This is a genomic window from Sphingobium xenophagum NBRC 107872 (assembly GCF_000367345.1).
GTDB lineage: Bacteria > Pseudomonadota > Alphaproteobacteria > Sphingomonadales > Sphingomonadaceae > Sphingobium > Sphingobium xenophagum.
In genome coordinates this window covers 1-57,671 of the sequence record NZ_BARE01000016.1, presented here as the reverse complement: position 1 = coordinate 57,671, position 57,671 = coordinate 1, and the positions used below count along the sequence as shown (strand labels likewise).

General features: G+C 59.9%; 55 protein-coding genes (1 of these 55 running past the window's edge). 37 read left to right on the top strand and 18 right to left on the bottom strand.

The features are described from left to right. Nucleotides 1-516, bottom strand: partial view of a hypothetical protein gene (locus SX1_RS22520; protein WP_019052732.1) — the 5' portion only. 144 nt of this gene lie to the left of the window's left edge; the window shows 516 of its 660 coding nt (coding positions 1-516); its start codon is at nucleotides 514-516; its stop codon lies off the left edge, out of view. Further along, the gene (locus SX1_RS09000; protein WP_019052731.1) at nucleotides 509-994 is read right to left on the bottom strand and encodes a hypothetical protein; all 486 of its coding nucleotides are present in this window, start codon (nucleotides 992-994) and stop codon (nucleotides 509-511) included. The genes SX1_RS22520 and SX1_RS09000 overlap by 8 nt, the downstream gene beginning before the upstream one ends. Nucleotides 995-1,181: 187 nt before the next feature. Here SX1_RS09000 and SX1_RS08995 point away from each other — a divergent pair, with 187 nt between their 5' ends. Continuing rightward, nucleotides 1,182-2,081 (top strand): Ros/MucR family transcriptional regulator, encoded by a 900-nt coding sequence (locus tag SX1_RS08995; RefSeq protein WP_019052730.1) that lies wholly within the window; start codon nucleotides 1,182-1,184, stop codon nucleotides 2,079-2,081. A 100-nt stretch (nucleotides 2,082-2,181) separates the two neighbouring features. Here SX1_RS08995 and SX1_RS08990 read toward each other — a convergent pair whose 3' ends face one another. Further along, nucleotides 2,182-6,462, bottom strand: coding sequence for a strawberry notch-like NTP hydrolase domain-containing protein (locus tag SX1_RS08990; RefSeq protein ID WP_019052729.1), 4,281 nt, complete (start codon nucleotides 6,460-6,462; stop codon nucleotides 2,182-2,184). A 129-nt stretch (nucleotides 6,463-6,591) separates the two neighbouring features. On the opposite strand from SX1_RS08990, the gene SX1_RS08985 reads away from it, so the two are divergent. After that, nucleotides 6,592-7,257, top strand: coding sequence for a UPF0149 family protein (locus SX1_RS08985; protein WP_019052728.1), 666 nt, complete (start codon nucleotides 6,592-6,594; stop codon nucleotides 7,255-7,257). 169 nt (nucleotides 7,258-7,426) lie between these two features. Here the strand turns inward: SX1_RS08985 and SX1_RS08980 are convergent, their stop codons facing one another. Next, the gene (locus SX1_RS08980; protein WP_019052727.1) at nucleotides 7,427-7,684 is read right to left on the bottom strand and encodes a type II toxin-antitoxin system Phd/YefM family antitoxin; all 258 of its coding nucleotides are present in this window, start codon (nucleotides 7,682-7,684) and stop codon (nucleotides 7,427-7,429) included. Nucleotides 7,685-7,792: 108 nt separating this feature from the next. Then, nucleotides 7,793-9,832 (bottom strand): ParB/RepB/Spo0J family partition protein, encoded by a 2,040-nt coding sequence (locus SX1_RS08975; protein ID WP_019052726.1) that lies wholly within the window; start codon nucleotides 9,830-9,832, stop codon nucleotides 7,793-7,795. A 149-nt stretch (nucleotides 9,833-9,981) separates the two neighbouring features. Between SX1_RS08975 and SX1_RS08970 the strand changes: the two genes are divergently transcribed. After that, nucleotides 9,982-10,257 (top strand): HU family DNA-binding protein, encoded by a 276-nt coding sequence (locus SX1_RS08970; protein ID WP_019052725.1) that lies wholly within the window; start codon nucleotides 9,982-9,984, stop codon nucleotides 10,255-10,257. A gap of 57 nt (nucleotides 10,258-10,314) precedes the next feature. On the opposite strand, the gene SX1_RS25120 is transcribed toward SX1_RS08970, so the two are convergent. Further along, on the bottom strand, nucleotides 10,315-11,190 hold the full coding sequence (locus tag SX1_RS25120) for a DUF7146 domain-containing protein (RefSeq protein ID WP_043145500.1): 876 nt from the start codon (nucleotides 11,188-11,190) through the stop codon (nucleotides 10,315-10,317). Between the two features lie 29 nt (nucleotides 11,191-11,219). Further along, a complete protein-coding gene (locus SX1_RS08960; protein ID WP_157410144.1) occupies nucleotides 11,220-11,543 on the bottom strand; it encodes a sigma factor-like helix-turn-helix DNA-binding protein in 324 nt (107 codons plus the stop codon). 523 nt (nucleotides 11,544-12,066) lie between these two features. Here SX1_RS08960 and SX1_RS08955 point away from each other — a divergent pair. The 8 genes from SX1_RS08955 to SX1_RS08915 all read left to right on the top strand — a co-directional run bounded on the left by SX1_RS08955 (nucleotide 12,067) and on the right by SX1_RS08915 (nucleotide 17,175). Continuing rightward, nucleotides 12,067-12,618, top strand: coding sequence for a helix-turn-helix domain-containing protein (locus SX1_RS08955; protein ID WP_157410142.1), 552 nt, complete (start codon nucleotides 12,067-12,069; stop codon nucleotides 12,616-12,618). Nucleotides 12,619-12,677: 59 nt separating this feature from the next. Next, complete coding sequence (locus SX1_RS22515; protein ID WP_019052721.1) at nucleotides 12,678-13,022, top strand: hypothetical protein; 345 nt, start codon at nucleotides 12,678-12,680, stop codon at nucleotides 13,020-13,022. Next, on the top strand, nucleotides 13,022-13,516 hold the full coding sequence (locus SX1_RS08945) for a hypothetical protein (RefSeq protein WP_303620895.1): 495 nt from the start codon (nucleotides 13,022-13,024) through the stop codon (nucleotides 13,514-13,516). The genes SX1_RS22515 and SX1_RS08945 overlap by 1 nt, the downstream gene beginning before the upstream one ends. Continuing rightward, on the top strand, nucleotides 13,504-14,088 hold the full coding sequence (locus SX1_RS22510) for a JAB domain-containing protein (RefSeq protein ID WP_019052719.1): 585 nt from the start codon (nucleotides 13,504-13,506) through the stop codon (nucleotides 14,086-14,088). The genes SX1_RS08945 and SX1_RS22510 overlap by 13 nt, the downstream gene beginning before the upstream one ends. 82 nt (nucleotides 14,089-14,170) lie before the next feature. Beyond that, complete coding sequence (locus SX1_RS24650; RefSeq protein WP_217996404.1) at nucleotides 14,171-14,911, top strand: AbrB/MazE/SpoVT family DNA-binding domain-containing protein; 741 nt, start codon at nucleotides 14,171-14,173, stop codon at nucleotides 14,909-14,911. A gap of 16 nt (nucleotides 14,912-14,927) precedes the next feature. Then, nucleotides 14,928-15,305 (top strand): type II toxin-antitoxin system VapC family toxin, encoded by a 378-nt coding sequence (locus SX1_RS08930; protein WP_145206704.1) that lies wholly within the window; start codon nucleotides 14,928-14,930, stop codon nucleotides 15,303-15,305. Nucleotides 15,306-15,347: 42 nt separating this feature from the next. Continuing rightward, on the top strand, nucleotides 15,348-16,277 hold the full coding sequence (locus tag SX1_RS08925) for a nucleotidyltransferase domain-containing protein (RefSeq protein ID WP_019052716.1): 930 nt from the start codon (nucleotides 15,348-15,350) through the stop codon (nucleotides 16,275-16,277). Nucleotides 16,278-16,626: 349 nt separating this feature from the next. Further along, nucleotides 16,627-17,175 (top strand): hypothetical protein, encoded by a 549-nt coding sequence (locus SX1_RS08915; RefSeq protein ID WP_019052714.1) that lies wholly within the window; start codon nucleotides 16,627-16,629, stop codon nucleotides 17,173-17,175. 11 nt (nucleotides 17,176-17,186) lie between these two features. Here the strand turns inward: SX1_RS08915 and SX1_RS24200 are convergent, their stop codons facing one another. Next, entirely contained in the window at nucleotides 17,187-17,375 is a 189-nt protein-coding gene (locus tag SX1_RS24200) for a hypothetical protein (protein WP_157410140.1), read from the bottom strand. 375 nt (nucleotides 17,376-17,750) lie between these two features. On the opposite strand from SX1_RS24200, the gene SX1_RS08900 reads away from it, so the two are divergent. The 4 genes from SX1_RS08900 to SX1_RS08885 all read left to right on the top strand — a co-directional run bounded on the left by SX1_RS08900 (nucleotide 17,751) and on the right by SX1_RS08885 (nucleotide 24,176). Further along, nucleotides 17,751-18,284 (top strand): RNA polymerase sigma factor, encoded by a 534-nt coding sequence (locus SX1_RS08900; protein ID WP_019052713.1) that lies wholly within the window; start codon nucleotides 17,751-17,753, stop codon nucleotides 18,282-18,284. Continuing rightward, a complete protein-coding gene (locus SX1_RS08895; protein WP_019052712.1) occupies nucleotides 18,284-19,390 on the top strand; it encodes a FecR family protein in 1,107 nt (368 codons plus the stop codon). The genes SX1_RS08900 and SX1_RS08895 overlap by 1 nt, the downstream gene beginning before the upstream one ends. Nucleotides 19,391-19,463: 73 nt before the next feature. Beyond that, nucleotides 19,464-22,037, top strand: a complete 2,574-nt coding sequence (locus tag SX1_RS08890; protein ID WP_026149606.1) for a TonB-dependent receptor — start codon at nucleotides 19,464-19,466, stop codon at nucleotides 22,035-22,037. A 6-nt stretch (nucleotides 22,038-22,043) separates the two neighbouring features. Continuing rightward, on the top strand, nucleotides 22,044-24,176 hold the full coding sequence (locus SX1_RS08885; protein ID WP_019052710.1) for an Atxe2 family lasso peptide isopeptidase: 2,133 nt from the start codon (nucleotides 22,044-22,046) through the stop codon (nucleotides 24,174-24,176). Between the two features lie 7 nt (nucleotides 24,177-24,183). On the opposite strand, the gene SX1_RS08880 is transcribed toward SX1_RS08885, so the two are convergent. The 5 genes from SX1_RS08880 to SX1_RS22500 all read right to left on the bottom strand — a co-directional run bounded on the left by SX1_RS08880 (nucleotide 24,184) and on the right by SX1_RS22500 (nucleotide 27,988). Then, nucleotides 24,184-25,890 (bottom strand): asparagine synthase-related protein, encoded by a 1,707-nt coding sequence (locus SX1_RS08880; RefSeq protein ID WP_019052709.1) that lies wholly within the window; start codon nucleotides 25,888-25,890, stop codon nucleotides 24,184-24,186. A 47-nt stretch (nucleotides 25,891-25,937) separates the two neighbouring features. Continuing rightward, complete coding sequence (locus SX1_RS08875; RefSeq protein ID WP_019052708.1) at nucleotides 25,938-26,588, bottom strand: lasso peptide biosynthesis B2 protein; 651 nt, start codon at nucleotides 26,586-26,588, stop codon at nucleotides 25,938-25,940. A gap of 51 nt (nucleotides 26,589-26,639) precedes the next feature. Beyond that, the gene (locus SX1_RS24195) at nucleotides 26,640-26,771 is read right to left on the bottom strand and encodes a benenodin family lasso peptide (RefSeq protein ID WP_019052707.1); all 132 of its coding nucleotides are present in this window, start codon (nucleotides 26,769-26,771) and stop codon (nucleotides 26,640-26,642) included. 177 nt (nucleotides 26,772-26,948) lie between these two features. Then, entirely contained in the window at nucleotides 26,949-27,563 is a 615-nt protein-coding gene (locus SX1_RS23485; protein WP_019052706.1) for a GntR family transcriptional regulator, read from the bottom strand. An 8-nt stretch (nucleotides 27,564-27,571) separates the two neighbouring features. Further along, entirely contained in the window at nucleotides 27,572-27,988 is a 417-nt protein-coding gene (locus SX1_RS22500; protein ID WP_019052705.1) for a helix-turn-helix domain-containing protein, read from the bottom strand. Nucleotides 27,989-29,005: 1,017 nt separating this feature from the next. Between SX1_RS22500 and SX1_RS08850 the strand changes: the two genes are divergently transcribed. The 21 genes from SX1_RS08850 to SX1_RS08745 all read left to right on the top strand — a co-directional run bounded on the left by SX1_RS08850 (nucleotide 29,006) and on the right by SX1_RS08745 (nucleotide 50,562). Next, the gene (locus SX1_RS08850; protein WP_019052704.1) at nucleotides 29,006-29,728 is read left to right on the top strand and encodes a DsbC family protein; all 723 of its coding nucleotides are present in this window, start codon (nucleotides 29,006-29,008) and stop codon (nucleotides 29,726-29,728) included. Between the two features lie 196 nt (nucleotides 29,729-29,924). Beyond that, nucleotides 29,925-30,239 (top strand): hypothetical protein, encoded by a 315-nt coding sequence (locus SX1_RS24605; RefSeq protein ID WP_026149605.1) that lies wholly within the window; start codon nucleotides 29,925-29,927, stop codon nucleotides 30,237-30,239. A 129-nt stretch (nucleotides 30,240-30,368) separates the two neighbouring features. After that, entirely contained in the window at nucleotides 30,369-30,635 is a 267-nt protein-coding gene (locus tag SX1_RS08840) for a type IV conjugative transfer system protein TraL (RefSeq protein ID WP_019052702.1), read from the top strand. An 11-nt stretch (nucleotides 30,636-30,646) separates the two neighbouring features. After that, nucleotides 30,647-31,276, top strand: a complete 630-nt coding sequence (locus SX1_RS08835) for a TraE/TraK family type IV conjugative transfer system protein (protein WP_370670733.1) — start codon at nucleotides 30,647-30,649, stop codon at nucleotides 31,274-31,276. Between the two features lie 37 nt (nucleotides 31,277-31,313). Continuing rightward, on the top strand, nucleotides 31,314-32,033 hold the full coding sequence (locus SX1_RS08830; RefSeq protein WP_019052700.1) for a type-F conjugative transfer system secretin TraK: 720 nt from the start codon (nucleotides 31,314-31,316) through the stop codon (nucleotides 32,031-32,033). Then, complete coding sequence (locus SX1_RS08825) at nucleotides 32,030-33,358, top strand: TraB/VirB10 family protein (protein WP_019052699.1); 1,329 nt, start codon at nucleotides 32,030-32,032, stop codon at nucleotides 33,356-33,358. Before SX1_RS08830 ends, SX1_RS08825 begins: the two co-directional genes overlap by 4 nt. A gap of 26 nt (nucleotides 33,359-33,384) precedes the next feature. Then, nucleotides 33,385-33,990, top strand: a complete 606-nt coding sequence (locus SX1_RS08820; protein WP_043145492.1) for a TraV family lipoprotein — start codon at nucleotides 33,385-33,387, stop codon at nucleotides 33,988-33,990. After that, nucleotides 33,987-36,509 (top strand): TraC family protein, encoded by a 2,523-nt coding sequence (locus SX1_RS08815; protein ID WP_019052697.1) that lies wholly within the window; start codon nucleotides 33,987-33,989, stop codon nucleotides 36,507-36,509. Before SX1_RS08820 ends, SX1_RS08815 begins: the two co-directional genes overlap by 4 nt. After that, on the top strand, nucleotides 36,506-36,835 hold the full coding sequence (locus SX1_RS08810) for a hypothetical protein (RefSeq protein WP_019052696.1): 330 nt from the start codon (nucleotides 36,506-36,508) through the stop codon (nucleotides 36,833-36,835). Before SX1_RS08815 ends, SX1_RS08810 begins: the two co-directional genes overlap by 4 nt. After that, nucleotides 36,832-37,209 carry a hypothetical protein gene (locus tag SX1_RS08805; protein ID WP_019052695.1) on the top strand — a complete coding sequence of 126 codons (378 nt, stop codon included), beginning with the start codon at nucleotides 36,832-36,834 and terminating at the stop codon, nucleotides 37,207-37,209. The genes SX1_RS08810 and SX1_RS08805 overlap by 4 nt, the downstream gene beginning before the upstream one ends. Next, a complete protein-coding gene (locus tag SX1_RS08800) occupies nucleotides 37,206-37,442 on the top strand; it encodes a hypothetical protein (protein ID WP_043145490.1) in 237 nt (78 codons plus the stop codon). The genes SX1_RS08805 and SX1_RS08800 overlap by 4 nt, the downstream gene beginning before the upstream one ends. A 58-nt stretch (nucleotides 37,443-37,500) precedes the next feature. Continuing rightward, nucleotides 37,501-38,103, top strand: coding sequence for a conjugal transfer protein TraW (locus SX1_RS08795; protein WP_043145487.1), 603 nt, complete (start codon nucleotides 37,501-37,503; stop codon nucleotides 38,101-38,103). Further along, nucleotides 38,100-39,113, top strand: a complete 1,014-nt coding sequence (locus tag SX1_RS08790) for a TraU family protein (protein WP_019052692.1) — start codon at nucleotides 38,100-38,102, stop codon at nucleotides 39,111-39,113. The genes SX1_RS08795 and SX1_RS08790 overlap by 4 nt, the downstream gene beginning before the upstream one ends. 295 nt (nucleotides 39,114-39,408) lie before the next feature. Beyond that, entirely contained in the window at nucleotides 39,409-41,340 is a 1,932-nt protein-coding gene (locus SX1_RS08780) for a hypothetical protein (protein ID WP_019052690.1), read from the top strand. Beyond that, entirely contained in the window at nucleotides 41,337-42,431 is a 1,095-nt protein-coding gene (gene traN / locus SX1_RS08775; RefSeq protein WP_019052689.1) for a conjugal transfer protein TraN, read from the top strand. Before SX1_RS08780 ends, traN begins: the two co-directional genes overlap by 4 nt. Continuing rightward, a complete protein-coding gene (locus SX1_RS08770; RefSeq protein WP_052310895.1) occupies nucleotides 42,403-43,293 on the top strand; it encodes a type-F conjugative transfer system pilin assembly protein TrbC in 891 nt (296 codons plus the stop codon). Before traN ends, SX1_RS08770 begins: the two co-directional genes overlap by 29 nt. Continuing rightward, entirely contained in the window at nucleotides 43,265-43,861 is a 597-nt protein-coding gene (locus SX1_RS08765; RefSeq protein ID WP_019052687.1) for a S26 family signal peptidase, read from the top strand. Before SX1_RS08770 ends, SX1_RS08765 begins: the two co-directional genes overlap by 29 nt. Further along, nucleotides 43,858-44,745, top strand: a complete 888-nt coding sequence (locus SX1_RS08760; RefSeq protein WP_019052686.1) for a conjugal transfer protein TraF — start codon at nucleotides 43,858-43,860, stop codon at nucleotides 44,743-44,745. Before SX1_RS08765 ends, SX1_RS08760 begins: the two co-directional genes overlap by 4 nt. Further along, nucleotides 44,742-45,344 (top strand): hypothetical protein, encoded by a 603-nt coding sequence (locus tag SX1_RS08755; RefSeq protein WP_019052685.1) that lies wholly within the window; start codon nucleotides 44,742-44,744, stop codon nucleotides 45,342-45,344. The genes SX1_RS08760 and SX1_RS08755 overlap by 4 nt, the downstream gene beginning before the upstream one ends. Before the next feature lie 47 nt (nucleotides 45,345-45,391). Then, nucleotides 45,392-46,813, top strand: a complete 1,422-nt coding sequence (locus SX1_RS08750) for a conjugal transfer protein TraH (RefSeq protein ID WP_019052684.1) — start codon at nucleotides 45,392-45,394, stop codon at nucleotides 46,811-46,813. Between the two features lie 8 nt (nucleotides 46,814-46,821). Beyond that, on the top strand, nucleotides 46,822-50,562 hold the full coding sequence (locus SX1_RS08745; protein WP_019052683.1) for a conjugal transfer protein TraG N-terminal domain-containing protein: 3,741 nt from the start codon (nucleotides 46,822-46,824) through the stop codon (nucleotides 50,560-50,562). Nucleotides 50,563-50,564: 2 nt separating this feature from the next. Here SX1_RS08745 and SX1_RS08740 read toward each other — a convergent pair whose 3' ends face one another. Continuing rightward, a complete protein-coding gene (locus tag SX1_RS08740) occupies nucleotides 50,565-50,963 on the bottom strand; it encodes a hypothetical protein (protein WP_019052682.1) in 399 nt (132 codons plus the stop codon). 588 nt (nucleotides 50,964-51,551) lie between these two features. On the opposite strand from SX1_RS08740, the gene SX1_RS08730 reads away from it, so the two are divergent. Beyond that, nucleotides 51,552-52,079, top strand: a complete 528-nt coding sequence (locus tag SX1_RS08730) for a hypothetical protein (RefSeq protein ID WP_157410138.1) — start codon at nucleotides 51,552-51,554, stop codon at nucleotides 52,077-52,079. 547 nt (nucleotides 52,080-52,626) lie between these two features. Here the strand turns inward: SX1_RS08730 and SX1_RS08725 are convergent. The 4 genes from SX1_RS08725 to SX1_RS22490 all read right to left on the bottom strand — a co-directional run. Next, a complete protein-coding gene (locus SX1_RS08725) occupies nucleotides 52,627-54,096 on the bottom strand; it encodes a hypothetical protein (RefSeq protein ID WP_043145465.1) in 1,470 nt (489 codons plus the stop codon). 121 nt (nucleotides 54,097-54,217) lie between these two features. Next, a complete protein-coding gene (locus SX1_RS08720) occupies nucleotides 54,218-55,393 on the bottom strand; it encodes a hypothetical protein (protein WP_167539638.1) in 1,176 nt (391 codons plus the stop codon). Beyond that, nucleotides 55,386-57,296, bottom strand: a complete 1,911-nt coding sequence (locus tag SX1_RS08715; RefSeq protein ID WP_157410136.1) for an ORC-CDC6 family AAA ATPase — start codon at nucleotides 57,294-57,296, stop codon at nucleotides 55,386-55,388. Before SX1_RS08715 ends, SX1_RS08720 begins: the two co-directional genes overlap by 8 nt. Continuing rightward, nucleotides 57,297-57,671 (bottom strand): phosphoribosyltransferase-like protein (locus SX1_RS22490; RefSeq protein WP_043145463.1); only part of this gene is annotated, 375 nt, incomplete at its 5' end.

Below are 57,671 nucleotides of genomic sequence, written 5' to 3'. Positions count from 1 at the left end.
CCATGGATCAGGCAGTTCCACCGGTGGCGCCACTGCATATCGGACCAAACGGCGCGCCAGCTCTTCCTGGGTGCTGGCAAATTCGACATGATCGGCAAATATCGCGCACCACCCTCCACCAAAACTGTCGCGACGGCGCGAACAGCCATAGCTCCAGTCGAACCCGACAGGCGCGGTCTGCAAGCTCTCCTGGCAACAGCGCCGGATGAGTTCAGCAATCGGACCAGGCTGGAAGTCGGTCGTGCCATAAATGGCGACGATGCACTCGGCTGCACCCGCAATCTCGATCTCAGCCCCGAAATGCGGGAAGTCGGGATCATCGAAGATTTCGAGCAGGCCGTTGAACGGATTGGCGAGATCGGTCGGCATGAAGGCGGCGAAGAATTCAGCGCTCGGTTCCCCCGGGGCAAAATCACCCAATAGATCGGACGCGTGCTGCCACGCCTCCTCGATCAACGCAGCTTCACGTGCCATGCAGGTGAAGGCGAAGGAAGCTTGAACATAATGGTCAGCCATGGACCGGCTCCATCATTGCTTCATCGATCGGTTCTTCATCGATGAGCACCAGCGGCGGCGGGTTCTGGCGTGCAAGCTGGTAGTCAGTTTCGATTGCCGCGATGCCTCCCAATTCCCGAATGCGTTCGATCGAGAAGAGCTGCTGGTCATCTTCAGTCGTCAGATAGTGTCGCGGTTCGCCATGGCCCCTGTAAATGACGCGGACAGAGGGGAAGCTTCCCGCATATCCGCCCGACCATCGGACATAATGAAGGCCAAGACGTCGACAGCATAATTCGATTGTCTCGAAGCATCCATTGGCCACTTCGTGATCCATCAAGGTGAGAGGATCATTTACGGGAAGGCAGGCGGGATCGAAGGGCGTTCCGTCCCAGTCGACAGCCGCATTGTCGTTGCCGATCGCCTGAACGAGAACGGGGTATTGCGAACGGGGAAGCACACCGCCTATCATGATATGCGCGGATACATGGTCGGCCATGACATGCCTTTCGTAGTTACTGGACTCCAGTCGGTCTCTCCATCCTCACCCCCTCCCCTTTACCGGACCGTATGACCGTCACTCATTCCCGTCTTGCATGAGCTGCAGATTCCCGCTTAGCTACAGCGCAGTTCCAGTCCGGCGATAACCGGCATCCTCCATTCGTTTCTCAACCAGGAGTCCTTTCGTGGCCGATACCGAGCAGCCTGATTTCACCGCAATGACGGTGCAGATACTGAGCGCCTATTTCTCCAATAATCAGGTTCCGGCCGGCGACATCGCTGGCATCATCGAAGCGACCCGCGGCGCGCTTGAACGGAAGGCCGACGTGGAAGTGCCAGCGGCGCCCGAGCATGTTCCTGCTGTATCGATCCGCAAGAGCCTTGGCTCACGCGAACACATCATCAGCATGCTCGATGGAAAGCAGTACAAGACCCTCAAGCGGCATCTGGCGGTCAATGGAATGACACCCGCCGAATATCGCGAGCGCTATAAGCTTCCCAAGGATTATCCCATGGTCGCGCCTGCCTATTCGGAACAGCGGCGCACCGTCGCGCAAAAGCTCGGCCTTGGACGGCGGTTTGGCGCGAAAGCACAGGATGCGGTTCCGGTAGTGGAAGCATCACCCGTGGTAGAGGCGGCGCCAGTTGTCGAAGCGACACCGGTTGCCGAAGCCACACCGGCAGTGTCGACGGAAGCTAAGCCCAAGCGCGGCCGCGGCAAGGCGGCCGCTGCCAAACCCAGCGAACAGGCCGAAATCGTTGCGCCCGAGCCAAAGCCTGAACCTGCGAATGTGCCCGCACAAGCAGAAGCCGCGGCAATAAAGCCTGCCAGAAAGAAACTGGGCGTACAAACCGCACCGCGAACTGCGAAGGCCCCGACAGCCGCCCTGAAGGAACCGGTGGAACCCGCAGTAGCAGAGCCCACAAGGGCCAAACCCGCCAAGCCAGCTACCGGGAAAGGGACAGCTGGAAAGGCCGCGCCGCCAATGGCTCCAGCATCCACGAAGCCGAAAGGCGCAGGGCGGCAGGTATCCGCTGTGAAACAGAAGAAAGCGCCTGTTCCAGCACCGACATCTACGGAATAATGGTCACCGACGAGATATGGGTTAATCCAACCCATATCTCGTCTGACCGCTGACCTTGCGAGCATCATCGGTCGCGCGATGTGGCGCACCGCGGCGAAGACTAGCTCCGCTCTGCCATAATCCTGGCAAGGATGTCGCCCGCACGGTCAGGAGGCAGGAAAATCCTGGTCTTGAAGGCGACGACCTCACTGAACGCTCCGCAAGCCTTCAACCAGGTCCGATCCTCGGGTCGATAGTCTCGTATTTCGAGGCGCACACTGTCGTTGACATGAACCCGGGCAAGTCTGGCCGGACCAAGACCCGGGATCGACACTCCCTCCACCGAACGCGCACCCTCGATCATTTCGTCGGGACCAGGAACTGTCGCGCCATCGAGGCCGAATTCCCTTTGGATCCGTTCCACGGCCGCTGGATGGATGATGCGCCCCAGGATTGAACCGCCCGCGCCATCGTCGATCCGCCAGACGCGCACGTCATCTTCCGGCAATTTATGCCATATGGGCAGCAGCAGCCCGGTTGCCATGGTGATCGTTTCGACCATAAGATTTTCCGTCGCTTCAGCCACTTCCCCCTCCCAAAAGACCTGGAAAGCATCGGGTTCGATCTCGCTCCAATGGCTGGCTTTTAGGGCCGCTCTATCCATGCGGAGCTGACCGCTGGGACGAATGAGATAGCAGCGTTCGATCCATTTGCCATCGTCGTCCTGTCCCGGCCATGTCGGCATGCGCAGTGCGACCCGGCCGGACCGGGCATTGCGGAGCCAGGCAGTATTGTCCGTGTTCTTGCAAATAAGCTGCAACGCAGCCCAGTTGGTAATCGGTGGCCGCCGGTGCAGTTCCAGACGCAAAAGCCGTGTCTCGGCGCCGATTACAGGATCGGTGCGCAGCAGCCGGTCGGAAAGCAGAACCACTTTCTCGGCGCGGATGGTTTCAATGCCCAGGTCAAGCGTGCCGGCAGCACGCGCCGCTTCGACGCGGTCCTCGACCAACCCCAGAAACTCCTCGAATATGCTATTCTGCGTCGCGATCCGCAGTGCCAATATGCGGTTGAGCCAGCGATGAATGGGCGGCAGACGTTCCAGAAGTTCCCCGCCTTCGTCGCAAAGCTCAAGGCCCGTCATCTCCTGGAAATCAGTGAGCGAGACGCTGCGGAGCTTGCCCTCATAGAGGAGATGGAACCATTGGACGAGCGCATCGCGGGCATAGTCGGATTCCAGATTGTCGGAAGGATCGAACAGGTTTTGCGATCCGGTCTGGCGTTGCCCCCGGGTCAACGCGCCCAACGCTTCCAGACCGCGGATGATGGTGCTGAGGAAGCGGCGCTCCCCGCGGCAATCGGTGGTGAGCGGGCGATAGACGGGCGGCGTCAGCTGGTTCGTCCGGTGGCTACGACCAAAGCCCTGCACCGCCGAGAGGATGCGGAACCCAAGTTCCAGCAGAAAATGCGCGCGGCGCCTGTGCGCGCTGGCACAGTTCCGATCGGAATGCATGGATCGTCCGGTACTCCCGGCCAGGGAAAAGGCGGCGATGGGCTTGCGGCCATCCTGAAACGCCTGAACCTCGAACAGATTGGCCCGAGCGCTGCGCCTCTCGACCTTTTGTCGCCCGGCGATGTCAGGCACGATACGCCGCGAGCGCCCCGTAATCTCGGCGACCTGGTCGGTTCCGAAATGCGCGATAAGTGCGTCGAGCGCGGTCGGAATCGCGGGCAGAGCGCATAGCTCCTCGATCAATTCGTCGCGTGCGGCGATCGCCTGGCGGGAAAGCACCGGATTGCCCTCAGCATCGATCATCGGTTCAGCACGCATCGCGCCATCGTCGGTACGAAAGACCCGCATCTGACGCACGGGAAAGCCATTCTTCAAATAGTCGATCAGGGTTTCCTTCGGCGAAACCTCAACGTCCATCGTCGCCCGTTCCTGGACGGAGAGTTCGGATAGACGCCGATCCATGATGGCCTCGCCCGTGCTGGCGAGTTGCACCAGCACTACATTGTCCGACGCCAGCTCCTGCTCGATCGCGTTGATGAGCGAGGGCATTTTCATGCTGACAAGAAGGCTGGAAAAGAAGCGCAATTTCGCAGATTCAAAGGTACTCAGAGCTGAGCCGCGCGCCCGGGCGTTCTGGGTCTTGCCCGACATTCTGTCGACGATGCCGATCTCGGCCAGCACGTCATGCAATCCGCGATGAATGATGCTCCAGCTATCGGCATATGCATCGTAGATCGAAATCTGATCTGGCGTCAGTACATGTTCCAGCGGCTCATATTCGACGCCCGCGAAGCTCAATGCCCGGGCGGTGTAGCGACCCATCGCCTTGAGATCGCGGCAAACGACCTCAAGGGCTGCGATCCCCCCCTCTTCCATCGCCTTCATGAACATGTCGCGCGTGGCAAAGGCAGTGCCCGGTCCCCAGAGCCCCAGGCGAACAGCATAGGAGAGATTGTCCGGCCTGGCCGCGCCGGTCGCGGACATGTAGAGAATGCGAGCGCGCGGAAGCGCATTTTGCAATCGAACGCCGGCAAGCCCCTGTTCCGAGCCTTGCGCTTTGCCAAAATCCGTCTCGGTCCCGCCCGCGTGCGCCATCGCGTGAGACTCGTCGAAGACGATTACGCCGACGAAATCCTCGCCAGTCCAGTCCAGTAGTTGTTGCAGGCGCGAGGCTGTATCGTGGCGCGCGGAGCGCAGGGCGGCATAAGTCAGGAAGATAATGCCGCTTTCCATCGTGATCGACGTGCCCAGCGGAAAGTTTGAAATCGGCTGAATATCGATGGCAAGCCCGCCCAGCGCCGTCCAGTCGCGGCGGGCGTCCTCGATGAGGTCGGCCATGGAAATCCAGATCGCGCGGCGATTGGCCCGGTTCCATTGATCAAGGATGATGCCCGCCGCCTCGCGACCCTTGCCCACACCAGTACCGTCAGCGATGAAAAAGCCGGTCCGATAGGCTTTGCCTTCCCTGTCCTCGATCAGGCGATCGCCGGCGAGGTTGGATGAAAAGCGGCCGACAAGATCGCGCGTATGCGCCTCACCGGCATAAATGACGGTTTCAAGCTGCGCCTCAGACAGTGCCTTGGCCGCGCGGTCCTGGAGCAGGGGTTGATAGCGCGGCACCGGCAGGGACACCGAGGCCATGGCAATGGATTCGACAAGAACATCGGGATGCCTGGAGGCACCATCGATGGAGATCCGTGCGGGCCGCCAGGCAGAATAGATGCCCACGGTCTCGCCGGGAGCAAGCGGCTCCTCCCGAACCACATATGTGATTGGCCGCGCGTCCTTTGCCACCGCTGCAACGCGCGACGGCGGCGCAAGCCTTTGCCCGCTCATATGCCCAAAGAGGGCTCCTCGCGCGACATTAGTGGCTGGTCGGGAAGGCAAAAGACCAACGGCTGGCTGCGCAAGGAAAGGTGGAGACTGCAGGGGATCGAGCCGATCAGGGATGGCGAGGACAAGGTCCAGTGCTGCCTCGATGTTGCAGGCGACGTGACGCTCCGGCACGCCGATCCATCCCTTGTCGAAGATCAGCAGACGCACATCGATCCCCGTTCCATGTTTGGCATAGGGGCTACCCGATATGGCGATTTCGATGCGGGGCGGCACAAGCTCCGCGACTACATTGTAGCCAAGCGCAGCCGAACCTTCTGGCGAGAAGCTTGTCGGCATGATGGCGACGCATCGCCCGCCTTGTGCGAGAGATGCAAGCGCGCCGCGCAGGTGGCGCGCGCCGGCATGGCGATCGATCCCGCGGCCAACGCTCCGACTGAAGGGAGGATTGATCAGCCCCAGCGTGGGAATCTGCTCGGTGGTCAGCATATCCTGAATATGTTCGGCATCATGGCGTGTCACGATCTCGCCCAAGCTTCGAGACAGCAGGTCGGCGCGGGCGGGATCATGCTCATTGAGCAGCAGCCGCGCGCCTGCGCGTGCGCCATGGACTGCCAGCATGCCGGTGCCGGCCGAGGGTTCGAGCAGGATATCGTCAGAGCGACAGCGTGCCGCCATGGCTGCGAGCCAGGCGATGCTGAGGGGCGTGCTGAACTGCTGGAGCTCGACCTGCTTTTCCGAGCGGTAGGTCTGTGTGGGCAATCCGCGCTCAAATTGCCGCAGTCGTTGGAAGATGTCGGCAGGTGTTCCTGCCAGAAGCGCGCATTGCGGATCGGCGAGGTGCAAGACCTGCGCGGTTTCCAGCGCATCATATGCATCGCGCATCAACCATGCACCGCCGGCATCATCTTCGCCGAACGCCTGGGCCATCATGCGCTTGAGGGACTGGCGATTGACCATGCCGCCATTGCGCAGGCGGTGGGCAAGGGACTGGGCAACCTCGAACAGGCGTGCGGGCGCGTCGTGGGTTTGCGACAAAGCGAGTTGGGGCAAGGTCATGGGCACCTCATGCGAGAATAGGACAATCCGGCTCTCCCTTTCCCGCTCTCCTTCATTCCGGCCCCTGACTGTGCAGGAAGGATAGATCAGACCCGGTGACGGGGGATCGGCTCGAGGCTATGGAAGAGCATGGCTATTCCACTCGACTATCTCGGCGAACTCGACCGGCTGCTGCTTGATCAAGGCGAGGATTGCATGCTGCTGTCGCAGCTGGACGGCTTCCTCACCGGAATCCTCGTCAGCCCCGATCTGCTTGCACCCAGCCAATGGCTGAAGAAGATCTGGGCTGGTGATGACGGCACGGGCATGCTGCAGTTTAGTGAAATGGGCGGTTTCCAGCATTTCACAGACCTCATCATGCACCATTATCATGTCATCCTGGCCTGCCTGGGTCAGCCGGCCAGCTTCGAACCGGTGCTGGAGATCGACACACGGTCGGACGAGACATTGTGGGAGATGTGGATCGAGGGCTTTGGACAGGCGATGGATCTTGCCCCTTCGGGCTGGCAGCGTGTCCTCAATGACGATGATCCCGGTTGCCGCGCCGCGATCGAGGGTATTCGCGAACTTCGCTCGTTTGCTGATGGTACGAATAAGCTGACTCTCACTGCGGAAGACCAATGGGATCGGGAAGCACCTGACCTGATCCCGATTTGGGTCGAGATGCTGCACCAGTGGCGGATTGAAAATGACCCCTACCGACCGGGCACCATCAAGCGCGAAAAGACGGGGCGTAACGATCCATGTCCCTGCGGGTCGGGCGCCAAATATAAGAAGTGCTGCGGTTTGAACTAAATGATCGCGGACAACTGCGGGCGCGGCATGACCGTCAGCTGGGTCTTCCTCTGCGCGCTTCCAAACCCGTCAACCCGATGAAGTTAAACGGCGATCGATATCCGCCCCAGCTGAAATCGTCTCCGACAAAAGCAGCAGACACGTTCGCTCTGTCACGTGCCGACCGCAATCATCCGGGCATGCCCTCATCGCCATAAAGAAAGTCCTGGCTATTTGCCGCATTGGGGCCAGCTGTCGTCTTGGCTGTGGCGGCCAAGCGCATTTCTTCCAGCAAAACGAGGCGACTGGCCCTGTCAGTAGGCATATTGACCGGAACAAGACGGACAGCAGCGTGCCCCTCACGGGTCAGGATGATTTCTTCCCCTGCCTCCGCGCGCCGAACAAGGTCGATGAGTTGGCCCGCCGCATCAGATATGGAAATATGCATAGGCCATTATCCCTGGCGATTAAGAGCAGCGGCTCATTTTAGACCGTTGCACAGTTCCATCCAAGGCCGAAACCGGGGGCGGGGACTAAGCCGTGCCCCCGGCCATTTTCAGGCGGCTTGCGCGAAGCTTTGGTCGCCTTCGTTGCCACCTTCCTTGTTCACCACGTCCGCCAGGTCGTGCCCGCTATTGTCGGGCGAGGTCGGCTCTTCGCCGTTTTCCGGGGCAGCGAACCGCATTTCGTCGGGTAGCCAGGCGAGCGCCCGTTCCTGGATTTCGGGCTCGATTATGACATCGCCACCAAATAGCCGCTCGGCCGATGCGGCCAGATCGTGCTTCTTCGACCCGGAATAGCGCATTCGAAGTTCCAGTCCGCCAATCTTTTCGAACAAGGCGAGGATGCCAGGCTTGGTCAGCTTGTCGAAATAGGTGAGCGCCGTCGGCCGCCACCAGGCCGCGACATCGATCCCAAGCTTGCGCCCCAGATGATCGAGGAAGCCTGCCTGGCGTCGTCCGGCAGGAACGGCATGAAGCGTGCGCGCGATCGCCCATCCGAGCCAGGCCGCACGTGCATCGTCGGGCAGCGTACAGAAGGCATCATAACGATCTGGAACGGCCTGGTGGTGGAGCCAGCTCCGATCGAGCGCCCCATCAAGCTTCGTCCATTCACCCGCCGCCGCCGTTTCCGGCTTGAAGTCGGGCAAGAGACGGGAAGGCACCGAGGCCCGCAGATCGCTCGGCATGTCGAAGGACGCCAGACGCGACTCACGATCAACCATGATGAAGGTGCCCAAATCTAACGCGAATGCGGGGTCACTGGCGACGTGGACCGCAAGCAGCTCAGTCTTCATCATCGCCAGCATTTCGCGAAGGCGCTGGCTCATCACCGGGCGAGCGTCATTGGCGGTATCGTTCTCCTGCGTTTCAACGCTGGCATTATCGTCGCCGTCTTCGCCGTCATCATCGGCCTCGCCGCTCTCCTCGTCAGACACCGGCGCGATATAGAGTTGATGATGGATTTGCGGCGTGCCGTCTTGGCCGAGCACCACATAGCCAAGAGCGGTCGCTTTCTGCTCAGGATCGATCACAACCTCGCGCTCAATGATCGCCGTGAGTTCCGCCTGGAGGGCAGCATAGCGCTGTTCCTCATCCTCTTCCGGCTCATAGGGCTCGTTTCCGGCAAGCAGTTCGATCTCGGCAATCTCCTCCTCAATCTCCTGTTTACGCGCTTCCTGCTCCTGCGTGAGCGGTTCGGCGACGCCGGTCAGCGGTTGCAGCGCATAGGTCTCCATATAGGGAATGCGCGCGCCGGTGACGATGCGCACTTCCCCCAGGCCTTCGCGCTCACGCAGCGCCTCGGCCTGCGCGGCGAGTTTCGTCTCCGCCAGATCATCGAGAATATGGGTGTCGATCCAGCGCTCGTCGGCTGCAGTGGAGAACAGGTCCGCGTCCTCGACACGGCCACCTGCCGCGATATAGGAATCCCGCCCGACCAACAGGGCCTTGGGATCGGTTGCGCGATAGCTGTAGCCATTGAGCGCCCGCCGGATTTCATTGACATTGTCGCGGGAATAGCTGCTTCGTAGCGACTCCCAGATCGCCGTCTGACGGGCGGTGTCGGCGGTCGTCGCATAGGCCTTGGCCACATCGAGCGTGATTTCGTCAGCCTCGAGCGCATCGAAGATCGGCTGGGCGAGGTTCGCGAGACGCAGGCGCCCGACAACAAAACGTTCCTCGATGCCGAAGCGCTTGGCGATCTCCGCCGTGCTGCGGCCCTCGACCTCGATCAGATCGCGAAATGCCAGACAATCTTCGGCAGGCGACATCTGCAGCCGGTCATAATTTTCAGCAAGGCTGATTTCGCGGCCGTCCTTCGCTTTGGCAAGAACAAGGACGGGGACATCATAATCGGCAGGCAGCGTTCCCTTCTCGATCAGGCGATGGATCGCATCAAGGCGGCGGCCCCCGGCCGTGATGCGATAATGACCTTTCTTACGGGAAACCGGCACGCCGACGAGATTCTGGATAAGGCCATGCCCGGCGATGCTGGCTTCGAGTTCAGCGTCAGCGCGCGGATCGGTCCGCTTGCGCACATTGACGGGCGACTTGGTGAGATGGGTTGCCGGGACGAGGATGGATGGCTTGGTCATGCAACAAACTCCGCAAAAGCTGCGGCCCGCACATCGAACCGCGCATTCGCCGCCCTCCCCCTCTCCTTTCGTTTGCACCGGTTTGGGGCGTGACGGCACGGTGCCGTGCCGCTAGACACGGCAGCTGCATAATTTCAGGAGGACGTTTTATGAACAATTCCGAGCTGGCTGAAGCGCTCAGCGCCGATCATGAACTGACCAAGGCTGACGCACGCAAACTCGTCGACGCCCTGTTTGGGGTCATTGCCGACGCGGCGGCCAAAGGCGACGAAATTTCGCTGAACGGCTTCGGCAAGTTCAAGGTGAAGGACACAGCGGCGCGCGAGGGCCGCAATCCGGCAACCGGCGAAACTATCGCCATCAAGGCGTCCAAGAAGCTGACGTTCACGCCCGCAAAGGCGATCAAGGACCGTCTCAACGGCTGACCAATATCGCTGCCCTGCTGCCGACAGGTGCAGGGCAGCGGAGCCGCATCATGGTAATCAGGCAGCGCGTGACTGCCCTTCCAGCACATCCGCCCAATCATTATTGGGCGGCGGCGGCCACGCGCTGATGATCTCAAGGCCAGGACGCTCATAGGCGAGGCGCGCATTTTTGTTGGCTTTCCATCCAGCCTCATCCCGGTCGAACAGCAGGACGAGGCGCTCGAGCCGATCAGGTAACAGAATATGTCCGGCCCGTTCTGTCCCGAGGATCGCCCATACCGGGATCTTGTGCATTTGCATCGCCGCCAGCGCGGTCTCGATGCCTTCGGCGAGGCCGAGCACCGAAGCGGGAGGCATGAGTTGTACCGCGCCGCGCCCCGGACGTCCGAGCATCATGCGGGGATCGGCCAGATCCTTTGCTTTGGTGGCGGTTGCGGCATCAATAAAGGTGCGGTGGATGGCGACGAGCCGTCGTCTCTCCCGCACGGCTGCAATCATGGCGGGCCGGAACAGCGCGCGGCTGCCTCGTCCCAGCGGCGTGCGTAAATTATAGCGCAGATCATGCCAGGGCGGCGTGAGCAGGCGCCCAGACAGGTAGCTTTGCGCAGGCGTGCCCACGAGGGATGCGGATGCGTTCCATATGCGTAGGGCTGGCCCTGCACCCGCGTGAGGCGAGGGCACGTTGCGCGACAAATCGGAAATGTGCCGGTCCGCAAAAGGCAGGCGTAAATGCCGGATTGCTCGCAGAACGTCTCTCGTGTCGCAACCGGCAAAGCATTTGAACAGCAGCGCGCTTCTGCCAACACGGATAGACAGGCTGGGATTATGGTCATCATGGGCCGGACACAGGCATAGACCGCGATCTTTCTGCCATGTTCCGCCTAGCTTTCGGCAAAGGGCTTCGCCCTGAAATTTCAGTTCAAGAGATTTCATTGTTGTCAGCCGCCCTGGCGAATTATCCTTCATGTTTCGTCGAGGGCCTGCGAAAGTATCAAAAGCGCCGACGCCAGTTCGCGCTGGACCTCAGCAACTTCGAGACTCAGTCTGCGGGCTATCGCCGGGTAGGCAGAACCCTCGACGCAATGGGCAAGGAAAACGGCGCGCGTTTGCTGCGGCAAATCCGCAATCGCGTTGCGCAACTTCATCATTCGCATGGCATCGCAGGACGCCAAGGCTTGCTGCTCCACCCATATCCATCCACTGACCCACACGCCTTCAGGCGTCTCCTCGATATAGGCCTCGTCTGCGTCGATGCGCAGGACCGGCGCGCCTTCCAGTCTGGTCATGGCGACTGCGACTGCTGGATGCGCCCCCGCGTCCAATAGCGCTGCAATGGCATCGAGACGCCGCAACAGATGCGCGCGACGCCGACGGCGTGATGGCGGCCAGCCTCCGGTCACAAGATCTGTTTTGATGTCTTGCAGAAGAGCACGGACTTCTAAGTATTGCATGGCAACTGGATCCCTCTGGGTTCTTCCGCTCGCCTTGCCCCCTCCCTCCTTCGCGAGGCTCGATCGCTGCAGAGCAGCGCCCGGCCGACCGTCTTGTGTCCGGCGACCATGGGAGAGGTTGGTGAAGCGCCAAGCCTATCTCCAGCTATGATCCTCTGGCGTCGCTGTCGTAGCGTGACCGGTTTGGATTGCTTGCAAAACAATCTGTTAAACCGGATGCAGAACGATTATGTTTTCGAAAGGTTTTTGTTTGAAACAGAATGGCTGCAACCGGATACTGACGGCAAAATAAACTCGAATGATATGGTTGGAGAGGACGCCGCTTCCGGTTGCCATGAACTGGCGAAGGGACACGCCCTTGAACGAGGAAGACTATTCGGACCGGCTTGAACGGCTCAGCACGCGCAAGGGCGACTGCCTGCGAGAAGCCGCCAAAGGCCTATCGTCCAAAGAGATCGGGCGGGTCCTGAATCTGTCCCCTCATACAGTAAACAATCATATTCTCGAAACCCGGCAGATACTTGGGAACGTGTCGCGATGGAAAGCAGCCCAGCTTTTCGTGGATTGGGAGGCTGGCAAGGGGGGGCAGATTATACCCCCCTATCCAATGACTATTCCCGGCGGCGCCAATTGCGAGTCAAATGCGTCCATCGAAACCAAGGCGGACGCACGGCCGACACACGAGGAACTCAAGGATCTGTTCGCAGAAGGACAACGCCCATATGGCGTTCGCAAACAGCCCTCCTCCTTGCTCGACATTGTGCCACTCCGCGTAGCCGGGAGGCAACGCAATGACCTGAATGGACCCTCCACCCTGATCGCCTTCGCGATCCTCACTCCCATGATGCTCTTTGCCGTAGGGGCTGGAATATCCCTCCTGTTGGTACTCAACGACCTCGTGGCAAAATAGAGCGGCAAATCCTCAAATCCATCACCATAGCCTGCCCTGATGGGCGGGAAGGAGAAACCATGCGTGCTCAACGCCAATCCGTCGCCAAACATGTTGCCGAGCGTTTGTTCGCTGCCGAAGAGGCCATCGACATCGCAGCTGCGCGTATCGCCGAACTCAACGCGGCATTGCCGCTCGCGCGGCTGGATGCCCGCCTCTCGGCCATGATCGGCCAGGACGCCATTCAAAGCTCCGCCTCGGCCATGCTGCTTGTTGCAGAAACGCGCGAAAAGATCGTCACCACCCACGCCAATCTCAAACATGCCAGTGACGCAATGGGATTACCGGAGACCAGCTATGGCGACCTTCTCAAGGTGGCAAGGGCAGGGTCGCCCGCCCAGGGACAGCATCTCCGAGCGGTGTGATGCTTTCGTCGAGAGAAATTGACGGATCGGGACTTTTGTCGTTCCTTTACGTCATGACGCGACAAGCTCTGTTTCTGGCTCTTCTGCTTCTGAGCAGCGCCTATGCCTTCATAAAGGGCGGCCAACCCGAACGTATCGGTGCGGCCACGCTTTTATGCGGCGCAAGCCTGACTGTGTTTGTCGCGTCGCCTTTCGGGATCCGGTTTCAGGGAGTCGAAGTCGGCATCCTGATCATCGATTTGCTGATATTGGGCATTTTCCTATGGCTTTCAATTCGGAGCACCCGTTTCTGGCCGATCTGGATCGCCGGGATGCTGGGTGCCGAAGTCGTCATTCATGTAGCGCTGATGGTTGCACCAGCTGTGGTTCCCCGTGCCTACATGCAGGCGCTGGCGGTATGGAGTTGGTTCGCCCAACTGGGCCTGATCATCGCCACCTGGCGGCACCAGATGCGATTGACGCATCTGGGTGTCGACGCGCCTTGGAAGAACTGATCGGCCTTACCTGCCCTGATCGCGCGCAGGAACTTTCAGAACGCCTCTTTACCCGATTTGGCTCTCTTGGCGAGGCTGTCTCAGCACGCTCGGCGGCAAGGATCGAATTGCTGGATGGCTCGATCCAGGTCGAGCAAACCTTCCTGAGCTTCCGGCGTGCGATGACACAGATGCTGAGGGCTCCCCTGATGCAGCGGCCCATATTATCCAACGATCAGTCTTTGCTCGATTATTTGAGGGCGCAAATGGCCTATGACCCGATCGAGCGGTTTCGGGTTCTGTTCCTTAATGCGGGCAACGAGTTGATAGCGGACGAGGTGATGGGCGTTGGAACCGTATCGGCCGTTCAGGCCTGGCCCCGCGAAATCCTGAAACGCTGCCTGGACTTGGAGGCAACAGCGATTCTCCTCGTCCACAATCATCCCTCCGGTTGCTCCAGGCCATCCCTGGCAGATCGGGATTTAACCGAAAGGATCGCCAAGGCAGCATCCAGCCTCAGCGTCATCGTCCATGATCATCTGGTCGTAGCGCGAAAAGGCACGACGAGCTTTCGAATGGCGGGCTATTTATGACGGGCACCGGCCTTCTTTCAGACATGCCCGGCAGAGGATGGACGCAAGAGTGGTCTTCCCTTCGCTCCATCGGAAGTCATGGATGATGCCCGCGTCGAACATATCGGCGCAGATTCGCGATCGAGGCGGCTGGCCTCTATCCTGCCGGGCAATCGCGTGCCGAACCATCCTGAAAATGCAAGCTGCAATCCTTAAGAAGATGGGGCGCAAATTATCGTCCAGTCCCTATCTGGGTTCTTTGCTCCAAGTCTATCTTGCCGAGATCGAGGGTGAAAGAATTTATCAGGCGTGTCTTTCCACGGACCATGCATCATCAACAGCGCATCGTCGCTCGACGCGCCTGGAGGAGTTCGGTGCGCTGGTGCGTGGGGATGACCCAGTCGATGGCAGGTGCACTGATCTGAAACTGGCTGACCTGACGAAACAGGCGCTAGATGAAGCGATCGATATCCTGATCGGACATTGCATCAACCTCGGCGACGAGATCTCCGCATTTACGCCTGAAAATAGCGTGATACCGAAGAGCCCAATAAGATATAGCCGCCACATCGGCACCAGCGAGGAAAGATGTGCCATGACTGTCCTGCGAGGCAAGGTCATTGCAGGGGGGCGTATAGCCCTTCCCGCCGATGTTCGCCGCACTCTGGGTTTGCAGAGTGGTGATACGGTTCTCTTCGAACTCACTGGCCAGGAAGTTCGTATACGACCAGCGCGTACGGCCTTGCGACAGGCGCAGGAACGATTACGCGCCTTCGCGCCGAATGAGGGCCTCGTCTCCGAGGCGTTGATTGCCGAGCGGCGAGCCGAGGCTGCACGTGACTGACAAAAGGCCCAATGCCGTGTATGCTCTTGATGCATCGGCGCTTTTATGTCTCCTATTTGGCGAACCCGGCTCGGATCAGGTGGAGAAGCGATTGAGCGGTGCTCTGGTGTCGGCGGTAAACTACCATGAGGTGTTGGCAATGCTTGCGGATCAAGGTGTCGATTTTGCAGAGGCGCAGACGATGCTGGCAGCGCTGGACATCGACGTCGTACCGGTCGATCGAAACCAGGCTGACGTCGGCGGGAAATTGCACAGCGATACGCGCAGTATCGGCTTGTCTCTTGGTGCTCGTTCCTGTCTGGCGCTGGCACTATGTAGGGAAGCGATTGCAGTGACGGCTGACCGGGCATGGGAGACACTCGACTTTGGTGTCGTGGTAGAACGGGTCCGGTGACCCGCATGGCGGGCGTTGATAACAGGATTAGAGATTGAACTGATGCGGACCGACCTCAATCATCTTCCGATGTCCAAGCAGCGCGAACTCGATCGCGTTGTGGAGATCCTCTTCCAGGGATTTCGCGAGGCGACACAAGAGGCAACGGGACGACGCAAGTCCGCGCGGATTCTCAAGGTCATCCTTTTCGGATCCTATGCCAGGGGCGATTGGGTCGATGCACCATTCGATGCCAACCAGTTCACCTCCGACTATGACATCCTGGTGATCGTCAATCAGAAGGAATTGACCGATGGCGTGCTCTACTGGGAAGAGACCGAGCAACGCCTATTCGACGCCCATCAAGTCGAGAAAATCATCCGCACGCCGGTCAACTTCATCGTCCATACGTTGCAGCAGGTGAATGACGGCCTGTCTCATGGGCGGCTTCTGTTCACCGAGATCGCCAAGGATGGCGTGATCCTTTACCAGTCTGATGATCGACCGCTGGCAGAAGCCAAGCCCAAGACGCCTGATCAAGCTTATCTTATGGCCAAAGAATTTTTTGAAGATTTGTTTCCAGCCGCGATGAGACGTTTTGCACTCGCAGAGATAAGCCAAAGTAGGAATTGGCTCAGCGATTCAGCGTTTGATTTTCACCAGGCGACTGAAAAGCTTTACCGATGCGTTCTGACAACCCTCACATTCTATGCTCCACGGAGTACGAATATCGTATTTCTCAGGGGCATGGCTGAAGGCTTGGACCGGCGGCTCTTTGATGCCTGGCCTCGCGCAACGCACGCGGAACGTGCCATGTATCAAAAATTGAAGGACGCCTATCGCAAGGGCCAACATTCGAAGCATTTTGAGATTTCGTCCGAAGAGCTAGTCTGGCTTCAAGGCAGAATTCAGATACTCGGAGAGCTTGTGCATGAGGTATGCTCTGGGCGCATCGCAAAGTTGAAAATCGATGCGGAAGCCGCGGTGAAATAAGCAATTGAAGGGAAATGGCCGAAGGAGAGATAGTATGGTACTGAGCGGCACAAGGAGATCGTGAGACTTGTAGCTGCGGGGCGAGCTGATCCCTGATCTTCTCCTACTATCTCTCCCGGCGGAAGCTAAGCCCAGCGATCGCACGCCCAAACGCCGATCGCTGTCTCACAATTTTCGCAATGGCAGGCTTCAATATCTTCTCGCGGTAGCGGGCGTCGATCCGGTCATCATCCACAAACGCTACCATGACGTCGAGGGGGTCCCGGACTGCCAACCGGTGCGCTTGCCGGCCTGACGGATCTCGAGAGAGGAAACGAAACAGCCCTTGCAAGGTACGGGTCGCCTCCCGATGATCGCCGTCTCGCAGGGCGTGACTGATATATTCCTGCAGCACGATGGGAGCTGCTGCAGCCTGCCGTCGGGCGGTATCATCTGGTCGTTTCAGTATGTGCAGATTGGCGATCCGACTTTGCAGGCAGTGAAGTGGATTCATCACAGGGATGGCAACCTGCCCTGCGAAGCCAGCTCGCTCATAAGGCACGATGATTTCGGCGACGCCTGCCGTCAGCTCCTTGGGCCTAACGCCAAGGACATGGCCCAAAAAATCAATACGAATGGCTATCCCGTCCACCACCGCCTCAACGATCGCGGTTTCGGGTGTCTGATTGTCGATCCCTGGGATAAGCAGCTTGCCTCCGAGCGCTTGCGCCAACTTTTGCGCGGCTTCACGCCGTCCAAAATAGTCGATATCCTTGGAGGTATATGGGCGGTAGAGATGAAGCTCGTCGGCTGCGGAATAGAATTCCGCCCAGAGGTTCAATGCCTGTCCGCCGATGACGAATGCGCCATCCTCCAGAACAAGATGGGAAGCAATATCGAGAACGGCGGCTGGATCTAAGTGATTGTCGCTCAGGCGGCGCCCCGCCGCGAACGGCGCACAGAGGCGCGCGAAAAATCGATGCCGGAGAAAAAGCCGTTGCGCTGCCCCATTGCCTCGGGCGAGATGACACCAGATCTCAGGTCGTGATCATCCTGCTCGCGGGCGCGCTGCTTCTCGCGCCGACGATCAAGCGAATCGAATTGATCAACTTTCTGCATGTCTAACTCCACCCACATATCTATATGCGATGCGCTTTCCGGTCAATTAACGCCTCAATGGAGGGGACCGGCTGGAACTTCTCCCACAAGCGACGGCAGCCACATATGCCGGTTGGACGTTAATCGACCGGGCTTGATCGAACGCCGATACCAAGGCATGATCGCTATGCGAGAGGACTATGGCAGTCGCTCGCAGGATTGTCCTGTAGGTATCTCGAAGCTCGACATGCGGGTCGAGCGCCGACGTTGTTCTGTTACGACAGCGATACGGCTCACCTCACTCAAGATAACGCCTGGCTTGGGCCAGGGGATCTTTGCCGTGCTGTGAGGAACCGTGATTTCATGTCGTCAAATAATTGCAACGCCCCACACGGGATGAGCCAGGATGCTGCTCAGCAAAATGCCGGACCGGATGTCAGTGACATTCGGCATATCTACGAAACTGAGGCGCCGCGGCTGCGACGCTATTTTCAGGCGCGCTTGCGTTCGCGGGATGATGCAGGTGATCTCGTACAGGAATCTTTTCTCCGCCTCATTGGGTGCATGGCCAGAGCCGAGCTTCCCCGACCAGCCGCGTATCTCCAGCGCATCGCGCAAAATCTCCTACTGGATCGCTACAAACGACTCGAGACACGCCTCGCGGCCTTCCACGTGCCGATCGGCGAGGACTTTGAACTGGCGATACCGCCGGACCAGGCCGTCCGCATCGAGGCCGAAGACGTGATGCGGGTCTACCGGCGCGCACTTGAGGAGCTTCCTCAAAAAACGCGAGAAATCTTCCTGGCACATCGTGTCGACGAGTTGACCTACCGGCAGATCGCGCAAAACATGGGAATTTCCATCCCGACTGTGCAATATCATGTTGCCCGCGCCCTCGCCCATATCGACGCAGCCCTGGAACAGGAATAATGGAAGACACCGAGCCGCCGCGTCGCCATGGCCAACTTAGGGAGGAGGCCGCCGATTGGTTCGCGATCATGCGCGACCAGGAAGAAGCGCAGATCAAGCGAAAGGATTTCGAGGCGTGGCTGGCGCGTGGCGCGCTTCACCGTGCCGCCTACAACCGCATCGCCGAAGCCTACAGTATCGGCAAGCGGTTGAAGGAGTTGCCCGAAGATGCGGACGTGACCATGAGCGAGGCGCTTGACATCGACACCCGGCAAAACCGGTCTCGCACGAAAGCAACAAAATATGCCCTGCTACTGGTCGGTTTGCTCGGAGCGACAGCCCTTGTCGCGCATTGGGCGCGGAGTGCCCCCATTCGAGACGAGCCAACGACCCAGTTCGCCACGAAAGACGCTTCACGGTTCTCCGATCAGGCCGTGGCAACGCTTGTTACCGCCACCGGCGACATTAAATCCTTTCATCTTAAGGATGGCTCCGTCGTCACGCTCGATACAAACAGCCTTGTGCTGGTGAATTTTGACGATATCCAAAGAAGCCTCCGACTATTACGTGGTCGCGCGCGCTTTACCGTCGCCCATGAGAGCAGGCCTTTCACGGTTCATGCCGGCCGCGGGAAGGTTGTAGCTCGAGGCACGATATTCGACGTCGACCTTCTGCCGGGCAACCATGTTGTCGTTCGGCTGGTAAGAGGCGCTGTTGACGTCGAGATCGAAACCGCGGCCAAAGTGGCGCTTCTCCAGCGGCCAGTCCAACTCATCCCTGGCGAGCAGGTTGAACTTGAGAATGATACCATCGCCCGGCCCACAAAGATCAGAGAGGTGGACGTTAATGACAGCGACTGGCCCAATGGCTTGAGGAATTTCACGAATGTTCGCCTTGGGGATCTGTTCGCAGAAGTAAACCGCTATGCTTCTATTCCGCTGGTCAGCGAGGCACCCGATATCGAGGATATTCGCGTATCGGGAAGTTTTCGTATTTCTGATAGCGCACGGCTGGCGCGAAATCTCGGAGACATGCTGGGCTTAGTCGTCATGAGCAGCCCCAGTTCCATTCATCTTGCGCGCCACTGCTCCACGCCGTCGAAAGGAAATTGTCGAATGCCATCATAATTGGCGCAACCCGCTCGTCGCTACTCCCAATGGAACCGGCTTTGAACCACGCCGGAAAATATAGGGGACAACGATGAGCAAGGTTAGATGGCAGTCGGTCAGTTCGGTTTTCGCTCTGGCTCTGATGAGTATGGCCACGCCCTCGTTGGCCAAACCGGAGCAGAAGCTGAACTGGAACCTCGACCAGCAAAATCTGGACGCCGCATTACGCGCTATCGGCAACATAGCCAGCCAAGACATCATCTTTCCTACAGAGGCGGTCAAGGGACGCCGGGCTCCCGCGCTCAACGGAACTTATACCGCGCTCGAAGCGGTCGGAATCATTCTGAAGGGAACATCTTGGACGGCTGTCGAGCGCGACGGAGCCATTCTGATCCGGGAGCGATTTTCAAAAGTCGCTAAGGAGGTGAGTCAGGACAGCGCCAGTACCGAGATCGTGGTTACAGGATCGCTGATTGCGGGCGTCGCGTCGCCCTCACCAATACAGGTTATCAATCGCGAGAGGATGCTCGACAACGGATATAATAGTCTTGGCGAGGCGATCAGAGCTTTGCCGGTCGCTTCAGGCGCGGGGCAAAATCCGGGAATTGGCCAGAATGTACCAGAAAGCATTGGCAGCAATCTGGGAGGAGGCACATCGATTAACCTGCGTGGTCTGGGTTCCGATGCCACCATCACGCTGCTCAATGGCCACCGACTAGCATTCAACACAGCGGTTCAGTCGATCGACATTTCGGCCATTCCTCTTGCTGCTGTGGAAAGGATGGAAATTGTAACCGATGGAGCATCAGCCATTTATGGCTCCGACGCCATAGCTGGCGTCGCCAATATCATCCTGCGCAAGGACTATAGTGGACTGACAACACGCGCCCATTGGGGCGCTTCCACCGATGGCGGGAACGTACAGCAGAATTATAGCGTGACCGGCGGCACAACCTGGAACACCGGCGGCTTCATCTTGGCCTATGATTTCGGGCACTCAACGCCGATTCTATCAAGTCAACGTGGATATGCAGCAGTTCGCTCGCCCGGTCTGACCCTGTATCCAGGATTCGAGCGCAATAATATATTGTTTAGCGGCCACCAGGACCTCATGCCAGGCGTGACGTTGAGCATCGATGGCTTGTATGGCGAACGCACGACAGATCGGGCATTTGGATCGTCAGCAGCTGGAGACTATCGAATACAGGGATTGCGCCGAGTAACGGACACCAGAACGATTAGCGTGGCACCCAATATCAGCCTGGACGTAGGCAACTCTTGGAAGGTGAATTTTTCGGGCGTCTATGCCAAGGATCGAACTCTCGCAAAGTCCGATGATTACTGGAACAGCGTTCTTACGAGAACTGAACTCTGTTATTGCAACAAAGCATTCAGCGTCGAAGGCATCGCCCAAGGGACGTTGTTGGATGTCGGCGCAGGTGCGATCAAAGCTGCACTGGGCGGTGGATATCGTAAGAACTTCCTTCATTCCTATAATCGCCTGGTCGAAAACGGCCAGAGCATCAGAGCAAGTCAGGATAACCGTTATGGGTTCCTCGAAATCAACGCCCCGATAGTCAGATCAAACGATAGCAGCGCGTTCCTCCAATCGCTCATTCTCAATGGCGCAGTTCGTTACGAGGACTATCCTGGAATAGGAGATGTGGCGACGCCGAAGCTCGGCGCGGTGTTATCGACGGGCTATGGGGTGATGTTCAAGCTCTCGTGGGGCAAGTCGTTCAAGGCGCCCACTCTCTACCAATTGCATAGTGTCCGCGGCGCAAGCGTCTACAATATTGGGGTATTTGGCGGAACTGGCTTTCCGACAGGGACAGTGGGACTGTACAGCGGCGGCGGAAACCCTGATTTGAAACCGGAACGATCCACGAACTGGACCGCATCAGCGATACTTCAACCCGCGATATCACCCAATTCGAAGATTGAGATAACCTATTATTCGATCCGCTATCGGAATCGGATCGTGACCCCAGTCACTTACATCACCCAGGCGCTCAGCAATCCGATTTATGCTGATCTTGTAAGCGTGAACCCGGCCGTTGACGAGATCAATGCGGCGCTCGACGGCGCCTTGTTGTTCAACAATTCCAGCAATCCTTGGAACCCTGCGAAAGTGGGAGCGATCATTTACAGTCAATATGCCAATGCGGCACGTCAGAAAATCGACGGCGTCGACATTAGTGTAAGCCATCATGCCGACGTCGGTAGAATGGGGGACATCTCTTTCTGGGCAAATGCGAGCTATATTGAAAGTCAACAACGCCTGAGCGCTTTGCAGCCCGATACCGAATTGGCCGGCACCTTATTCTTTCCACCGCATCTGCGGGGTAGCGCTGGCTTCACATGGGACCACGGGCCATTCAGGCTAACCCCGATCTTGAACTATATCGGTGGGGTGGAAGATCGACGCGCAACGGTGACATATGACGTCGCTTCGATGACCACATTCGATCTGACTGCCAGGCTGAAAATAGACAGTTCAACGCCGGTTTTTCGCGGCATGGACCTCTCGCTTTCCGCACAAAATATCTTCAACAACAAGCCATCTGTGATTGCGACAACCCAGGTCAGTCAGGCGCCGTACGATTCCGCGAATTACTCACCATGGGGTCGATATATCAGCTTTTCGATCTCGAAGTCGTGGTGAAGGGCCGTGAATTTCTTTGCCCTGCTGGCGACATGCGCCGGCATAATCGTGGCGGCTTCCCATGCAGAGGCAACCGCCACTGAAGCCCCGCTGGTTTGCCGTAATCTTATTGACGATGATGCAAATGGGCATGCGGACAATCGCGGTGTCACAACGACCGATCTGATCGGTCTGCGCGATATCGGGCCGAACTTCGGCACCGATCTGCCCAAAAGCCCGTTGGCGCTATCACCTGATGGCAAGCATGTCGCTTTTGTCCTCAGCCGGGCAGATCCGGCGCTGAATGACTATTGTCAGGCATTGGTCACCATCGATTCCCAAAGCCAGAGGCCTTTGAAAATCCTGGACATGACCCGCGGCCTCATCAACGACGTGCAGAGCATTCGCGGGTTCCGCACAACCAACGGGACGTCCCTCATCAACAATCCGCTCTGGTCGCCAGACGGCCAGTATCTCGCATATCTGGTACTGGTTTCCAGCATCCCGCAGGCCCGTGTCGTATCGGTCGATAGCGCAAGCGTGGTCTTTACCACGACGTCTGAAACAGCCGTTCGCGAGATCGGATGGACGTCTGCGGGAAGGCTATTGTTTGGCAACGAGCCAGAGGCAGCGAAATTAGAGGCTGATATCGATCAGCGAGGCCGCGCTGGCTTTCTTTATGACGACAGCTTCATACCTAATAGGGCAGCCCGTCCCTCCATCCCTGCCCCCATACCGATCCGATTCCAATCTTTGACGGCCAGCGGCGCTGACTTGCGTCTCGCGACGATTGAAGAAATTTCCGAGCGCGCCGAACGATCGGATTATCGCACGTCAAAGGGGCTTCTTCGCTCAGTACCGGGGAGCAGAGGCCTTGCGGTTCAGCTAGTGCGGCGGGACTGGACCAGCCTTTCATCCCCCACAGATCTGTGGATTCAAAATGCTGATGGCCGCCGCGAGCGCTGCAATGATCCTGCTTGTGCAAGCGGGATTCAGAATATGTGGTGGATTGAGGGAGCGAAAAGGCTGCTGTTTCTCCGGCGCGCGGGCTGGGGCAATAGCGAGCTGCAATTCTATAGCTGGGACATGAAATCTGCCCCGAAGGCCATATTGAAGACCGAAGACCTTATCAGCGGTTGTCGGTTGGCTTCTGACACGCTCATCTGCCTTCACGAAGCGTCCAATCAGCCGCGGCGGATCGTTCGTATCAACTCCGATAGCGGCGCAAGAACAATCTTGTTCGACCCCAATCCGTCGTTTCGCGGGTTACGGATGGGAGGAGTAAAGCGCCTGCGCTGGAAAAATTCAATTGGCATCGAATGCTTCGGAGATTTGGTCTTGCCGCAGAAGCATTCTAACCGATCGAAAATCCCACTGATTGTGGTCCAGTATCTCACAAGAGGCTTTTTGCGTGGCGGTGTCGGAGACGAGTATCCGATTTTTCCACTCGCTGAACAGGGTTTTGCAGTCCTAAGCCTGCAGAGACCTGCCGACTATTATATGACGGTCAAGGATGGCTCGATCCGAACAGCGCTGGACGCAAGAACCATCAATCAACGCGACTGGAATGACCGACGCAGTGTGCATTCCGCCCTGATGAACGGCATCGCCTTGGTTGAATCTCACGGCGGCATTGATATCGATCGTGTAGGTATCACAGGTTTGAGCGACGGAGTTTCGACCGTGCAATTTGCATTGGTCAACGCCCCTGGCCGGTTCGCGGCCGCATCCATTTCGACCGGCTTTCAGGAACCGAAGTCGACGCAGATCTACGGCGGCTCGGCATGGGCAAAGCAGCTTATCGCTATGGGGTATCCATCTTTAAGCGATGATCAAACGCATTTCTGGTCAACCACGTCCATCGAACGCAACGTCGACAAATTCAATCTCCCAATCCTGATGCAGGTTTCGGACAACGAATATTTGATGGCGATGGAGAGCTACGGGATCCTAAAGGCGAATAATCGCCCAACGGAATTGTATATTTTCCCGAATGAAAACCATATCAAGACCGGCCCTGCCCACCGTTTTGCTATCTATGAAAGGAACATAGACTGGTTCAAATTCTGGCTGAAGCATGAGGAGGACCCGTCAGCTAAAAAGAAATCAACCTATGATCGGTGGCGGGCGATGGCGGCTCAAAAAAATTTGGCACCATAGGATATCGTCATGACGCCTTCATCGCGGCTACCCATGCTTCTGCATCAACGAGTTCGAGGATTCGGAAATGCATATGGTTGTGCCTGTCTCCTTCCAGCTTAATTGCGGCGTCCACTGCTGAGCGATCGATGATATTGGCCGCTGCAAGATGTCCGCCCAGAAGCATATCTTTAATTTTGCTCCGATTACGTTCGACCAGTCGTTGCAGGAAGCCATCGGGGCCGCCCTTCGTTCTGCGGTGAAGGATCGAGTCAGGGAGACGGGACTCGAACGCCGCTCTTGCGATCGATCTGTTTTCTCCTCCCATGCAAAAGAACCAGGAGGGAATGCGCAGGCACGTCTCTACGATCGGTTGAGACATGAGGGGGTTTATCATCGGCAGGACCGTTTCTCTTCTGAATCCCTCGAGATGGTTTTGTATCTGGATGAGATAAGCAATGTGCGCTGCCTTGCCCGGCAGCTCACCGATTGGCACCTCAAGCCATGGATGCGAAAATTCCGCGCCTAAGCGGCTCACAAAATCCCGACTCAGCAAATCCGCCTTCGGTTTCCAGCGATAGTGCGGCTTGCGCAGCCACGCGCGGCGGGCAGCTAAGGTCGCGCAGCGTATGATGTTGGTCTCTGCCATCTCAGCGACTTCTGCAGCAGTCACCAATGCCCCTCGGCCAACGCCTTCAGAGAGGAGCCGATCTGCGATTGGAAGGACTGATTGCTGGAAGCAAAACACGTTGTCGCCACCCGACCCGGTGAAAAATGCATCGGCACTTACCGCGCTGGCGACAGCGAGGTAGGCTTGGTCTCCTGACTGAGCAAAGGATCGGGCCAACGGCCGTGGCAAATGCGCTGCATGGCTCATTTCAAGATCGGTATCGTCGGCGCTGAAAAACGCCTCCTCCATAGGGATGTCGAGGAATTTTGCTATTGCGCGAGCATAATAGCGCTCATCGCCAGCAGTTTCATCGGTCACAAGGGTCAGGCCTGTGACCTTCGCCCCCGCCTGAACGGCTGCCGCCGCTACGATCGATGAATCAAGTCCACCTGATAATCCCACGACAAGCGTCGGAAATCGCGAGACCCATGCCCCTATTGTGGAGGTCAGTGTCGCTCGCAGATCCGATATTGCTGCAGCCGGTTCGCTATAATATTCCTGTCTCTTGGCATAACCCCAAGGGTTCCACCGTTGCGCCAGCTCGCTCTTCCCATGCTGAATGGCCAACTGAAAGCCCGCCGGAATTTCATTCAATTCAGCCAAGCATGTCCGACTTGTTCTCAAATTCGAGAAATACAGATGACGACCCAGTTGCTCATCATCGATGGCGGAGCCCAAAAGGCCGACTTGACGAAACAACGCCATATCTGAACCAATTGCCGTCACGCCCTGCGATTTCATATAGTAACATGGCATCCCCCCCGAAGGGTCACGCACCACCGTGGTGGTGTCGTGATCCTCATCGTGAAGGATCGCAACATATGAACCCCAATATTTTTTGGCATGGATGGCTCCTTCCGGGGTGAATATGTCCCGCGCGTCTGCAGGATCGAAGAGATCGACTGGCTTCTTCGCGCCATCGCGGCGATAGAGCCACCCTAGCAGGACCGCCGTCCTTAGCGGCTGGTTAAAATCTGCCACCGGTTGATCGGCAAGCAGCAGGAAATTTGGCCGATTGATAGCCATTTTCAGTCCGGCCAACGCTGCGACTTTCGTAGCGCGCATGCGGACGAGATTGCCGGGTCCGGACAATATGAGATAGCGAGCGCGGTTCACAGGACGAGCACCGGCACATACTCACGCGCCTTGTCGCGGTGGTCGGTGACGCTTATTTGGTCTTTCTGAATCCAGCAATGTGCACCGAACGGCCCCGTGCGGACGCCGATCACGAGATTGAATCCTACGCGGTATCTCGTGAGGGATCGGGCAAGCGCGAATGATCGCACCAAGCAACGCTTTTCGGCAGAAAGAATCAGGTCAATGAGCCGGTAGGCTCCGACCAGACGGCCAATATCATCGGGACATTCAAGACCACGCGTTTGCTGTATCCGATGTTCCAGCTTTGCTACCGCGCCCGCCAGCCCGCCCCAGCGTATCACGGCGAAAGCCCATAGCTGGTCGATGATGGCAACCATGACATGCCTCAAGGTCGGCGGCCTCGCCTGGTCAAAATAAGAACCAGTGATTTCAGGCATATTCCCCGTTGGTCCAACAGGCGAAGCGCATTCTGCAGCGGAAATGAGGCCGGATCCGAGCAATATCTCGGCGTCGCCAGGCATTGCCATCTGACCTTGTTCCAGCCGCATAAGTGCGGATGCACCACTGGATGACATCTTGAAATATCGGTTATGATCGAGATCCAGAAATACCGGAGCAGATCCAACCCATACATAGGAGACACCCGATCGCAGCTTATAGGCCATGAGCAATTCTCTAGCTGTATGGCGCGCAAGCATGGCCTGCGCGCCACCGTTTCAGTCGTCGGAAAGCCCGGACTGCAGCCGCTGCTGAGCCTGGTCGATGTCGACGCCGTTGTTGCCCTTCGTCTGCTCGGTCACCGATCCCAGGTCGACCAGGTCGGCTTCCAGATGGTTGTCGCGTTCCATACTTACCTCCTTCTTTGGACTGCTGCACTCCTTGCAGCCCAATCATGGTAAGTCAGGCCCTAATTGATCAGCCATCTTATAAGGTCTCGTATGTGCAACCAGTCGGTACTATAATGCTATCCAACCAAAATGTGGCTGACATGAATTGAGACAACGTCTTCATATTGCACCACATGGTTATGAAGTGATGCTTTCACAAATTCTTTCGACACGACGAATTCGGCGCCTGTGATAGGCCCAAAGGACCTCAAAACGGTCTGAACCTTGACCGGAAGTGGTCGCGATCTCGACCGACCGCAATTCCGAGGTCAAGTTGCGCAACACGCGAAACTCCCCCAGGCGAGCCATATGGAGTCGTTCGGTAGCAGACTTCAGGGCCCTTGCCTGTTCACTATCGTGACATGCCCATGCGACTGACAGAAACAAATCAGTCGCCGCCTTCGCCAATGCCTGGCCATTCATCTCGGCTTGAGGATGCGACCTTGCAGTCCCAAATTCAGACAAGCGGTTTCCCTTGAGTACAAGGCGTAGGAGATGGCTATGCCAGCGGTAAAGATCTCGGAGGCTGTCCGGCGTCAGATCAGGCAGGCGATAACCACCGCCGAAGGCAATTTCGAGCATATGCTCGCCGACCAAGCGCTGGGCTCCGTCTCTGAACGGCGACACGGATACGCCATACTCGGCAGCTAGCGCCCTTTCGATGAGCATGCTGCCCGGCGGGAAGCGGCCCGCCATAATATCAGCCTTGAGCAGGATATAGGCTCTTTCAGCTACCACCGGTTCCGGAGACATGCCGGTCTCTATCGGTACTGGTCGGGTTGCGTGACAGATCCAGCACGCGAGGCAAGGCGCCCGACCGCTACGGCCTGATATCGGTTCACGACCTCAAGGATATCTCTCTCAAGCTCCCACAGATCATCTTGAAGCAAAAGTTCACGCGGCAATTTCATATTGTGCTCCATCGCAAGCAAAGGAATGAACAACTGAGTCGTGGTCATCCGCAGCGAATGCGCGCAGCGAATATGATCCTCAAGCGCAGGTGCCCCAGCGCCACCCTCAAGTTCGCGAATCCAGCGTTCGCTGCAGCCGACGGTCTTTGCCAGGCTGTGTTGAGAAATCCGGTCTCTGCGGCGACGCCGCTCGATAAGCTTCCCGGAAAGCTCCTTGATCAACGATAATATTCCGCCATCGATTGTTTGTGGACTTTGAGGCGTCATCTGCAGGTCCCCCTGGCAGCGGCTCAAAAGTACAAATCACATCGCCTGTGCTTGGCAACTTGTTGTAAATAAAACTGCGCGTCAACTACAAGAAAGTCGCTTTTGCGAGACCAAAATTCCGCTGCGAGCAAAAATAGTATCGCGCAGGCTACTATCGTTCAGAACGATGGGAAGGCCGTCCTGTCTTGCGGGACATATCCCGGAATGACCGTACGACCTGCGCATCCTCCGTGCCCTGCATGTGCACAAGAGCTGAAAGGAAGAGTTTCCAGACCTGGGGCGAAGGATGAATGGCTGCGGAGTGAACTGCTGTGCTGATGATATCTTCGATAAGCCGCGAAAGCGTCGAGGACGTTCCGACATGTCGAACTTTGCGCCCCACAAGTCGATCCAGCTGAGGATCGAGCAGTTCGGCTATTAGATCGGTCGCCTCGCATCGATGAAGAAGATCGACCGCCACGAACAGGGTTGTTCCATAGGGTAGAAAATCGCCAATCAGGTGACACAAGCGACAGTGGCACTGGAGAAATAGGTGAATGCCCTCAGCGGAGAGCTGAAGCTTGTACGCCCTGGATTGCTGACTCCCCATATTCGCTCTCCCGCCACAAACAGCGATTCTCTCGCGATCAATCCAAATGCCGGTCCAACGTGGCTCCGCAACGTCGATGCTTTCGCCGAAGGAACATAAGGTGAAACCGGAAATATACTTCCGGTTATCGGAAATTGATTTCCGATAACCGGAACTGAACTACCTTAAACCGGAACTGAAATTCCCTGTCTCTTGCGAGAAGCAAGCTTTTCCCGCCACTCAAGCCCCTGTCGAGACGGCAGCCAGGGTGAGAATTTCCGAGCGATCGGCAGCCCGCATCCGTTCCGATCCCCCTCTTGGGAGATTTTGCGGTTATGACCAGAACATGTTCCAGTCGCGCGGCAATGCTCGTCGCTCTCCTGGCAGCTGTTATGCCTCTTCATGGCGCAGGAGCGCAAGCCGCTCCATCGGAGAGAAGCGAACCTGTCTTGATCCCGCGCGAAGCAGCTTCGCTTCGCAACGCGGCCAATGAAGCCCAGGTCAAGTTGCAACAGACCTTCACCAATCTGCGCTTTGACGAATTTGGTCCCGCGCCCGTCGAGGGCCCCATCTATCAGGCGACCGCTGGCGGCCGGATCATCTACTATGCGCCGCAAAGTGAGCATCTCTTGTTCGCTACGGTCTACGACCGCAACGGCGTCAACCTGACCGCGCTGGCGCAGGAACAGGGCGCTACGCGCCGTCTTAAAGCCATCGACCCTGCCAAGGCACTGGCAATCGGCCCTGCAGATGCGCCAACGGTCATCGAATTCACTGACCCCGACTGTCCCTACTGCCAGGCACTCGATCGCTTCTGGAGCGCCAAGGCAGCAGAGGGCAAGCCGGTAAGGCGTCTGATCTTCTTCGTGAGCGGCATCCATCCGACCGCTGCCGCCAAGGCCGAGCATATCCTATGCTCGGCAGATCGGGAGGCTGCCTTCCGGGCGGCCTATTCCGGCCAGACACCGCCCGTCCTGCGCCAGTGCGCGGAGGGCCGTGCCAAGGTTGCGGAGGACGCCGAGCTGGTCGCGAAAGTGGGCGTTTCAGGAACGCCAACGCTGATCGCCGATGGCAAGCTCATCTCGGGCTTTCAGCAGGCCGAACTCGACGCGTTCCTCGATCGGCACGCAAAGCCTGCGCTTGCAAAGGCAGTGTCAGATGTGCGGCGCTGAACGGGCGCGCGCCATCGCGGCTGCGCACACTCTCTTTGCAGACGGCATCCGGCCCGGCCCCAACTGGCCAGCGCGGATGAACCAGGATGCCGGCGGCGGCGGGCTCATGGAGCCGTCCACCGACGCCCCGGCCGACACCGATCTTCCTTCGATGCCGGCAGGCTTTGGTTGGACGGCTCCTTTTTGGAGCAATGCTATGATGCACAAATTTGGCAACAAGGTCCTGGCGGTGGCCAATGTCGGCCTCCCTTTAGGCGCGATGGCCCTGGTCGGTGGCCCGGTCCATGCCTTCTCGGCGCCCGCCCAGGGCGATCTTGGTTACGACATATACGATATCGTCGTGAACCAGGGCGTGAAAGGTCCGATGGGATTTGTGGGCGGCGTCGCTGCCTTCCTGTTCGGCGTGTCGCGCCTTTTCTCGAATATCATGATCGGCATCCCGACCATCGTCGCGGCCGTCTGCCTCATCAAGGCGGACTCCATTCTCCAGACTTTCGGGATGGTCATCTGAGACGCGAAGGTGGGGCAGGCACCTGGCTGACCAGGCGCTTCCCCCACCGGCAACAGGCTGGGAACCGATGGTCGGTTCCTGGAGGATGATACCTTTGAAGGTATCATGAAGCCAAGAGGAGAAGGGCAGATGGACGAACGCCTTCCGCAATATCTGCATCGGCCCGTCCAGATCCTGTGGTTTGGATCTGACGAGTTTCTGCTCGCGACCTCGAGCATTTTCGTGGCCGCGATCGTGGGCGGACTTGTCGGCTGGGCGCTCATCGCTGCCCTTCTCCTTTTCGTCCCGTGGAAGCGGACCAAGCCCAGGGGCTATCTTCCCCATCTCGCCTGGCGCTGGGGTCTTGTTTCCTTTCCTTATTATCCGGGTCCTACCCAGACCCGCTTCTTCGAGTGAGCGCCATGGGCATGTTCGGGCAAAATAAGACAAAGGAGGATCCGCTGCTGGGCAAACCTGCCAGCTACGGCATCCATCGCTATCTGCAGGGCTCGGCCAACCTGTTCGAGGAAAACCGCCTGCTCAAGGTTGCCATTGCGGGCATGTTCGGCGTCACCGCCGTGCTGGGCGTGGTCATCTACACGACCAACCAGAATGCCCGGACGGTGATCGTCCCCTTTGGCGCCACGGGTGATCTTCATGTCTCGGGCAATACACCGTCCGAAGCCTACATCGTCGCCATGACGCGCAACATCGTCGCGCTGTCGGGTACCTGGTCGGCTTACTCAGCCGACCGGCAGTTCCAGGAGCTGCTGGGGCTCGTCCACCCCTCCGCCTATGGCGCGATGCGCGACAGCCTCAATGCCATGCTCGACGAACTGGCGAACAACCCGACGCTGTCGATCGCCACCTATATCCGGGGCGATCAGCCGGTCCGCTGGACCGCCCATGAGATCGTGGTCCCGGTCGAGAAGGTCCGTGTCATCGGCGGCGTAATCCGCAAATTCCGGGGCATTTTACGCATCGGCTACGGCATTGAAAATGGCCGTTTCTGGCTGACGCGCCTTTCCGAGGAGCAATTCGATGTCGAAACACGCTAATCAGCGCATAGGAGCGTGCGCCGCTCTAACCGGGCTCATGCTGCTGGCGATCCCGGCCTCAGGCCAGACGCTCCATGCGCTGCCCGATCAGACCAGTCGGATCCGTCTCTCCAACCGCGACATCAACCATGTCGTGTGCGAGGGCGGCGAGATCGAGGATATCAAATTCTCGGCCGAGAAAGGTCTTGCCGTCGAGAAAGGCGGATCGGACGCCTGGATCAAGTTCCTCGCCCGCGAGATCGACGATGCGGGACAGATCACGCGCAGCTATGTGACGCAGCCTTCCGAGTTCTTTGTGCACTGCAACGGCGCGACCTACCCGCTCTATGCTGAACCGGCGGAAATTCCAGCGCAGACGGTGATACTCGTGCCCGGCGCACGCCAGCGTGCCCAGGCCAATAGCGCCTTGATGGCTGCGCTGGCCGATGAAGATCGTGCCGTCTCCATCACCATGGCCCTGCTCGACGATCGCATCCCTGCCTCTTTCAGCGAGGTCGCGCCGTCGGGCGAAGCGGTCGGCATTGCGGCGCTGCCGGGCCTGACGATAACCGAACAACGCCGTATCGCCGTCGAGGGGGCCGGTCTCTCGGCCTCGCAATATCATGTGCGAACCACGGCAGCGGTGACGCTGGACGAGCGCCAGCTCGTCGATCCCGCCCTTGGGGCAGGCATTTTTTCAGTCACGCTGGACCGGGTCCGCCTTGATGCGGGCGAAACGGCCCGACTTGTCGTGGTGCGCCGGGGAGGCGGACAATGAGCGGCGACAAGAGCAAAGACGCAGCGGAGACGCCCGATGGCCTGTCGCCCTATCAGGCCCATCTTGCTGCCCAGAGCGCCGGACCGAAGGATGACGCCGCGCGCCGTCCGTCTCCGGCCTTGCTCGACCTTAAGGCGCAGTGGGCCAAAATGTCGGCGCGGCAAAAACTGCGCGCGCGCCAGCTCGCCGTTGGCGTTGCCGTCGGCGCGCTCGGGATCGGGCTCTACGCGGCATCGGGCAGCAAAGAGGACGTCAAGCCCACCGATCCCGCCGCCTCGCTTAACATGGGCGCGGGGCTGCGCGGCGACAGTCTCGAGGTCAAACTGCGCGGGGATTTGAAAAAGGTCCTCGATGGCCAGCAGTTACTGGGCGACCGCGTCAGCGCGATCGAAGAAGGCAAAGTGCTCACGGGCAACACAACGGCTCCAGGCAGTCAGACCATGGATGGCGACCTGCCCCCCGCCCTGCCGGACAGCGTTCCAGCCCTGCCCTACCCGCCCGAGACCGGCGACATCAGCGCGGATGCCGACAGGCTGCCTGCGCCGCCCACCGGGCCGGTTGCGCCACCTGCCCCGCCCGCGCCGCCGGTCGAAAAGACGGTCGGCGCGATCGGCTCGGCGGCCGGTCCGGTCATGGCCCAGGGCGCGGCCGACACGTCATCCTCCTCCAAAAAAAAGAGTCGGACGATCTATTTACCGCCTGGTTTCATGAAGGCGCGGCTCCTGACCGGGATCGACGCGCTGGCGAGCCGAGACGCGACCAGTAATCCTGAACCCATCATCGCCCGGGTGCAGGCGCCCGCGGTCCTGCCTAATGAGGTGAAGGCAAACCTAGCGGGCTGCTTTGTGGTCGGCAACGCCACCGGGAGTCTTGCCAAGGAGCGGGTCGAGGTCCAGCTCGTATCGCTTTCCTGCGTGGATTTCGACGAGCATTCGATCGTCGATCAACCGGTCAAGGGCTTCTTCGTAGATACCGACGGCAAGAAGGGCCTGTCGGGCAAGGTAGTGACGCGCGCCGGGGCGACGCTGGCGCGCGCCTTCATTGCCGGGACCATCAGCGGCATTTCGCAGTCGGTCGAAAGCACGTTTGGCAATACTTCGACCTCAGCGCTGGGAACGGTCCGCACGCTTGATGCCGCCGATGCCGCCAAGACGGGCATTGCCGGGGGGCTCTCCAAATCCTCGGACAAGCTCACCGACTTCTATCTCGATCTCGCCCGCCAGGCTGGTCCCATCGTCGAGGTGGGTGCCGCCAAGGATGTGGTCGTGGTGATCCAGGAGGGCGCCACCCTCGAAATCAAACCCGGCGCGGGAGTCAAATTCTGATGTCCGCGCCCATGGGAGACAAAGCCATGAAGATGCTCCGACCCTGCCTCCTCCTGCTGCCCCTTCTCGCGCTGCCCGGCTGCGCGACTATCGGATCGGTGATGTCGCCCTATAGCGAGAAATTCTCGTGCAAGAATAGCGACCATGGCCAGTGCATCCATCCGGGCCAAGCCTATGCCGATGCGGTCGCAGGCCGTGCCTCAAGATCCGATCCTGCAGTGACCTATGATCGCAAGCTGCTCGCTCCGGACAAGAAGAGAGCCCGCGGCAGAGATTTGGGCCCCGCCAGGGCTATGGCGACACCCCCGGCTATGGCGCAACCTGGCCAGGGCAATGTCGGCGCGCTGATCGAGGCTCCCGGATCGCCGATGCTGCGCCCTTCGCGCACGATCCGGACATTGATCCTTCCCTATGCCGACAAGCAGCGCCCCGACCGGCTCTATATGGCCCGCTATGTCTATTCGATCATCGATCGGCCCGCCTGGGTCGTGGGCGACTATCTGGTGGAACCAGGAGGGCAAACGCCTGCGCCACCGGTGCTGCGCACGATGCGTGAGCGCGAACCGGGCGGCACGGACGCGCCGACGCAAGAGGCCATGCCGCTTACCGTCCATCCGGACAAACGGCCATGAGCGCGCGGCCCGGCCACAAGGGTCTGAGCTATCAGCGCCTGCGCGCCGCCGTGACCCGCGACGCCTATTCGGATTTCCTGCCGATGGTCGCCTGGGTCGAAGAGGAGGAAGCTTTCCTCTGCATCGACGATGGCTGGGGCCAGGCCTGGGAGCTTGTGCCGTCCGCCTATATGTTCGCCCATGTGCAACAGGCGTTGCTCGGGCTGCTCAACATTCATTTCCCCGAAGGCACGGTCCTCCAGCTCATCACCTTCGCCGATCCGCTGATTGATCCTGCGCTTGATGCCTATCTCGATATGAAGGTCAGGCCAGACCCGCTGGTCCAGGCCTCGGCCCGGCGCACGGCCGACTATCTGCGCGGCGGAACCAGGGGGCTAGATGCGCTCCATGCCATCCCGGTACGCGACTTCCGGTTGTTCCTCGCGATCAAGACGCGGGTGAAGCTCGGCGCTGACCTGCGCCGCCAGGTGGAAGAGCAACTGGCGAAGATGGGCATTCGGCGTTTGCCGCCCGACGAACTGGTCAGCTTCTATCGCCGGATCTTCAACGGCGTCTTCGCGCCTGCGCCGGGGGTGTTCCTGAGCGAAAGCATGGGCGGCATGCCCGCCCCGTCGATCGCGCGACAGATTATCGAGGCTGGACCTGACCTCTGCTTCGAGGGCCCGGAAGTCTTTCTGGGTAACCAGGTGGCGCGATGCCTCACGCCCAAGGCGCCCGCACGCCGGATCACCGCCGAGCGCGCGAACCGTCTTATGGGCGGGATGCGCGGCTCTGCCGAGGACAGCGACCAGATTGGTGGGCCGTTCCTCTATTGCCTCTCGGTCCTGTTCGACCATTCGCAGTTCGAAATCCACAAGCGCGCCCAGATCCTCTCGGCGCAGAAGGCCGCGGGCAGTTTTGCAGTCGAGGTTGGCAAGCAGATCGAGGAGATTGGCTGGATTCTCGATGAAGCGTCAAACAGCCGGTTCGTCTCGGTGATCCCTACCATGTGGGTCTTCGGTCGCGACAGCGCGCAGGCGCGCGAGATGGCGGCGCGCGCCAAGCGATTGTGGGAATCAGAACCCCTGCCCTTCATGGTGCAGGAAGAAAGCTATCTGCTTCCCGTGCTGCTCGCTGCCAGCCTGCCCTTTGGGCTCTATCCCGAGAAGCAGACAATGAAACTGTTGGAACGCGATTTCCGCATGGCCGTGAAGGCCGCCAGCCTCATGGCGCCGGTCCAGACCGATTTTCGCGGCGGCGGCCGCCCGGCCCTTCTCTACGTGGGCCGCAAGGGGCAGCTCATCACACTCGATCTCTTCGACCCGCGGATCAACAATTATAATTTCATCGTTTCGGCTGAGTCCGGAGCAGGCAAAAGTTTCCTGCTCAATAATTTGTGCCAGCAATATTATGCGCAGGGCGCGCTGATCCGCATCATCGATATCGGCGGCAGCTACCGCAAGCTCTGCACGCTCTGCTCGGGGCGTTATATCGACATTGGCGAGGAGCGCCTGGTGCTCAACCCTTTCGATATGGGGCTGGCGCTCGACGGCGAAGACAAGCAGTCGGCCATTGCCATGGCGGTCGCGATCGTCGCGGAAATGGCGAACGCCTCGACCCGCAAGCCCGTCACCACATCGGAATGGAACCTGCTCAAATCCGCCGTGCAATGGACGGTCGATAGCGGGCGCGGCGAAGACGGCATCGACGCGGTGCGGCATTGGCTCGGCCGCTATCCCGACAATGCCGCCTCCGACCTCGACCGGGTCGATCATCTGGTACCGGTCGCGCGCGAACTGGCGTTCAACCTGCGCGATTTCGGGTCGCAGGGCGCCTATGGCCATTTCTTCAATGGTCGTTCGACACTCGACATCTCGCGCGACGAATTCGTGGTGCTGGAGCTCGAACGCCTGAAGGCGCTGCCTGACCTCTTCAACGTGATCGTGATGGTAGTGGTGAACGCGGTCACGCAGGAACTCTATCTTTCGGCCCGCGACAAACCCCGCTTCGTCCTGTGCGACGAGGCCGCGCAGTTCATGACCCGCAGCGACGGGCAGGACCTCTCCCGTCTCGCCGAGGCATTCGGCCAGGGCTATCGCCGCGCGCGCAAATATCAGGGTAGCTTTGGCATCGTGCTCCAGAGCATGAACGACCTCATGCTCTTTGGCGGCACCGGACAGGTGATCCTGGAAAATGCCGCGACCAAATTCCTGCTCCAGGGTTCCACCTATGACAAGGCGGTAGATAACAAGATCCTCGACTATTCGGGGTTCGTCCTCGATCTTCTGAAATCGGTCCGGAACGCCAAGCCCAACTATTCCGAAGTGTTCATCGACAGTCCATTGGGCCTCGGCATCGCGCGACTGGTGGTCGATCCCTTCAGCTACTGGATCAATACTTCTGCGCCCAACGAGGTTGCCGCCTTCGAGGCGCTTGTGCGGGCCGGTCGCAATCCGCTGGAAGCGGTGTGCGAACTGGCCGGTGTCGATCCGGCCCAAATACTGAGCGGAAATACTCGGCAGGGCGGGAGGGCAGCATGACGCACAAGCCTGTAACCCATCCCGATCAGCTGGCGCTCGACTGGGAAAACGACCCGGCGATCGAAGCGATGATCGAAGCGCGTGTCGCCCGTCGCGCCGAGGCCGCCGCTTTCCATTGGCGACTGCGGCTGGTGGCCATCGAAACCTGCATGATGGGCAGTCTCGTCATCATAGCCGGGATCGCGCTCCATCAGCCGCCGCTCCACGCCATACGGGCGGGCATCCTCGTGGCTGCCGCCTGCTGTGCGAGCGGCATGCTGCTGATCGGCCTGTCGGGCGCATGCGGGATGGTCTTCTCACGCTTCAAGCACTGGAGGGCGCAGTGAAGGCCGATCACGCCAATGGCTTCGATCTTGGCCTCGACGTCGGAGACGATGTCCATGGGCTCCTTGCCTATGCGCGCAGCGTGAGCAACCCGGCACTTGGTATCGACGCGGTCGCGCAGGCGATCGTCACGGTCATCCAGGCGGAACGCCATCATGCGCGGATGAGCTATATAATGTTGGTGACCGGCGGCATCGCCAATGCTGCGTTTTGTGCATTTGCGGCGGCGTGGCTCTTCCAGGCACCGCTTGCGGAAGGCATCTTCATCGGCATCTGCGCCGGAATGGGCGCGGGCTCGACAGGTCTGATCCTTATTCCCTGGGATGCAGTCGCCGAGCGCTTTCATGCCATGATCCAGCGGTGGAGGCGGATGTGAACGGCATCTTCTCCGCCACGCCCGCGCCAGGACCCATCCGTCTGCTGATCGGCAGCCAGGGCCTTGTGCTCGTGCAATCCTGTATCGCCTGGCAATTGCCGACCGTGCCCGCGGTCGTCCGCATTCTCGGCGCGGTTATTGCGGTCATTGCGATAGCGGCGCTGATCAGCGCCGCGATCGGCGAGGCGCGCGAGAACCGTGCGCCATATTGGAGACGGCGTCATGGGCGCTAGAAGCATGGGTCCAACGCGCTCTCGTCATGCCCTATGGGCAATAGCGCCATTGGCGCTGATGCCAGGACTGCTGACGCACGCCCCCGTCACGGCCGCGACCAGCATTATCGGCCGCACCTGGCCGATCGCCGAGCCCGATGCGCTGAGCGAGATCGAAAGCCGCGCCACGCATGTTCCCGACATGAAAGCCGCCTTTGGCCCGCGTGAGCGCTGGTCGGCGATGAAGCCTGCCGCGCTCGGCATCGCCCGCGCCGATCGCCGCCGAACGGTCGTGCCTTTCTACACCCTCGATCAGGATATTCGGTTACCGGGCGAAAAGCTGCTTTACGCCAAAGGCTATAGCTTCAATCCGCTTGCCTATGTGTCGCTGCCTCAGCGGCTGATCATAGTGCACCCCAGCGATCTTGCCTGGGCGCTACGCACCGCAAGGCCTGCCGATTTCATCCTGCTCGCCGCCGGCGGTCTTTCCCAGGCCGCAGATACGCACGCCGATGCCATCACATTGGGCGAGCGGTACGGCCGGGCGCTGTTCCTGCTCGAAGAGCGCGTAAAGGCACGGCTTGGCCTGACGGTCGCCCCGGTGATCGTCGCGCAGGTGGGGCAAAAGCTGGTGCTGACCGAGGTCGTCATGGCCCCAAGTCCGCGGAGGGCTGCGCGATGAAGATGCTCTCTGTCCGAAGCGTTTTAACGCTCGGCTCGGCCCTCGCGGCACTGGCGATCGCGTCCCCCGCCCATGCCTCCAAATGCGAGGCGGGCACGATATTCAACCCGATCACCAAGGTGCGCTGGAACTGCATTTTCCCAATCACCATCGGCGGGGTAAAGGTGGGTCCGAGCGATCCGCTCGGCAAGGCGCTCGACGCGCAATCGGCATCCAAGCCTTTATGCGCGTGCCGCAAGGGCGTGACATTCTGGTTCGGCGTGAAGGTCAGCTTCTGGTCGCCCAATCGCATGGTCGATGTTGTGACCGAGCCTGGCTGCATGATGGCGCTGGGCGCTGACATCATGCCGACCGGCGGCAGACTACAGGGCAGCCAGACCAGCATCGCCGACGGCACCAACACGCGCAAGATGTTCGCGCAGATGCATTATTATATCGCGCCGGTATGGAAGATGCTCGACATGTTCACCGACCTGCCCTGCATCGAGGATGATGGCTTCGACGTCGCGATGATCACCGAGGTACTGCCGACCTGGCAGTCGGCGACTTTGGGCGCGATCATCCAGCCAGAGGCAATCCTGTTCGGCAATCCGGCCGCAGGCCTTGCCTGCATGGCCGACAGCGCTGCGGCCGCTGCGGGCAAGGTCGTCGATCCGCTCTTCTGGTGCATGGGATCCTGGGGCGCGACCTATCCGATCGCTGGCGACATCCATTTTAGCGACAGCGTCGAGGCCTGGGCGGGGCTCGCCGCGCGCGGCGTCTTCATGATGGGGCGGCTTGGCGCCCTTACCGTCAGTTCAGCGGATGGCTGCTCGTTCATCCCGCAGCCGGTCTGGACCAAGAGCCGCTACAAGTTCCAGCTGATGGAACCGGTCAAGGGTGGCCAGTGCGTCAATGTCGGGCGGCCAGGCGCGCTTTGGACCAGCGCCAAACATGCGCCCGGCAAGGACAATGCCCAGTTCATGCTGTTTGAAAAGACGATCTGCTGCGCCGGGGTTTCGACGCCATGACCAGGTCGCCTTTCCCGATCCGCATGCCCTCGCCTGGCATCAGCCGATGGTCTGCCCGTCATTCCACCGAACCAGGCGGTCCCCATGCGGTCAGGCCGGTGTCGCATCCCCCCTGCGGCACCGGTCGGACGGTCGGCGTGGCCACAGATACAGACGATCATGCGGCGGTCCCCTCTTCGCCGCATATGGTCGTGGCCACGCTGACCGTTTTTGAAGGTCAGGCTGTATTCCGGGCAGAGCTTGCCGACCCTGTTCCAGCTATATTTCAGTTCCGGCTGCGGCGCGAGACGCGGCCATGAGGCCAGCTACCCTCTTCCTTGTCGCAGCGCTTAGCCTCCCTGCCCCGCTCCATGCGCAGACCGCGCAGGACCGCGCCCGCGCTGCAGCGGCCGCCGCGCGGGCGAAGAGCGCTGACAGCGACGCGCTGCTTGGCAATTATGTGACGCCGGGTCTGGCGGGACAGCCCATCACCACCCTCGACACCAAAAAGACCTTCACCCCCAATCTTGCCTGCCAGAAAAGCGCGACGCTGCTCGAACTGCTCGCCCAGCCCAACGCCACCGGCGATATCGGCACGCTCAGCATATCGCGCGACAGCGATCTCGACGGGAGCTTCGATGAGGCACTGACCGTTCCGGTCCCCACGTCCGGGATTTGCGCCAACGGGATCATCTCCTGCGCGCCGGGCAGTTGGGACGCATGCCGCTTCTTCCGCTGGGACGCTTCTGCGTCCGGATCGTTGACGCTGTCCCAGGTCGAGCTGACCGATCTGGCCGGTTGTTACTGCGTCAACAATAGCTGCGGCAGCAATCTGGTCTGGGGCAATATGGCCTCGATCCTCAAGGATCTGGGCGGCGGCGTTGTCGGCGCGCTCACCACGGCCGATCCGCGTATCGGCATCGCGCAGGCGTCCATCGATGGCCCGCTCATCCGCTATACCGGCGCGCAAACCACATCCTGCACGGCGCAACCGCAGGTTGGCGCCACGGCCTACAAGGCCAATCCGGGCGCCATGGCGGGCGACGCCTATAGCGCCGCGCAAACGAGCAGTGTTTTCCAGGCACTTTCCGCCTCGTCGACCGGAACCGGCACGTCGCAGGTGCGCCGAGGCTGCGCGATCACCCGGCAGATCGCACAGGAAGAGATAGCCGCACAGATGATCATCGATCGTGTGGCGGGCGGTTACGCAACCTTCGCGGCAGACCCAAACAGCCGCACCTTCGTCATGGGCTCGCCCGCCGACAACAGCCTGTCTGGCGGATCCTGCACTCTTATCGATTTTCACATGACGCTGCGGGTCAAGGACGCCGCAAGGCTTCACCAAGTGCTTCTGACCCGCTTTGGCGGAGACGATTGGGCACAAATCAGGATCGATGGCGAACTGGTTGGCTCAGGCCCGGAAGTCTGGACCGGATCGGGACTGCCGCCGGGCAAATGCGAGAAGAAGAGCGCTTTCTATGTCGATCCTGGTCTCGATCTCACCTCCAGGCTGACGCAAGGCGATCATGATATCTGGTTGCGGGTCGCGGTTGCCGATGGCGGCGAAGCCTATGCGGCGATCGAAGCAAAGGTGGACGCCGGCTGCAAGACGAGCGAGCAGCTTGTCGACAGCTGTTCGGGCTATGCGGCCAATGATGCCTGTCGTCTCGATGATGAAGATGTCGATGGCGTCATCACCTTTCGCAACGGCGTCAAAACCGGGCTCACCCCCCTGCCCCAGACCCGGTTGATCGGCACGGGCGCCTGCGCGACGTCGATCAGTCGCGCCTTCTTCGAGCGCCAGCGCAGCTATGCCTGCACGTTCGATAGTGGCGCGGTTCCACAGCCTGATCTTTCCCGTAGCGCCTATATCATCGATCATTCGACCGAGACTTTGCTCGCTGATCGGGTCAAGAATGCCGATGGCAGCCATAGCCTGACGACCCGCAATTTTTCCTTGCCCGTGTCCGGCAGCGTCAATGCGTGCGAGCCCATCTGCAAGACCCGCAAGGCGCAGGTCAATATAGCCGCAGCCCCCGATGGCGTGACCGGTTCCAGACAAAGTGATCCCATGAGCTGGGATTATTTTTATCACGCCTGCCAGGACAATGGTGTCTGCCCTGCGGGCACGGGTGAGGAACTGGTGCAGGGCTGCGGCTGCATCGATGATTTTCCCGAAGCGGTGGTGATGATGCAGACCGTGCGTCTGGGCGGCGCCGACATGGTCTGCACGAGTGCCGTGCGATGAGATGGCGGCGCACCTTTCCCTTGGGGCTGATCCTCCTCGTCAGCGCTGTTTCCTTATTTCCCGGCACCGCAAGCGCTCAGCAGCTTTGCGCTGTCGATCTTAACGGCAATGGCGATGCGGCGGACGACGGCGAAACGGCAAGCTGTCACCTGACCGGCGCGGGCGGATGGATGTGCCCCATTGGCGAAACGCCGTGCCTGGCGGATCAAGGTGGAGCAATGCGCTGCCCGCTCGGCGATCAATATGCCTGCGCTGTGCCGGCCAGCGGCGGCGCGCCAAGCTGCTCGGCCAATGCCTGTATCGACACCAGCGCCAATCCGATCGTCGAGGAGCCGGTGGTGGATGATCCCGGTGTCGCAGCCGACGGCGCCGTCGATGCCGATGGCCATTGCCTTGCCACGATCGAGATTTTTTCCGGCCGCGCCGCGCGCTGCCGTCCTGCCGGGCTCAGCAACACCTTCCAGAATTGCTGCAAGGACAAGGGCAAGATCGTGAAGGACGGCATGGGCGGATCGATCTCGTCGATTACGACCAAGATCGCGGTGGCCAAGGGCGTCTTCACTGGCATGAAAGCCGCCTACACCGCCTTTAAGGCAGGCGCGACCGCAAGCCAGGCAGCGAGTGCTGGCGCCAATGCCATCATCGTCGGCATCGATCCCACATCGATCGCGATCAGCCTTGCGGTCAATTTCATGATCGATCTCCTGCTCCAGGGCTGCGACCAACAGGATATGGAAGTGGGCATGCTGCGCGGTTCGGGCATGTGCCATGAGATCGGCAGCTATTGCTCGTCGAGCATATTGGGCGTCTGCGTCCAGAAGGCCCGGGGCCATTGCTGCTTCAACACCAAGCTTGGCCGTATCATCCAGGAACAGGGTCGCCCGCAGTTGAAGGCTTTCGCCGCGATTGGCTGGGGCACGGCGAAGCAACCCTATTGCCGGGGCTTTAGCCCGCAAGAATTCCAGGCGCTCGATTTCAGCAAAATGGACCTCTCCGAATATTATACGGAAATCGAGGCGCGCGCCCAATCCGAAATCCAGATCGAGATGAAGGACAAGATCGATGCCCATATGCAGACGATCAGCAACTAGCCGCGCCCTGCTTCTGGCGGCTCTCGCGCTCTATCCCGCATCGGTGCGAGCAAGTGAACCGCAGGCTGTGGCCGAACAGCCGACGAGCGCAAATGCGCGTACGCGCATCCAGGATCAGGGTGACGCGGCTATGGAGCGCGTGAAGCGGGCTGCCGCCAAGGCCAAGGCTTCAACGAAAGCCTCGCCCGTTCTGCCCTCAAAAGCCGACGCTGGCGCGGAGCGCCGCGCCTTCGAGGGGATCAACAGGCGCAAGCAGGATCCTGCCATGGCGGATCGCGTCAAGGCAGACGTCGCGGCGACGCGCAAAGCCCTCGCCATCGAACGGGACACCGCCAGTCGGCGTATCGCGCAGGCCCTGGGTCTTGAACAGCCCGAAGAAGCGGCATTGGCTGGCGTTGTTTCCGGCCCCAGCGCAAACCAGTGGGTCCCGCTACTGTTCGTGTCCTCCTCCATGCCGGTTGAAACACTGCGTACTTATGCAGGGCAGCTCGAACGGGCCAGGGGTGTCATGGCTTTTCGCGGCATGCCGGGCGGGATGCGGCAGGTTGGTCCGATGGCAAAATTGTCGGCCGCGATACTGCGCCGCGATCCGGGCTGCGAAGGTCCCGCCTGCGCCATGCGCGACGTGCAGCTGATCGTCGATCCCCTGATTTTCCGGCAGCATCGCGTCAGCCAGGTGCCGGCGCTGGCGATGATCCCGGGCGATCCGACCCGGCCCTATTGCGAGCGCGACGAGGCAAGCCCGCGCGCAGCGCATCTCGTGCTGGGCGATGCTGCCCTTTCCGGGCTTCTTGAGGAATATAGCCGCCTTGGCGGCAAGGCGGAGGTGCAGGATGCTCTTGCTCACATGGCGCGCCGGTAACCGGGTCTGGCGCGAACTCAAGGATCTGCCGCTGCGCGCAGCCGTGGCGCTCGGCGCTGCTGGTCTTGGGCAGCCGGCCCGCCCGGGTCAGCTTTTCAAGGCCTATGGGATCGTGCTGCCGATCGGTCTCTTTGCCTGGTGGGCGATGCCGCAGATCACATTGGTCATGACGCCCTCCATCGATGCCTGGGTCGTGCACCGCTCCCCCGGCCCGATCCGTCACGGCGACCTCGTCTCGTTCCTTCTGTCCGATCCGCTTGCCGGCCCCAAGCCAGTGAATGTCACCAAATATGCGCTGTGCTTGCCAGGCGACCGGATCGTGGTGGTTGAAAAGCCTGCCACCCTGGGCCGCGGTTGGACCGGGTGGTACTATTGCAATGGCAGGCTGATGGGCGTCGCCAAACCCTTAGCGCGCAGCGGCAAGGCGCTTGACCATTGGCGACCGGAAAGTCCGCATATTCCCGATGGAATGATCTTCGTCGGCTCGCGCCATCCCGACGGATATGACAGCCGCTATTATGGTCCGGTCTCCATTGCGCGGCTCATCCGCATGGAGAAGCTGCTGTGAAGCGCCTCCTCGCTCTGGGTGCCCTGCTGCTGCTGCCCGTCGATATTGCGGGTGCGCAGCCCGCGCCTCCAGGCCCGGGAGATCGCGGAACCCGCGGCTATTGGTGGTATGAAACCCCCAAAGCCGACGCTGCGGAAAAGGCGGACGATGATGCCATTCCAAGACCCGTCATACCGCCGATGGTTGAACTGGCCAAATGGGCGCCGCCCCGGATCGCCAAGCTGATCGAACAGCAGCGCGACTATGCCGCCACTGTCCTGACGATTGATGCGGTCGCCGACTTCTGGCGGCTGCAGGATTTTGCCCGGCGCAAGGCGCGCGCCTTTGCCGGCGTGACCCAGCTTGCCATGCTCACCTATCCGCAACTCAATGCCCGCGCCGCCAATCCAATGGTCGGCGAGGCCCGCGATGCGCTGGGCGCACAGAAGGATCAGGTCCGCCGCCACTATCTGCGCGCGCATGCCGGGGAATTTGCGCTGGTCATGTTCGCACGGGACTCATGCGGCTACTGCAAGGTGCAATGGCCGATCGTTCAGCGGTTCCAGGAGGATATGGGCTGGCAGGTCAGCCTCATGGATCTCGACCGCAAACCCGAACTCGGCCGGCGCTTCGGGGTCGAGGTAACGCCGACCACCATGGTCATTCGCCGGAACAGCGCCCAGCGCATGGTAATCGCAGCAGGCGTCGAGACTTATCCCAATCTCGCCCAGATGGCCTATCAGGCGGTCCGGCTGCTGCGCGGCGACATCCGACCCGAACAATGGCTGACGGGTGCTGGCGAGGAAGACGGCTTCTTCGATGCGCTCGCCAATGGCCCCGTCTCCGCGACCGATCCGCGCGTGATCGGCGGCGACCTCGTCGATGTTCAGGGGCCAAGGCCGTGACGCGCCTTGGGCAAGCCCTGTTCGCCTGGGCTATCTTGCTGACAATATCGGTGCAGACGCCCGCAACAGCCGCTGCGCAGCCGACGGATCGCGGCCTTGCCAGGCGAGCCGCCATTCATCCGGTCTCGACAGCCGCAGACATGGGTCTCTGGCTGGCCCGCGTGCCGGTGACGCGCGACTTTCCTGCCGATTTCGAGATCCTGCTGCGTGGCCAAGCGTCGCTCTACACTATCGAGATGAGCACGGCATCAGCCTGCCTGCCCTGCGGCGATCTCTGGTCGAAACTTCAGTCGTTCCGCGCCCGCTATGGCTGGCAGGTGCGCACGATCGGTGCCCAGGAAGCGATGCTGCGATCGGGACGTCTCGGCCTTCCCTGGGTCGGAAACCCGGTCGCATGGGTGCGCCCGCTTGCCGACCCGAACCGCATGGTGCCGATCGCGATCGGCACCGACCATAGCGCCAATATCGCGCGCAATGCCTGGCTCGCCGCCCGCATGCTGACCGGAACCCGGGCTGCGGTAGGCGTGCGCGCCATGTCGAAATTCACCGGGATCGTCGGCGTGAGGGCGCTGACCTCCCCTAACCCAAAGCGACGCTGATCATGGCGGGGCGGCGTCGCTTGTCCATTTTCATCAGGAATCCTGCCATGGGACATCATCCACATCGTCTGATCCTTACGCTCTCCATCATTGTCGCCTCGTGCGGCCAGGCCCCTGCCTATGCCCAAGGCTGGGCCGAAAGCTGGTTCGATAATGTCACCTATAGCTCGCCGGGAAGCTTCGAGGACCAGACCCGCGGCTATGTGACAGCGGGCGGCATGTCGGGCCGCGTCGATGTCCATGACGATTATCTCATGAGCCTGACGCTTCCCAAGGTGAAGGCGGGCTGCGGCGGCATCGACATGTTTTTAGGCGGCATGTCGTTTCTCGACCCTGACTATCTGGTCCAGAAGCTGGAGACGATCCTGCAGGCCGCGCCGGCGGTCGCCTTCCAATATCTGCTCGAAACCCTCGACGAGAAAATGGGTAACATCATCTCGAAGATGGAGGCAGCGACCAATTACCTCAATTCCATCCAGGTGAACGACTGCCGTCTCGCCAACCGCATGGTGCAGATCGCCAGGGGCGATGATAATATGTCGGGGATCGTCGAGGAGATGACCGGCTACAAGTCGATCCGTGCAGGCTATGCCAATAGCTGGCAACAAAGTCGCGAGAAGATCCAGGCCAATAAGGGCAATCCTACCGAGGATCTGAAGGACGCGCTCGCCAATTGCCCGGCCGAGGTCACCGACATCTTCAAGACCGGCTCGCTGCTTGGCCATGCTGCCGCGCGCGTCGGGGCCTCAGACTGGGCCGGCGTGATGCGCGCACGGGTCGGCGATGTCTATATGCGCTGGGATGATAAGGACAAGGTGCCGCTCTTTTCGGCCATCCCCGCCTGTCCGCGCCAGGATAGCGAGAGCGCCGATGATTTCCTGACCGGACGGGTGCCCACCCGCGCGCTCAACATTCCTGCGACCGCTTCGGATTGCTCGGTGAACGGCGCCGGGCGCGGCGCGCTGCTGCTGGCGCGCGAAAGGATGGAATCGGTGGCCGCCAAGATCCGTACCCGCGCCGCGTTGACGACAGAAGAAATGCAGTTCGTCGCCAATGTACGGACCTTGCCGGTCTATCGGCTGCTCGAATGGGGCGTGCGGCAGGGCCTGACCGACAGCGTGATCGCCGACACCGACGAGCTGGTCGCCCTCACCCTCGCCTATCAGATGCTCAATGATCTGACCCGCTCGATCGACTTTGCGCTGCAAAATGCAGAGCGCGGCGTGACGACGGCGGGCGCGGCTGACGCGGACAACACGAACATCTGCCAGACCCGCATCCTGATCAAGGGCATCGAGCAGCTAAGCGAACTGCGCGACGAAGTGTTGCGCCAACGCGCGCAGATGCGCCAGTCCTACATCGCGGCCATGAACCAGGCGAACCTGTCGGCTAACTATGCCGGGGTGGTGCGCCAGCGCGATCGTGATGCGCGTGACGCCGCTGGCGCCAACGCCAATCGCAACCGGTGAGGCGAGCCATGCGTCATCTCATCCGCCTGGCATGCGTCCTGTTCGGCTTGCTGAGCGCCACGCCCGCGCTGGCGATCGATGCCAGCTATCACACTTGGGACGGCTTTTCCGAAACCGTCGATGCGTTTCACCTGGTGGCGATGATCTTCGGTGATCCGCGCTATGAAACACTGGTTTTGATTGTCGCGGTGGTCGGCATTGGCCTTGGCGCGGTTATCGCCAGCATTCGGGGTTCCGGCATGGGCCTGGTTGCCTTCGGTTTCCAGATGCTGGTCGGCATCGGCCTGTTTGCCGGGATGATCGCTACGACCGGCACGGTCCACATCTATGACAGGGTCCGCAACGCCTATCAGCCGGTTGGCGATGTACCCAATCTCATCGTGCTGGTTGCCGGCGTCACCAACCTGATGGAGCGGGCGCTTGCAGAAACCATCGACGACAATACCACCGATCCCAATGCCAAGCTGGAACTTGGCGCGGGCGGCCATGCGTTCGACCTGTTCCTCAACGCAGTCTCGCCCCGCAGCCCGATCGTCGATATCTTCCTCGACGCGAGCGTGAAGGATTATGTGCGCCAATGCTATCCGGTCGCGCGTGTCTCACCGGCCTATGGCGTCGATGACGATCAGCTGTTCCGCACCTCGACTGACCTGCCTGCTTCCTTCGCGGCGATGGCTGGCCCCGCCACCTTCTCGACCGTCTATACGGCGAGCGACAAGGGCGGGACGACGATGAGCTGCGATGCGGCCTGGGACCATATTGCCGACCGTCTGTCGGATGCCACAGCGTTCGACGCTTATAGCGACCAGGTCTGCGCCCGCACCGGGTTCGATGTGAACCAGGCCAGTCAGCGCGATCGCTGCCGCCAGCAGATCGACGCACTGGGCGACATGATGCTGGGCCAATCGATGAGCCGACAGACGTTCCTCACCAACATCCTCCTCGGTCAGACGGTCGGCGATGTGTTGTTTGAGGATTCGCCTGCAGCCACGGCGCGGGTGATGGCGAACCGGGCGATCGAATCCAACGGCCTTGCCACGCTCTCGACGGCCAACGAGTGGATGCCGACCATCCGGGCTTCGGTTTTCGCGATCATGCTCATGATGATGCCGATCGCGCTGCTGTTCATCCTGACGCCGATCAACCTGCGGGTCGCAAGCTTCGCGCTGGGCCTGTTCGTGTTCGTCGCGCTCTGGGGCGTGATCGATGCGGGCATTTACCAGCTCACCCTTGGCCGGGCGATGGATGTGCTGGCCGAACTGCGCGCGACCAACGTCGCGGCCGATAGCTGGATTCTTGCGCCATCGGCGGCAATGAAGGCGCTGGCCATTTTCGGCTCGTTCCGAACCGCAGCCGCGGGCCTGGCGGGCGCATTCGTGTTCACCGTGTTCCGCTTCTCGGGCAATATGTTCACCGCCTTCACGTCCGGTATGCTCGGCGTCCAGGGCCAGGGCAGCATGGCGGCGGCAACCGTGGGGACCAGCGAGGGCTATGCCTCCGCGCTGGAGGCACAGGCTTCAGCTGGTGGCACGATGGCGCGGCGCTCCACATCGGCGGGGTTCGGCGATTTTGGCGAGCGCAGCAGTTTTGGGCTCGACCGCGCCTTTGCTTCGGCCGGATCGGTACTGGGCGAACATGGCGGCGGCGCGACCGGAACGGCGGCGTTCGGGCTTGGCCGGGCCGATGCCGCGCGGGAACTGGGCGGGCTCTCCCCTGCCCTGGTCGGGCGGGATTTGAACGATCCTGCCACGGCCAGCGCCATCCGGGCCAATGCAGCGACCTCTGCCATCCACAATTTTGCGCAAGGGGATGCACTCCGCAAGCTGGGCACGAGTTACTTCGGCGAAGGCCAGGGCGGCGAACGCGCTTTTGCCGCCTTCTCGCAGAATATGGTGCAGTGGAAGGCGTTCGGCGACAGCCAAGCCTATGAGATGATGCAATCGGGGGCGAAGCGGCATTTTGAACGCAGCGGCTATGATGCAAAGGATGCGGCGCTCAAGGCCTCGACCGTGATAGCCCAGGCCGGTGCTGATCCGACCTTCGCCAAGATCACGGCCAACGCCTTCGATCAGGAACAGATGCTCCGCAATGACCTGACTGCCGCGCAGACCCAGGTTGGCGCGATGAAAGGACGACGCGACTATGCCGGCGACAGGGTTGCGGCGGTCGAACGCGGCAATGTCGCGACGGAACAGGCGCATCGCACCGGGCATAATCAGGGGCAGCGCGAGGCCGCAGGGATGCTGGGTCTCTCGGTCACCGAAACCAGCCGACGCATCGGGTTTATCAATGCACTTTCGGGTGAAGCGCGATCGACCGCGATCAGCCAGTTGTCGCGCTCGACCGGGCGCAACGAGGCGCAGGTGCTGCGCGCCATGGAAAGCTATAATGCCGCTGTTCAGGTCGGCACTGCCGACGGAGCAACAGCGCAAGCCGCGCGCGAGGGCACGAGTGTCTATGGCCGCACGCGCGAGGCCGCCGGTTATGATTTTGCCGAGCGGTCGGGCAAACTCGATGCCCAGCGCGAGATCGGTCCTGATGGCGTGCGCAGCTCGGCCCAAATAGGCGAGCAGCGGCGCCAGGCAGACAATGCCGGTTTTGCACAAGGTGCCGCTGCCGCTGGTGTATCGGTGCGCGAGGCCGCGCACCTCGATTCTTTCATTCGCACGCTGGCGGGCACTGCTGGAAACCAGGTCGATATGGCTGAAGGCGGTGCGGAAGGCATCGCCGATCGCGCACGCAACGAGCGACTGACCGGCATCGTCGACAAGGAGCGGCTCACCCGCACCCAGGCGCTGCTCCGCGAGCATGGTGTGGGGATGTCGAAGCGCCAGATCGCCATGGACCAGAATGGCGACATCGGCCTTAACCTGACGCCGGAACTAGCGGCACAAATGTGGCGCGGGGGGCTTATCAACGAAAGCCAGCTTGGCGCGATCGCCAATGGCGGGCATGCCCGGTTCAGTTTTGCCCATAATGATCTCCTCGTCTCCAGCAGCACCGGGTTCAGCCAGTCGGCGCGCAACGACACCAGCACGCGGTTCGAAGCCGGCAAACAGGCGGGGCCGGACACCATCGAGCATTTCCTGGGCAGCGGCGCGCCAGGCCAGGCCGCCATGGCCAACTGGTTGCGCGGCGGGTTCGAGATGGATCGGCGAGGTGACTGGCGGCTGAAACCGCAGGTCGCCGATACGCTCGAGCGTGATGTCACCGCGATTATGGCGCAGACCGGGTGGCAACGGTCGCTTTCCCGATCGGCCGAGCATCAAACGCAGGATAGCCAAACCTTATCCGGGAACATCACCGCCTCAGCGTCTCGCGGAGTGAGAGGCGATCGGAAAGAGGGCGGCAGGTCCGAGAAGGGCAACAGCGTCACGGGAAACGCGGCCGCAAGCCTGGCAGCGGAAATTTCGGATCGCGGAGGGTTCGGAGTGGCAGCGCAATCCTCAATCGATATAGTGAATTACGATGTGCGCGAAGCTATAGCCGCTGCTGAGCGCACCGCCTCAAAGTCAGCGCGGCCCGAAGAGGCTTTCACCCGAGAATTAAGTCAGCAGATACTCGGCAATGATGGCTTGCGAAATCGCTACCTAGAGCAAGCAGATTCCGGTCGCGGAACTGTCGACGTCACCGGGCCGATCACTTCCCTTGAACAGTCATCCGTACTGAATACGGGTCGGCTGATGTCAGATCGGGATAATGGCTTGGCCGATGGGGATTCTCGCTTCAAAAGTCGGCGCGACCAATGAGCTTAGTCCTTAATCGCACCAATGTGACGAAGATGCCGAAGCCCCGATCGGAGATCGAAAGAGTCCGTGTAGGGGTCGATCAGCGATTTTGGTTGGGACGGGGCAGCAGATCCTACCATGGTCCAATCCCCGCAGGCGACCTTGGCTTTCAAAAAACCATGGCCGAGAACCGTGAGGACCGTGATCGGATTGAAGACGAGGATGAGCAACACCATGGTGTTGGCCACGAACGTATTAATCCGGTCATAGGGGATGGCTATCATGATCTCGAGGCCAATCCAGTACAGCAGCGCCGTTACCCAGTAGAGCTTCGCGTACCATGGTCGCCAAAACCAATCGGCAGCGCGCGGCGATGGCGAGCCTGCCGCATCTGTCTGTTCGACGTGATCAACAATCTGCATCTGCAAAGCCTTTCCGTTTTGAAAAATAGCACAGGATTATCCGACTGGAAACCGATCCACCCTGATCACCGTGGACCGATCGCCCATGGCCACCGCAAGACTCCTGCCCCCTCCCTTCCTCCCCCCCTCCATCAAGCTTTGTTCTACGATTCAAACAAATGGGCGCACTTCAAATCCTGGACACGGCCGCAATGAAGAAAAAGCGGCCCAATCGAGATGCACCTCCAAGCCTGTCTACCGAAGCGGATGCCGCCATCCTGCGACTTGCGCGCCTCCTGGGCCGTCAGATCGCGCGTGAACTTGATCAGGAGCGACAGCAGCGAGAAAAGCGCACGGACGTCCCGCCTAAATCGTGCGAATGAGGTTTGTTTGTCAGCCGTTTCAATATCAGATGAACCATTGTCGGCCGAATGTTGTGGCAAATATGCTGCTATTCCTTGCTTGTGTCGGCGTATTTTTGCGCCGTACGGCGGTGCAATTGCGATCTTGCCGACGGAATGATTTTATCTGAAAATCACAGTCTTTCCGAAGGACGAACTTGTGCCTGCGTTTGCGTTCTATCTGATTTCCGGCGAGGGCGAGCCATCGATGAGGCTGGTCGATGTGCCAGATGTTGACGCTGCGAAAACATGGGCAATGGATGCGATCAGATATCGGTCATTGCACACCATTCGCTTCTGGGACGGTGTTCGCGTAATCGAGGTGAAACGCCCTGCGATGCGTCAACCCAGACAGAAGCCAAGCGATGCAGAGAAGCGCGGAAAGCGGATGATTGCCATGAAAGCCAAAGGCATGAAACCGCGCGAAATTGCCGCAGCATTTGGGATCAGCATCGGCCGGGTGCGCGATGTCATGTCACGTGAAGAGTTGCGTGCCCGGGAAGAAGCTATTCAAACCAACCGTGCCGCATTGTCAGGCCGGGCCAACAACGTGTTACGATATTTAGTCATCGAGCCGGAAGCGGATCCTGCTGAGCGCGACCGGCTACTTCCGGAGCGGGTTGCAACGTTGACGCGCGGTAAAATAATGAATGTAGGCAATTCCGGCAAGGTCACCCTTGCCGAGATTGAAGCCTGGCTGTGGGAAAGAGGCCTTTGTCTTAGCGCCGATATCTGAGCTGGACTTTATACCGCATTCTCTGGTGTATTCGGAGCCGGGTCAGTGGGTTGGGCGTATTGCAGCGTCCCGCGAAATGGCACGATGATCAGGATATGCCGCCTCTTCGGCGCAGGTTAAGGGCTTTAAATGAGAGCGGGTGAATGCATAAGTGGGACATTTTGCTCAGTCCGGTGTGGAGCACCTATCCTTCGAAAGCGGCCGTTCACGTGCTTGACCAATGGCAGCTTCGAAGTGAAGGAATGGGACCGTCAGCCATAGCTGGGAATTAATTTAAGCCGACATTACCCGTAATACCAAGATGCATTGACGCGAACCTATAGCTATTTGTGCTCCGGCGAAGGCCGGGGTCCAGTTCGGACCATGGGACTGGACCCCGGCCTTCGCCGGGGAACCCGCCTCGTGAGTCAGCATCATCGCATTATGGTATAAGCACATTGCCAACAGCACAACGACTTGACGGTCGTTCTTCAGCCAAAATACCGATCGTAGGAGCTTCCGCGGGTCAACGTGCCTCAAAGGCAAGCACGCCGCAGGCTAGCAACAATCACCCTGGGGGAGGGGCCAAACGTCCCTCGTCATGTGTCGTTATGAGCATGGTATAGGACGACAGCACGCTCCCCTCCGGGGCGAAGCTATGCAGGTCGCCATCTTTGAAATAGTGATGTATTGCGCCTGGAAGAGCGAAGAAATCGAGGCCCCGCTTGGCGCGTGGGTTGTGGAATACTTGAATTTCGTCGGTCCACCATTCCTCGTAGTCGGCGGACTGGACGTTATCGAAGAATGGCGTGCCCATCGATGCGTTCGCATCCGAGTTATAACGCAAGCCAAACCGGACATATTGAACGCCCGGCTCAGCAAACCCGGCGACCACGCCCATTCTGTCGAATTTCGCAATGGTGCCGGCATTGGAAAAGACGACGGCCGAGATATTCTCCGCCAGGGGCTGGTCGAAGAAGCCTGAGGGAACGCGCTTCTCGCCAAATTCATGCTCCACAATCGGTTCGGGGATGATCATGAGCGCACCATCCCGCATCTCCGCGCGGACGCGGTGGCCGTAGAGATACTGCCATAGCGCGGATTGCGTGAATGTGAGGGAGGCGGGCTCGCCGCCTGCGGCTGGCTTGTGGAAGTCAGCGATCGCCAGCAGGAACGGCTTGTCCTTGCTTTCCTCCCGCTCCCAATAATGCAGGCCCTTAGCGTTGACCTTTATCAGCTTGGAGTGAAGCGCGGACCCGTATTTTATCGGCATATAATTCCGCAGAAAATCGTCGATCTCAGCTGCGGTCTTCGGGTCCGGGTGCGATGCTAGCGGTCCCATGGTCGATGGAGCGGCCGTGGTCGCTTCAACGGTGAAATCGATGCCGGGCGCGGAGCAGCGGAAGTCCGGCGCCTCGAGTTGCTCGACGTCGAGATTGAATTCCCGAAAGGCAGCCCAGAGATATAGCTCCCAAAGGCGTTGGTCGAACGCCTTACGCTGAAACTCTTCGACGAGGTGGGGATCCTTTGGGGTGAGCCATGGACCGATTTCACGTACGACAGCCCGGCCGGGCGAGCGGGATGGCCGCTCCAGCAGCTCGCGGAAGTAAGGATGCAGGCTCGCCGGATCTGTTCCAGCGGGCACGCGCAACAAGTCGATTGGTGAATTGGGCGTGTCGCCTTGGTTGCCAAGCTCCCCAATATTCTCTTCGCGAACCATCCGGGCGACCTCGATGCGAAGCGCTTCCTCCGCCTGGAACTGCGATGGCAGGCTGGAATTGACGGCGATGGCACGGAAGCGCCCGATTGGATCGCGGGCGAGGATCAGCCACCCAAAGTCATCGTCGATCTTATCGAGGAGAACGACACCCAGCAGCGCCTCATCAACTGTCGCCCACCAAGATACTTCCTCGGCGAGGTGAGCAATGAGCGACATGCGCGTGCCGATAGCGAAGAGATTGAACCGCCGACGGTCGATTGGCGCGGTAGCTGCAAATGCCTCAGCTCGGCCACGTGCACGTTTCTTTGCTTCGCCCACTTTGCTTCCCCTACAAGGCCGGATGGCTTCACTGCTCGTACCACTGTAGTATCGATTGACTAACGCAGCCTATCTCAGTTGCGATTCTGACTCCGTTGAGTATTGGTCAGATCGATTTCAGCTAGTCATGGCTGTTGTCTTCCGAGCGCATGGCTGGGAGGGAATCCTCCCAGTCACCCCGGATCCACATCGAATGAAGATCAAAGCCAGTGGGTATTGGAGATTGATTCGGATCGCCGTAAACCGCCGTTTCAACATAAGGGATGCCTACATCAAAGCTATCCCCCTGAGCCGAGCCGAAGCGATGATCATAACATGCTAGAAGGACGCCGATCGACAGGAGCTTGGACGAAAGCGGAGACACAAAAAGCTTGCATCCGCCCATCGTTTTGAGCGCCCTTTTATATTGCGCCATCGCCATATAAAGCTGCTTATAGGCTTCGAACGGATTATACTCGCTCGCAAGCAAGATGTTCGCCGGCTCAATCTTGAAGTCGTCAAAGAGGATGTCGCGATGTTCTCCGACGACTTCATCGCCCCGCCTCGGCTTTCGGGTCGGGAAGGGAATCACCGGACAAATCTCGTCCGGGTCGATATGTTCTTGAATCAGATTGAGGCGGTCCCGTTGCCCCTCGCCGAGAACCGGGAACCAGACCCGCGGCCAGTTCTGCGTTGTTTGAGCCTCGAGATGTCCGGAAAATCCGAGGACGAATGTCACGCTGTCGCGCAGGCTTCCCGTCGAGGCACCAAGGTCGGCCGACACGCTCTCGGCTGTCGTGACGTGTAGGTTCACGCTATCGCCGCCATCTTGCGCTTTCTTGTCAAGGCTGAACAGAAGCACGCTGACTGCGGTCATCGCCACCATACGCGGCATCGCGCTGATGTCGACGATCACGTCGTCGAATATATCGAAGGCACCGGCGTCCTCCAGCGCGATTTTAGTGTTGCGCGATGTGACAGCGGCACCCGCCGGGCCACCGATCTCGATCGGCACGGACACGATGCGGTCGGCTGGCACCAGCGCCTGTAATGCCTCGTTATTCTTTTCGGTGAGTCCAAGCCGCGCTTCGCTGTCCTCCAAGCCATTGTCGAAAGCGAGCTGCCATACCATGAGGTCCGCGCCGAGACCGCATAGACGACGAGCAATTTCGAGCGTCCGGATGTCGAACCCCCGCCCCATAATCAGAAGAAGCTTGCGCGGCTTTTCAGCGAGGCGCGACGCCCAAAAACCGTCAAAATCGGCATTGGTCGTAAGCGAATAGGGGTCCCAGCGCATCGAAGGATCCTGATTAGACAAGGGTCGCCTCCTCTGCGATCGCGATAGCGTTGCCGCCGGTCTCCTGCCAATGCAGTAGATCACGCAGCGATTGGCCCCTCCATCCTCCGTATCCCAATGGTAGGCCGAAATGTACGCACAGCAGACGGTTCAGATAGAACACAACATATTCCCGGCCATTGTTGCGATGGTCGAGCCGGGGCATCAGGAGATTATGCGACACAAGCGACGTCATCACGTCGCGCAAGCGAAGGAAGGGCGTGATGTCGCTATCCTCGCTGTCGATCAGAAGCTTGCGCTCTTCCATAGTGATTGCAATACCGGTAACGCCGGGCGCATAGGGCGCGCTTTTGCGGAAGGTCTGCTGGCGGCAGAATTCGCCGATCGCTTCCAGGAGACGGCGAGCCTCAACCCCTCGTGGCAGCCTCCGCGGCAGCCCATCCCAGCGTTCCCGAGCCACACTGCGAATGAGTGCGTCCTGTCGGGCCGCCGTAAGGGGGACGGGCTGATCGCGATGGAACCGAATTTTTGCTGATATCTCCTCAAACAGCGATCCAGCGACTTCAAGATACTGGTCCACATTGGAAGACGAGACAGCGCTCAAGGCCTCACGACCAAAGTAGATAGGTGCGGCCACGTCAGTGCGTAGGAAATGCTCGGCGGCCCGCTCAGTGCCACTCCCCGACCGATTACCAAGCTCATCGATCGACAGGGCATCGAAGTCGAACGTCCTTTGGGCGCGGCGCATGTCGCGAACGACTAAGATTTTGAGTAGCTGCCACTGGAAGGCACGCTCTAGGGCGTTACCGTCGAGAGCGCGAGTCGCAGCCAGCCATTCCTCATACCGCCGGCCGGCGCCGCCCGCGTCGATGATCTCCTGCTCGATCTGCGCACTGCGCGCGAGAAGCGCATCCTCGAGCGACGCAATATCGTCGGTCTCACCGATTAAAGGGAATAATTCCCGTCCTTCAAATCCGTCGGCTTTCGCCGCGCGAAGATTGGCGATCGACTCGACAAGGCGCGTATATGGCTTGGTCTTGGGCCCCGACCAGCGCTCTTCAAGCTGAATGACATTGTCATAGTCTCGCTTGCGCAGCGCACCCTCGGACAAAAGATCCTTGTGCGTGAGCGCCTCAAGCCGCTCCGCGATCCACACTCCGCACTGCTCGCGTGCGTTCGTGACGAATTCGATCAGGCTTCCTCGCTGTACCGGGGAGAGTGTCTGAAGCTCGTCCATGAGCAGCACCCGTTTTACATCTAGCGGGCCATGTGCGTCGCTGATGCAAACATGAGCGAACCATTTGAGGCCGTCTAGCCGCGCATGGCCGCCCTCGATGGCGGATGGCGCGCCCAGATCGTCCATGCGGTTGTAAAAGCCGCGTTCGATCCGCGAGGCCCATTCGAAGAGCTGCTGGCCGTTGGCGCGACCGGGGATGGTCGCATCCGATTCAGGCTCCCATTCGAATGTAAACAAGTGAAGATCGTCCGGAAACTGGCGCTCCGCGCGCTCGACGACAGACCGGAGCGCTGCGACCACGATTCGAGAATTGAGGAGCTCGCGGAAGAGAGTGTTACCCCGGTCGAAAGCCGAGAGTTCCTTATACTCGCTTGTAAAGATTACCATGGCGCCGAGAAGCTGTGGACCTTCCCTGCCGATCGCCCCGATCTCGCGCAACGCGTCGCGCGTGGCTTTGACCTGCTGATTCTGGTCTGCGAGCTTATCGGTGAGGCGAAGCGGACGGGGCGTGAGAAGACGCAGGAAAGTGGTTTTGCCGCCGCCGGGTGCGCTCCTAAGAAACACCAGCCCGTTCCAAGGATCGTCGAAAGCCTTGATCACGTCGAGCGCACCGGCGCCGAACAGGCGCACGAACTCGTCGTCGCTGGTCGAACGCTGCGAGGCGCGCATGCGGAAGGGATTGCGCACTTACTGAAGCTTTCTGTGACGGCTTACGCGCGGGAAGAGGCCCCGGACGTCCTGATCATCCTCCGCCCATAGCAGATAGATGGAGTTGTTTGGCGTGTTGTGTGCGAGAACCAGCGGTAGGCGACAGCCTGCGTACCCGAAGCGCTTGCTTGTGCCGCCAACCTTTGAATGCTCATCGTCGGCCTCATCATCGAAATAGCGCTTGTCGGCGACGAGCTTCAATATCGCCTCATCGGCGGTATCATCAAGCGGGGTTGTCGGGCCGAGCTTATGCACCACCTTGAAATCGATTGATCCCTTGCTGAAGCTGAGCTTCGGAAGAAATGCCTCGATATGCTCAATCGCTTGGTCGCCGGCGACATAAAGGATGATGGC

Coding starts and splice junctions, on each gene's coding strand:
- SX1_RS25120 (WP_043145500.1), bottom strand. CDS start 11,190: ATGAAATCTCTTGAACTGAAATTTCAGGGCGAAGCCCTTTGCCGAAAG.
- SX1_RS08830 (WP_019052700.1), top strand. CDS start 31,314: ATGCTGCTGGCGATCCCGGCCTCAGGCCAGACGCTCCATGCGCTGCCC.
- SX1_RS24200 (WP_157410140.1), bottom strand. CDS start 17,375: ATGCAGAAAGTTGATCAATTCGATTCGCTTGATCGTCGGCGCGAGAAG.
- SX1_RS08880 (WP_019052709.1), bottom strand. CDS start 25,890: ATGCGCGCTACGAAAGTCGCAGCGTTGGCCGGACTGAAAATGGCTATC.
- SX1_RS24650 (WP_217996404.1), top strand. CDS start 14,171: ATGATGCCCGCGTCGAACATATCGGCGCAGATTCGCGATCGAGGCGGC.
- SX1_RS08875 (WP_019052708.1), bottom strand. CDS start 26,588: ATGGCCTATAAGCTGCGATCGGGTGTCTCCTATGTATGGGTTGGATCT.
- SX1_RS24605 (WP_026149605.1), top strand. CDS start 29,925: ATGATGCACAAATTTGGCAACAAGGTCCTGGCGGTGGCCAATGTCGGC.
- SX1_RS08825 (WP_019052699.1), top strand. CDS start 32,030: ATGAGCGGCGACAAGAGCAAAGACGCAGCGGAGACGCCCGATGGCCTG.
- SX1_RS08750 (WP_019052684.1), top strand. CDS start 45,392: ATGGGACATCATCCACATCGTCTGATCCTTACGCTCTCCATCATTGTC.
- SX1_RS08990 (WP_019052729.1), bottom strand. CDS start 6,462: ATGACCTTGCCCCAACTCGCTTTGTCGCAAACCCACGACGCGCCCGCA.
- SX1_RS08790 (WP_019052692.1), top strand. CDS start 38,100: ATGAAGATGCTCTCTGTCCGAAGCGTTTTAACGCTCGGCTCGGCCCTC.
- SX1_RS08890 (WP_026149606.1), top strand. CDS start 19,464: ATGAGCAAGGTTAGATGGCAGTCGGTCAGTTCGGTTTTCGCTCTGGCT.
- SX1_RS09000 (WP_019052731.1), bottom strand. CDS start 994: ATGGCCGACCATGTATCCGCGCATATCATGATAGGCGGTGTGCTTCCC.
- SX1_RS23485 (WP_019052706.1), bottom strand. CDS start 27,563: ATGTCTCCGGAACCGGTGGTAGCTGAAAGAGCCTATATCCTGCTCAAG.
- SX1_RS08780 (WP_019052690.1), top strand. CDS start 39,409: ATGAGGCCAGCTACCCTCTTCCTTGTCGCAGCGCTTAGCCTCCCTGCC.
- SX1_RS08970 (WP_019052725.1), top strand. CDS start 9,982: ATGAACAATTCCGAGCTGGCTGAAGCGCTCAGCGCCGATCATGAACTG.
- SX1_RS08765 (WP_019052687.1), top strand. CDS start 43,265: ATGCTCTTGCTCACATGGCGCGCCGGTAACCGGGTCTGGCGCGAACTC.
- SX1_RS08840 (WP_019052702.1), top strand. CDS start 30,369: ATGGACGAACGCCTTCCGCAATATCTGCATCGGCCCGTCCAGATCCTG.
- SX1_RS08740 (WP_019052682.1), bottom strand. CDS start 50,963: ATGCAGATTGTTGATCACGTCGAACAGACAGATGCGGCAGGCTCGCCA.
- SX1_RS22500 (WP_019052705.1), bottom strand. CDS start 27,988: ATGACGCCTCAAAGTCCACAAACAATCGATGGCGGAATATTATCGTTG.
- SX1_RS08730 (WP_157410138.1), top strand. CDS start 51,552: ATGAGGCTGGTCGATGTGCCAGATGTTGACGCTGCGAAAACATGGGCA.
- SX1_RS08960 (WP_157410144.1), bottom strand. CDS start 11,543: ATGACCAGACTGGAAGGCGCGCCGGTCCTGCGCATCGACGCAGACGAG.
- SX1_RS08835 (WP_370670733.1), top strand. CDS start 30,647: ATGTTCGGGCAAAATAAGACAAAGGAGGATCCGCTGCTGGGCAAACCT.
- SX1_RS08895 (WP_019052712.1), top strand. CDS start 18,284: ATGGAAGACACCGAGCCGCCGCGTCGCCATGGCCAACTTAGGGAGGAG.
- SX1_RS08925 (WP_019052716.1), top strand. CDS start 15,348: ATGCGGACCGACCTCAATCATCTTCCGATGTCCAAGCAGCGCGAACTC.
- SX1_RS24195 (WP_019052707.1), bottom strand. CDS start 26,771: ATGGAACGCGACAACCATCTGGAAGCCGACCTGGTCGACCTGGGATCG.
- SX1_RS08815 (WP_019052697.1), top strand. CDS start 33,987: ATGAGCGCGCGGCCCGGCCACAAGGGTCTGAGCTATCAGCGCCTGCGC.
- SX1_RS08975 (WP_019052726.1), bottom strand. CDS start 9,832: ATGACCAAGCCATCCATCCTCGTCCCGGCAACCCATCTCACCAAGTCG.
- SX1_RS08985 (WP_019052728.1), top strand. CDS start 6,592: ATGGCTATTCCACTCGACTATCTCGGCGAACTCGACCGGCTGCTGCTT.
- SX1_RS08770 (WP_052310895.1), top strand. CDS start 42,403: ATGCCCATATGCAGACGATCAGCAACTAGCCGCGCCCTGCTTCTGGCG.
- SX1_RS08820 (WP_043145492.1), top strand. CDS start 33,385: ATGAAGATGCTCCGACCCTGCCTCCTCCTGCTGCCCCTTCTCGCGCTG.
- SX1_RS08795 (WP_043145487.1), top strand. CDS start 37,501: ATGCCAGGACTGCTGACGCACGCCCCCGTCACGGCCGCGACCAGCATT.
- SX1_RS08745 (WP_019052683.1), top strand. CDS start 46,822: ATGCGTCATCTCATCCGCCTGGCATGCGTCCTGTTCGGCTTGCTGAGC.
- SX1_RS08810 (WP_019052696.1), top strand. CDS start 36,506: ATGACGCACAAGCCTGTAACCCATCCCGATCAGCTGGCGCTCGACTGG.
- SX1_RS22515 (WP_019052721.1), top strand. CDS start 12,678: ATGCGTGCTCAACGCCAATCCGTCGCCAAACATGTTGCCGAGCGTTTG.
- traN (WP_019052689.1), top strand. CDS start 41,337: ATGAGATGGCGGCGCACCTTTCCCTTGGGGCTGATCCTCCTCGTCAGC.
- SX1_RS08900 (WP_019052713.1), top strand. CDS start 17,751: ATGAGCCAGGATGCTGCTCAGCAAAATGCCGGACCGGATGTCAGTGAC.
- SX1_RS08945 (WP_303620895.1), top strand. CDS start 13,022: ATGCTTTCGTCGAGAGAAATTGACGGATCGGGACTTTTGTCGTTCCTT.
- SX1_RS08980 (WP_019052727.1), bottom strand. CDS start 7,684: ATGCATATTTCCATATCTGATGCGGCGGGCCAACTCATCGACCTTGTT.
- SX1_RS08915 (WP_019052714.1), top strand. CDS start 16,627: ATGATCGCCGTCTCGCAGGGCGTGACTGATATATTCCTGCAGCACGAT.